At 67.3% G+C, this 55,346-nt stretch carries 55 protein-coding genes, 2 tRNA genes and 1 riboswitch (1 of these 58 only partly in view); of the genes, 20 read left to right on the plus strand and 37 right to left on the minus strand.

All coding sequences use genetic code 11. The features are described from left to right. From J2X52_RS03900 to J2X52_RS03910, 3 genes are all read right to left on the minus strand, one after another. On the minus strand, positions 1 to 48 hold the 5' end (the start) of the coding sequence (locus J2X52_RS03900; protein ID WP_310149016.1) for a DUF3526 domain-containing protein. Its footprint begins 1,380 nt before the window's first position; only the first 48 of its 1,428 coding nucleotides appear in the window; it begins with the start codon at positions 46 to 48; the stop codon falls past the left edge of the window. Further along, positions 48 to 2,243 (minus strand): TonB-dependent siderophore receptor, encoded by a 2,196-nt coding sequence (locus J2X52_RS03905; protein WP_310149019.1) that lies wholly within the window; start codon positions 2,241 to 2,243, stop codon positions 48 to 50. Before J2X52_RS03905 ends, J2X52_RS03900 begins: the two co-directional genes overlap by 1 nt. Positions 2,244 to 2,753: 510 nt before the next feature. Then, on the minus strand, positions 2,754 to 3,194 hold the full coding sequence (locus tag J2X52_RS03910) for an FKBP-type peptidyl-prolyl cis-trans isomerase (RefSeq protein WP_310149022.1): 441 nt from the start codon (positions 3,192 to 3,194) through the stop codon (positions 2,754 to 2,756). Between the two features lie 217 nt (positions 3,195 to 3,411). On the opposite strand from J2X52_RS03910, the gene J2X52_RS03915 reads away from it, so the two are divergent. The 5 genes from J2X52_RS03915 (at position 3,412) to J2X52_RS03935 (ending at position 11,958) form a co-directional block, all read left to right on the plus strand. Further along, entirely contained in the window at positions 3,412 to 4,542 is a 1,131-nt protein-coding gene (locus J2X52_RS03915) for a Gfo/Idh/MocA family oxidoreductase (RefSeq protein ID WP_310149024.1), read from the plus strand. Between the two features lie 780 nt (positions 4,543 to 5,322). After that, complete coding sequence (locus J2X52_RS03920; protein WP_310149028.1) at positions 5,323 to 8,469, plus strand: TonB-dependent receptor; 3,147 nt, start codon at positions 5,323 to 5,325, stop codon at positions 8,467 to 8,469. A 172-nt stretch (positions 8,470 to 8,641) separates the two neighbouring features. After that, a complete protein-coding gene (locus tag J2X52_RS03925) occupies positions 8,642 to 9,397 on the plus strand; it encodes a SapC family protein (RefSeq protein ID WP_310149031.1) in 756 nt (251 codons plus the stop codon). A 13-nt stretch (positions 9,398 to 9,410) separates the two neighbouring features. Next, complete coding sequence (locus J2X52_RS03930) at positions 9,411 to 10,412, plus strand: cupin-like domain-containing protein (protein ID WP_310149033.1); 1,002 nt, start codon at positions 9,411 to 9,413, stop codon at positions 10,410 to 10,412. Between the two features lie 16 nt (positions 10,413 to 10,428). Continuing rightward, positions 10,429 to 11,958: a tryptophan 7-halogenase gene (locus J2X52_RS03935; protein WP_310149038.1), complete on the plus strand. Its 1,530-nt coding sequence runs from the start codon at positions 10,429 to 10,431 to the stop codon at positions 11,956 to 11,958. Positions 11,959 to 12,405: 447 nt separating this feature from the next. Here the strand turns inward: J2X52_RS03935 and J2X52_RS03940 are convergent, their stop codons facing one another. Then, positions 12,406 to 12,720, minus strand: coding sequence for an HPF/RaiA family ribosome-associated protein (locus J2X52_RS03940; protein ID WP_310149041.1), 315 nt, complete (start codon positions 12,718 to 12,720; stop codon positions 12,406 to 12,408). A 393-nt stretch (positions 12,721 to 13,113) separates the two neighbouring features. On the opposite strand from J2X52_RS03940, the gene J2X52_RS03945 reads away from it, so the two are divergent. Beyond that, a complete protein-coding gene (locus tag J2X52_RS03945) occupies positions 13,114 to 13,722 on the plus strand; it encodes a LysE family translocator (protein ID WP_310149044.1) in 609 nt (202 codons plus the stop codon). A 255-nt stretch (positions 13,723 to 13,977) separates the two neighbouring features. After that, a complete protein-coding gene (locus tag J2X52_RS03950; protein WP_310149047.1) occupies positions 13,978 to 14,796 on the plus strand; it encodes a DUF5694 domain-containing protein in 819 nt (272 codons plus the stop codon). 33 nt (positions 14,797 to 14,829) lie between these two features. Here the strand turns inward: J2X52_RS03950 and J2X52_RS03955 are convergent, their stop codons facing one another. Continuing rightward, complete coding sequence (locus J2X52_RS03955; protein ID WP_310149049.1) at positions 14,830 to 15,693, minus strand: sensor domain-containing diguanylate cyclase; 864 nt, start codon at positions 15,691 to 15,693, stop codon at positions 14,830 to 14,832. Between the two features lie 365 nt (positions 15,694 to 16,058). Here J2X52_RS03955 and J2X52_RS03960 point away from each other — a divergent pair, with 365 nt between their 5' ends. Further along, positions 16,059 to 16,259, plus strand: coding sequence for a hypothetical protein (locus J2X52_RS03960; protein ID WP_310149051.1), 201 nt, complete (start codon positions 16,059 to 16,061; stop codon positions 16,257 to 16,259). Then, positions 16,259 to 17,566 carry a PQQ-dependent sugar dehydrogenase gene (locus tag J2X52_RS03965; protein WP_310149054.1) on the plus strand — a complete coding sequence of 436 codons (1,308 nt, stop codon included), beginning with the start codon at positions 16,259 to 16,261 and terminating at the stop codon, positions 17,564 to 17,566. The genes J2X52_RS03960 and J2X52_RS03965 overlap by 1 nt, the downstream gene beginning before the upstream one ends. 171 nt (positions 17,567 to 17,737) lie before the next feature. Here the strand turns inward: J2X52_RS03965 and J2X52_RS03970 are convergent, their stop codons facing one another. The 9 genes from J2X52_RS03970 to J2X52_RS04010 all read right to left on the minus strand — a co-directional run bounded on the left by J2X52_RS03970 (position 17,738) and on the right by J2X52_RS04010 (position 27,260). Beyond that, the gene (locus J2X52_RS03970; RefSeq protein WP_310149058.1) at positions 17,738 to 18,586 is read right to left on the minus strand and encodes an ion transporter; all 849 of its coding nucleotides are present in this window, start codon (positions 18,584 to 18,586) and stop codon (positions 17,738 to 17,740) included. Positions 18,587 to 18,830: 244 nt separating this feature from the next. After that, positions 18,831 to 19,721: a CHAD domain-containing protein gene (locus J2X52_RS03975; RefSeq protein ID WP_310149061.1), complete on the minus strand. Its 891-nt coding sequence runs from the start codon at positions 19,719 to 19,721 to the stop codon at positions 18,831 to 18,833. A gap of 81 nt (positions 19,722 to 19,802) precedes the next feature. Continuing rightward, complete coding sequence (locus J2X52_RS03980; RefSeq protein WP_310149063.1) at positions 19,803 to 20,087, minus strand: hypothetical protein; 285 nt, start codon at positions 20,085 to 20,087, stop codon at positions 19,803 to 19,805. Beyond that, entirely contained in the window at positions 20,084 to 21,400 is a 1,317-nt protein-coding gene (locus tag J2X52_RS03985) for a TFIIB-type zinc ribbon-containing protein (protein WP_310149066.1), read from the minus strand. The genes J2X52_RS03980 and J2X52_RS03985 overlap by 4 nt, the downstream gene beginning before the upstream one ends. Before the next feature lie 16 nt (positions 21,401 to 21,416). Further along, positions 21,417 to 22,568: an SPFH domain-containing protein gene (locus tag J2X52_RS03990; RefSeq protein WP_310149069.1), complete on the minus strand. Its 1,152-nt coding sequence runs from the start codon at positions 22,566 to 22,568 to the stop codon at positions 21,417 to 21,419. A 151-nt stretch (positions 22,569 to 22,719) separates the two neighbouring features. Next, entirely contained in the window at positions 22,720 to 23,067 is a 348-nt protein-coding gene (locus J2X52_RS03995; protein ID WP_310149072.1) for a DUF3325 domain-containing protein, read from the minus strand. Further along, a complete protein-coding gene (locus J2X52_RS04000) occupies positions 23,060 to 24,748 on the minus strand; it encodes a PepSY-associated TM helix domain-containing protein (protein WP_310149076.1) in 1,689 nt (562 codons plus the stop codon). Before J2X52_RS04000 ends, J2X52_RS03995 begins: the two co-directional genes overlap by 8 nt. Beyond that, positions 24,748 to 25,059 (minus strand): iron uptake protein, encoded by a 312-nt coding sequence (locus J2X52_RS04005; RefSeq protein ID WP_310149079.1) that lies wholly within the window; start codon positions 25,057 to 25,059, stop codon positions 24,748 to 24,750. Before J2X52_RS04005 ends, J2X52_RS04000 begins: the two co-directional genes overlap by 1 nt. A gap of 38 nt (positions 25,060 to 25,097) precedes the next feature. Then, positions 25,098 to 27,260 (minus strand): TonB-dependent siderophore receptor, encoded by a 2,163-nt coding sequence (locus tag J2X52_RS04010; protein ID WP_310149081.1) that lies wholly within the window; start codon positions 27,258 to 27,260, stop codon positions 25,098 to 25,100. Between the two features lie 540 nt (positions 27,261 to 27,800). On the opposite strand from J2X52_RS04010, the gene J2X52_RS04015 reads away from it, so the two are divergent. Beyond that, the gene (locus J2X52_RS04015) at positions 27,801 to 28,361 is read left to right on the plus strand and encodes a lipocalin family protein (protein ID WP_310149084.1); all 561 of its coding nucleotides are present in this window, start codon (positions 27,801 to 27,803) and stop codon (positions 28,359 to 28,361) included. Positions 28,362 to 28,528: 167 nt separating this feature from the next. On the opposite strand, the gene J2X52_RS04020 is transcribed toward J2X52_RS04015, so the two are convergent. Then, positions 28,529 to 28,870, minus strand: coding sequence for a nuclear transport factor 2 family protein (locus tag J2X52_RS04020; RefSeq protein WP_310149087.1), 342 nt, complete (start codon positions 28,868 to 28,870; stop codon positions 28,529 to 28,531). 187 nt (positions 28,871 to 29,057) lie between these two features. After that, entirely contained in the window at positions 29,058 to 29,780 is a 723-nt protein-coding gene (locus tag J2X52_RS04025) for an rRNA pseudouridine synthase (protein ID WP_310149090.1), read from the minus strand. A 197-nt stretch (positions 29,781 to 29,977) separates the two neighbouring features. Between J2X52_RS04025 and J2X52_RS04030 the strand changes: the two genes are divergently transcribed. Continuing rightward, positions 29,978 to 30,448 (plus strand): DUF1456 family protein, encoded by a 471-nt coding sequence (locus J2X52_RS04030; RefSeq protein WP_310149093.1) that lies wholly within the window; start codon positions 29,978 to 29,980, stop codon positions 30,446 to 30,448. A 308-nt stretch (positions 30,449 to 30,756) separates the two neighbouring features. On the opposite strand, the gene trmY is transcribed toward J2X52_RS04030, so the two are convergent. From trmY to J2X52_RS04065, 7 genes are all read right to left on the minus strand, one after another. Then, entirely contained in the window at positions 30,757 to 31,350 is a 594-nt protein-coding gene (trmY, locus tag J2X52_RS04035) for a tRNA (pseudouridine(54)-N(1))-methyltransferase TrmY (RefSeq protein WP_310149096.1), read from the minus strand. 191 nt (positions 31,351 to 31,541) lie between these two features. Further along, complete coding sequence (locus tag J2X52_RS04040) at positions 31,542 to 31,694, minus strand: hypothetical protein (protein WP_310149098.1); 153 nt, start codon at positions 31,692 to 31,694, stop codon at positions 31,542 to 31,544. A gap of 130 nt (positions 31,695 to 31,824) precedes the next feature. Then, positions 31,825 to 32,652, minus strand: coding sequence for a plasmid replication/partition related protein (locus J2X52_RS04045; protein ID WP_310149101.1), 828 nt, complete (start codon positions 32,650 to 32,652; stop codon positions 31,825 to 31,827). Positions 32,653 to 32,821: 169 nt separating this feature from the next. Beyond that, complete coding sequence (locus J2X52_RS04050) at positions 32,822 to 33,304, minus strand: DUF4126 family protein (protein WP_310149104.1); 483 nt, start codon at positions 33,302 to 33,304, stop codon at positions 32,822 to 32,824. 282 nt (positions 33,305 to 33,586) lie between these two features. Beyond that, a complete protein-coding gene (locus tag J2X52_RS04055) occupies positions 33,587 to 33,961 on the minus strand; it encodes a hypothetical protein (protein ID WP_310149107.1) in 375 nt (124 codons plus the stop codon). A 108-nt stretch (positions 33,962 to 34,069) separates the two neighbouring features. Further along, a complete protein-coding gene (gene rlmF / locus J2X52_RS04060; RefSeq protein WP_310149111.1) occupies positions 34,070 to 35,227 on the minus strand; it encodes a 23S rRNA (adenine(1618)-N(6))-methyltransferase RlmF in 1,158 nt (385 codons plus the stop codon). Continuing rightward, entirely contained in the window at positions 35,157 to 35,645 is a 489-nt protein-coding gene (locus tag J2X52_RS04065; protein ID WP_310149114.1) for a YaiI/YqxD family protein, read from the minus strand. Before J2X52_RS04065 ends, rlmF begins: the two co-directional genes overlap by 71 nt. A 214-nt stretch (positions 35,646 to 35,859) precedes the next feature. On the opposite strand from J2X52_RS04065, the gene J2X52_RS04070 reads away from it, so the two are divergent. Next, on the plus strand, positions 35,860 to 36,333 hold the full coding sequence (locus tag J2X52_RS04070; RefSeq protein WP_310149116.1) for a peptidylprolyl isomerase: 474 nt from the start codon (positions 35,860 to 35,862) through the stop codon (positions 36,331 to 36,333). A gap of 123 nt (positions 36,334 to 36,456) precedes the next feature. Here the strand turns inward: J2X52_RS04070 and J2X52_RS04075 are convergent, their stop codons facing one another. From J2X52_RS04075 to J2X52_RS04105, 7 genes are all read right to left on the minus strand, one after another. Beyond that, positions 36,457 to 37,125: a TenA family protein gene (locus tag J2X52_RS04075; protein WP_310149118.1), complete on the minus strand. Its 669-nt coding sequence runs from the start codon at positions 37,123 to 37,125 to the stop codon at positions 36,457 to 36,459. Next, the gene (locus J2X52_RS04080; RefSeq protein WP_310149121.1) at positions 37,125 to 37,775 is read right to left on the minus strand and encodes a TenA family protein; all 651 of its coding nucleotides are present in this window, start codon (positions 37,773 to 37,775) and stop codon (positions 37,125 to 37,127) included. Before J2X52_RS04080 ends, J2X52_RS04075 begins: the two co-directional genes overlap by 1 nt. Before the next feature lie 154 nt (positions 37,776 to 37,929). Continuing rightward, on the minus strand, positions 37,930 to 39,027 hold the full coding sequence (locus tag J2X52_RS04085) for a putative zinc-binding peptidase (RefSeq protein ID WP_310149124.1): 1,098 nt from the start codon (positions 39,025 to 39,027) through the stop codon (positions 37,930 to 37,932). 18 nt (positions 39,028 to 39,045) lie between these two features. After that, a complete protein-coding gene (locus J2X52_RS04090; RefSeq protein ID WP_310149127.1) occupies positions 39,046 to 39,876 on the minus strand; it encodes a transglutaminase domain-containing protein in 831 nt (276 codons plus the stop codon). A gap of 206 nt (positions 39,877 to 40,082) precedes the next feature. Then, a tRNA-Val gene (locus tag J2X52_RS04095) sits at positions 40,083 to 40,157 on the minus strand. Positions 40,158 to 40,336: 179 nt separating this feature from the next. Next, complete coding sequence (locus J2X52_RS04100) at positions 40,337 to 41,254, minus strand: restriction endonuclease (protein ID WP_310149130.1); 918 nt, start codon at positions 41,252 to 41,254, stop codon at positions 40,337 to 40,339. A gap of 202 nt (positions 41,255 to 41,456) precedes the next feature. Further along, positions 41,457 to 42,041: a phasin family protein gene (locus J2X52_RS04105; RefSeq protein WP_310149135.1), complete on the minus strand. Its 585-nt coding sequence runs from the start codon at positions 42,039 to 42,041 to the stop codon at positions 41,457 to 41,459. Positions 42,042 to 42,424: 383 nt separating this feature from the next. Here J2X52_RS04105 and J2X52_RS04110 point away from each other — a divergent pair, with 383 nt between their 5' ends. Beyond that, a complete protein-coding gene (locus J2X52_RS04110) occupies positions 42,425 to 43,144 on the plus strand; it encodes a hypothetical protein (protein ID WP_310149138.1) in 720 nt (239 codons plus the stop codon). Position 43,145: 1 nt separating this feature from the next. Here the strand turns inward: J2X52_RS04110 and J2X52_RS04115 are convergent, their stop codons facing one another. Next, the gene (locus tag J2X52_RS04115; RefSeq protein ID WP_310149140.1) at positions 43,146 to 43,418 is read right to left on the minus strand and encodes a polyhydroxyalkanoic acid system family protein; all 273 of its coding nucleotides are present in this window, start codon (positions 43,416 to 43,418) and stop codon (positions 43,146 to 43,148) included. 104 nt (positions 43,419 to 43,522) lie between these two features. Between J2X52_RS04115 and J2X52_RS04120 the strand changes: the two genes are divergently transcribed. Further along, the gene (locus J2X52_RS04120) at positions 43,523 to 44,326 is read left to right on the plus strand and encodes an FHA domain-containing protein (RefSeq protein WP_310149143.1); all 804 of its coding nucleotides are present in this window, start codon (positions 43,523 to 43,525) and stop codon (positions 44,324 to 44,326) included. Between the two features lie 101 nt (positions 44,327 to 44,427). On the opposite strand, the gene J2X52_RS04125 is transcribed toward J2X52_RS04120, so the two are convergent. Both J2X52_RS04125 and msrP read right to left on the minus strand, forming a co-directional pair. Continuing rightward, positions 44,428 to 45,042 (minus strand): protein-methionine-sulfoxide reductase heme-binding subunit MsrQ, encoded by a 615-nt coding sequence (locus tag J2X52_RS04125; protein WP_310150253.1) that lies wholly within the window; start codon positions 45,040 to 45,042, stop codon positions 44,428 to 44,430. A gap of 68 nt (positions 45,043 to 45,110) precedes the next feature. Continuing rightward, on the minus strand, positions 45,111 to 46,079 hold the full coding sequence (gene msrP, locus J2X52_RS04130) for a protein-methionine-sulfoxide reductase catalytic subunit MsrP (protein WP_310149147.1): 969 nt from the start codon (positions 46,077 to 46,079) through the stop codon (positions 45,111 to 45,113). Between the two features lie 132 nt (positions 46,080 to 46,211). Between msrP and serC the strand changes: the two genes are divergently transcribed. The 3 genes from serC to aroA are packed head-to-tail and all read left to right on the plus strand — an operon-like array spanning position 46,212 to position 49,793. Next, positions 46,212 to 47,312: a phosphoserine transaminase gene (serC, locus tag J2X52_RS04135; RefSeq protein WP_310149149.1), complete on the plus strand. Its 1,101-nt coding sequence runs from the start codon at positions 46,212 to 46,214 to the stop codon at positions 47,310 to 47,312. After that, the gene (gene pheA, locus J2X52_RS04140; RefSeq protein WP_310149153.1) at positions 47,305 to 48,483 is read left to right on the plus strand and encodes a prephenate dehydratase; all 1,179 of its coding nucleotides are present in this window, start codon (positions 47,305 to 47,307) and stop codon (positions 48,481 to 48,483) included. Before serC ends, pheA begins: the two co-directional genes overlap by 8 nt. Continuing rightward, on the plus strand, positions 48,480 to 49,793 hold the full coding sequence (gene aroA, locus J2X52_RS04145; RefSeq protein ID WP_310149155.1) for a 3-phosphoshikimate 1-carboxyvinyltransferase: 1,314 nt from the start codon (positions 48,480 to 48,482) through the stop codon (positions 49,791 to 49,793). Before pheA ends, aroA begins: the two co-directional genes overlap by 4 nt. 144 nt (positions 49,794 to 49,937) lie before the next feature. Here aroA and J2X52_RS04150 read toward each other — a convergent pair whose 3' ends face one another. Both J2X52_RS04150 and J2X52_RS04155 read right to left on the minus strand, forming a co-directional pair. Next, positions 49,938 to 50,405 (minus strand): TonB family protein, encoded by a 468-nt coding sequence (locus tag J2X52_RS04150; protein ID WP_310149158.1) that lies wholly within the window; start codon positions 50,403 to 50,405, stop codon positions 49,938 to 49,940. Between the two features lie 148 nt (positions 50,406 to 50,553). Beyond that, on the minus strand, positions 50,554 to 51,225 hold the full coding sequence (locus tag J2X52_RS04155) for an energy transducer TonB (RefSeq protein WP_310149162.1): 672 nt from the start codon (positions 51,223 to 51,225) through the stop codon (positions 50,554 to 50,556). Positions 51,226 to 51,346: 121 nt separating this feature from the next. On the opposite strand from J2X52_RS04155, the gene serS reads away from it, so the two are divergent. The 3 genes from serS (at position 51,347) to J2X52_RS04170 (ending at position 53,924) form a co-directional block, all read left to right on the plus strand. Next, positions 51,347 to 52,624 (plus strand): serine--tRNA ligase, encoded by a 1,278-nt coding sequence (serS, locus tag J2X52_RS04160; RefSeq protein ID WP_310149166.1) that lies wholly within the window; start codon positions 51,347 to 51,349, stop codon positions 52,622 to 52,624. Between the two features lie 118 nt (positions 52,625 to 52,742). Then, positions 52,743 to 53,744: a LysR family transcriptional regulator gene (locus J2X52_RS04165; RefSeq protein ID WP_310149169.1), complete on the plus strand. Its 1,002-nt coding sequence runs from the start codon at positions 52,743 to 52,745 to the stop codon at positions 53,742 to 53,744. Positions 53,745 to 53,834: 90 nt separating this feature from the next. After that, positions 53,835 to 53,924 (plus strand) — tRNA-Ser (locus tag J2X52_RS04170). Between the two features lie 38 nt (positions 53,925 to 53,962). Here J2X52_RS04170 and J2X52_RS04175 read toward each other — a convergent pair. Next, on the minus strand, positions 53,963 to 54,460 hold the full coding sequence (locus J2X52_RS04175; protein WP_310149172.1) for a hypothetical protein: 498 nt from the start codon (positions 54,458 to 54,460) through the stop codon (positions 53,963 to 53,965). Between the two features lie 75 nt (positions 54,461 to 54,535). Next, the gene (gene mntP / locus J2X52_RS04180; protein ID WP_310149175.1) at positions 54,536 to 55,129 is read right to left on the minus strand and encodes a manganese efflux pump MntP; all 594 of its coding nucleotides are present in this window, start codon (positions 55,127 to 55,129) and stop codon (positions 54,536 to 54,538) included. Positions 55,130 to 55,181: 52 nt separating this feature from the next. Further along, positions 55,182 to 55,309: riboswitch (yybP-ykoY riboswitch) on the minus strand. Positions 55,310 to 55,346 lie beyond the last annotated feature (37 nt).

A 55,346-nucleotide genomic window follows, 5' to 3' on the forward strand; every position in this document is an offset into this window, starting at 1 on the left:
CAGCCGGGTCTGGGTGCCGGCGATGGCCAGCAGGTGACGGGTCGACATCAGTAACGTGCCCGCAGGGTCAGCGTGACGTTCCGGGGATCACCGAAGGTGTTGTAGGTGTTGGGACCGCCGACGCGCGCGTAGTAGGTCTTGTCGAGCAGGTTGTTGACCGATGCGGAGAGCGCGAGTTTCGGCGTGAGCGCGTAGCCGCCATGCAGGCTGAGCAGCGCGTAGGACGGCTGCTCGCGCACGCCCGCGATGCCGCCACCCACGAACAGGCTCTGCGCCTGCAGGCCGGCCGCGATCCAGCCACGATCCCAGCCCACAGCGGCCGGCGTGTACTTGGCGAAGGCCTTGACGGTGTGCTCGGGTTCCCAGTTGTCGATCGGCTGGCCGATCAGGCTCGCATTCTGGTTCTGCACGTGCTCGGTCTCGAGGAACGTGTAGCCGAACGACAGATCGACGCCGCGCGTCGGGCTGCCATTGACCTCGAAGTCGACGCCGCGCACCTCCACCTCGCCCAGCGGGATGAAGAAGCCGGGGTGGGCGGGATCGGCGAAGGGGCGGTTGACGTCGCGCGTGCGGAACGTCGCCAGCGACGCGTTCAATCCGCCGTCGAAGAAAGCCCCCTTGACCCCCACCTCGAACTGCTTGCCCACACGCGGATGGAGCGGCGAACCCGCGCCACCGTCATATTGCAGCGAGGTCTGCGGGATGAAGATGTCGGAGTAACTGCCGTAGACGCTGATGCTCGGGCGCACGTAGTAGACCAGTCCGCCGTACGGCGTGACCACGCCGGTTTCGCGGCCGCGGTTGGCGAATGCGGTCGGGTTGGGATTGGGGGCAATGGTGCGGAATTCGGAATTGAAATCGCTGACGCGCGCGCCGAGCACGGCGGTGAGCCCGTCGACCAGCTCGAAGCGCCCCTGGCCGTAGACCCCGCGCTGGGTGGTGCGCGTGTGTCCGCCGTTGTTGTGCACGAAATCCGGGCGCGGGACCGAGGCGGCGTCCTCGATCGGGATGCCCGAACCCGCTGGTGTGCCGGTGTAGGGCACGTTGGAGATGCCGGTGTTGATGTTCTCGTACAGCTCGTAGCTGTGGCCGAAGGTCAGCGTGTGCTCGCGCCCGAACAGCTGCAGCGGGCCGGAGGCGTAGAGGTCGGTGCCGGTGCGCTCGGTGGTGCCGTCGTTGGTGCGCCGGTTGTAGCTGGCGAAGCGGCCGGTGACGGGATCGAGGCCAATACCAGGCGTGGGATAACCGTCGGTGAAGATCTTCTGCTGGTCGCGGTAGGTGGCCTTGGCGCGCACGACCCAGCGGTTGGCGAACTGGTGGCGCAGGTCGGCGGCGTATTCGATGGTCTCGTATACGTTGAGGTTCCAGTCGGGGTACTGGTTCGTCGAGCGCGGCACGTCGAGGAACTGGTTGTGCAGCGGGTGGCCGGGCAGGTTGTAATTCGCCAGGCCCATGCTCATCGCATCACCCTGGTCGTGCTGGTAGGTCACCATCGCCGAAGCCATGGTGCGGTCGGTGATGTCGAAATCCAGCACGCCGTAGGCGACCACTTTCTCCTGGTGCGAGCGGTCGACGAAGAAGTCGCGCGCCTGGTAGGAGCTGGCGAAGCGACCACGCAGGCGGCCATCGAAGCCCAGAGGCGCGCCCACATCGGCCTCGACGCGATAGTTGTTCCAGGAGCCCGCCGACACCGCGCCGGTCGCGCCGAAGACGCCTGGCGCGCGCTTGCGGATGAAGTTCGCCGTGCCGCTCGGCTGGCCCGAGCCCTTGAAAATGCCGGTCGGGCCGCGCAGGACTTCCACCTGCTCGTAGACGACGAGATCGAATTCCTGCGCCTGGCCGCTATTCCAGGCCGGGATGCCGTCGTAGGCGACATCGAGCAGGTAACCGCGCGACCGGATCTGGCCGATCAGGCCGTCCCAGGTCGTGACATACACACCGGGCACCTGGGCGAGGGCGTCGGTCATCGTCACCAGGTTCTGGTCGAGGATGCGCTGCTGGGTGATCACGCTCACCGTATTGGGTACATCCAGGATCGAGACCGGCTCCTTGCCGCCGATGCTCACCGTCTCGGCGGCGTAGCTCGTCCGCGCGCCTGTCACCCGGATGGTGTCGAGATCCTGCGCCGAGCGGGTCTGGGCCATCGCCGGCAGCGAGAGACCGGTGAGAAGGGCGGCGCCGATCGCGACGGCAAGGATGGTGCGGGGCGTCGCGTTCGAAACGGAGAGAGTGCAGGGCAGCATTGCAAGGCTCGAGAGTGTGAGTGATTCGTTAAGTTATAACATCTCTTTCGCCGTATTCAGAGGGGGCGTGTGGGTGTTGAGCCGGACGGGTGGCGCGCAGATGTGCGAAAGCCAGTGCCCTGGGGCGCGGCGACCGGGCCGCTTGGCCCGATCCCGTGTGGTTAGCCGGGTTCTGCGTTGCGTCATGCCCGGTGACGGATTGCCGCTGCCAGCGCGGGCCCGCGTCTCAGAACGCCTGCCATCGCGTCAGGACTCCGGGGGGATTTCGATACGCCCGCCCGCGGGACGGGCGCCGCGGAGGCCGTCGAACACATGGCGGCACGCCTGGATACGCACGCAGATCCGTACGCTGTCGCACCGCGGACCCGCTGTCTTCAAGCCGCCGTCGACGGCACAGCCGCGCGTGCCGGAACACAGCGCGTTCGAGGACGGGGGCTGCCGGTCATTCGGCAGGGTGCAAGCCGGCGCCTGTCTGCTCAGCCCGGCCGAGCGCAGATGGCTGCGCGCGACTTACCGCCGGATTTCGAGCAGTTCCACCTCGAACACCAGCGAGGCACCCGGCGGTATGGCGTTGCCGGCGCCATTGGCGCCATAGCCCAGCCATGCGGGAATGTGCAGCTCCCGCATGCCGCCCACGCGCATGTCGACCACGCCTTCGTCCCAGCCGCGGATGACGCGGCCCGCGCCCAGTTCGAACACGAAGGGCCGGCCCCGGTCGCGCGAACTGTCGAACTTGGTGCCCCGTGTGTCGGGCGCGTTCCGATCGTAGAGCCAGCCCGTGTAATGCACGGCGATCTCGTCGCCTGCGCGCGCCACTTCGCCGGCGCCCAGGCTCACGTCGATGCGTTCGAGCTCGGCGACATCACCGCCGGTATACGGCGGCGGACCACCGCAGGCGGCGAGCAGCACGAGCAACAGGACGGTGATCGGGCGGAGCGTGCTGCGGATCATGGAAGGTCACCATCGAGGGGGCGACAGGATAGCCGCGGAACCGGAGGCGCGAGCCGGTTCGCGCCTGCAGTGGGGCTGCGTGACCGGCGGCGCCGAGCGCGGGCGGTCAGGATGCTGCGCGCTTGTGCATCGAGGCCACGCCCGGTATTCCCGGCTTGTCCCGTCCTCGTCGATCACGCTGCTAGGATCGGGCGCTCCCCATTGCAACGGAGGCGACATGGACCCGAACCGCTGGTCGAACCGCATCTCCCGCCGCCGTGTGCTGCAGACCCTGGCGCTCGCCGGCGCCGCGGCGGCGCTGCCATTGAGTTTCGCAGCCACCACGCCGCCCGCGCGCCGCCTCGGCGTCGCGCTTGTCGGGCTGGGCGGTTACAGCCGGGATCTGCTCGCCCCCGCCCTGCAACTCACCCGACACTGCCGCCTCGCGGGTGTGGTCACCGGCTCGCCGGAGAAGGTGCCGGTGTGGCAGGAGACGTACGGCATTCCCGATGCCAACGTCTACAGCTATGACGATTTCCGCCGCATCGCCGATAACCCGGACATCGACGTCGTCTACATCGTCACGCCCAACCATCTGCACAAGCCATTGACCCTCGCCGCGGCCAACGCCGGCAAACACGTCTGGTGCGAAAAGCCGATGGCGATGGATGCGCGCGAAGCCGAGGCGATGGTCCAGGCCTGCCGCGACAACCGGGTGCAGCTTGCCATCGGCTACCGCATGCAGCACGAGCCGAACACGCAGCGCTTCATGGCGATGGCGCAGCAGCGTCCCTTCGGACGCATCGTGCAGCTGCGCGCCGATGCCGGCTGGTTCGGCTGGCGGCAGGGCGCGGACGATGCCTGGCGGCTCGATGCTGCACGCGGCGGCGGCGCGATGTACGACATGGGCGTGTATTGCGTGAACGCTGCGCGCTACGCAACCGGGCTCGAGCCCGTGGCCGTGCGCGCCTGGGACGAGACCGCGCGTGGCGAGATCTTCCGCGGCGTCGACGAGACCATGCGCTTCACTCTCGAATTTCCGGATGACATCGTCGCCCAGTGCGTCACCAGCTTCGGGCGCAACCTCAACACGCTGCATGTCGACTGCGAACGCGGCTGGTACGAGCTGTCGCCGTTCCAGGCCTACGACGGCAACGTGGGCCGTGCCAGTGACGGGACGCGGTTCACTGCGCAGCTTGGCGAAAAGCCGCGCATGCAGGCCGAACAGATGGACCAGGACGCACGCACCATCCTCGAAGGTCGAGCGCGGCGTGCGCCCGGCGAGGAAGGCCTGCGCGACATGCGCGTGCTCGATGCGGTCTTCGCATCGGTGCGCGACGGCAACGCGCGTGTACGTATCGCGGACTAGCACGTTGTCGACGCCGGGTTGAAGCAACCGGCGCCGCGGCGTGGCGCGGGCGGCGGATGTCTATGCATCGCCGAGCGATGAGAATTCTGTAGGCGGCGATCGAGGCGTCAGCAGGTGCGGCCATGCGAGCCGGTCGGCGCACTTGCATCGACCGATGCATCGCTGCAGACCAGAGCGTTCGCAGATGCCACCGCAGGGCGACGCGGTGTAGACGGACTGCGTGCAATGCGCATGCGGTCGTCCACTCGCGTGCCTGCGGTGCCAGCGTTCGCGCAGCGGGCCATTTGCAGGGCGCGTGGCCTGCAGGCGTCACGAAATCTCCAAAGAAAAGCTGAATTGGACGTTCGCGCGGGAAGCGCGCGAAGCCAGCGTCGCAGGCGATTTCCGGGTCCGGTGTGTTTGTTGCGCTGCACGGTGACAAGGGCATGACAGCGCTGTACATCTGCAGCCGTGGGGTGTTAGCGCTATCACGTTGTGGCAGCAGACAGGGGCGGTCAGCGGGTCCGAAAGTGCGGCATGGCCAGGCGCGTCCGGCCGTGGCGCCATGCACTACGGAACCGTTGCCGGTGCAGCCAGGGCGACAGGCGCGGGGATGGGACGAGGGCAGCACGCTTCGAACCCGTTGCGGACGACGATCCAGTGCGTCCGGGAAAACACTCTGAGGACATGTGCCTGCCGGCGCGCGCGTTTGCGCGATTGCATGCAGGCACTGGTGAGTGATGTGAGTGCCGTGGGCAGCCTGCCCGCGGTCGTTCGAATCCCGGTGCCGAGGACGTCCCGATGAACCAGAAGTTCAAGCGTTTGAAGTCGACCGCAATGTTCACTTTCGTGGGCGGCGTGCTGATCATCAACCCCGCCTTCGCGCAGCAGGCGCAACCCGCGCCGGTCGGCCAGAGCGCACCTGCCGAGCGGACCAGCGGACAGGCCGATGCGACGGAGCTCGATGCCGTCGTCGTTACCGCGCTGCGCAGCAGCCTCAACCAGTCGATGGAAACCAAGCGCGATTCCGCCGGCGTGGTGGATGCGATCAGCGCCGAGGACATCGGCAAGTTTCCCGATACCAATCTGGCCGAATCGCTGCAGCGCATCACCGGCATCTCGATCGAGCGCCGCGACGGCGAAGGTGCGCAGGTCACCGCACGCGGCTTCGGGCCGCAGTTCAACATGGTCACGCTCAACGGCCGCCAGGTGCCCGGCGCCGATGCCTTCGGCGCCTCGGGCCAAGTGGCGATCGGCGGTGTGGACGGCGGCACCCGCGCGTTCAACTTCGCGCAGCTGTCCGCCGAAGCGATCAGCGGGATCGAGGTCTACAAGACCAGCCAGGCCCACGTGCCCAGCGGCGGCATCGGCGCGACGATCAACATCCTCACCGACCGGCCGTTCAACCACTCGGGCGTCGTCGCCAGTGCAGGTGCCAAGGTCGTCTCCGATCGCAGCCAGCCGTTCGAGAACGATCTGACGCCCGAGCTGTCCGGCATTTTCAGCTACACCAATCCGGACAAGACCTTCGGCGTGGGCCTGAGCACCAGCTACCAGAAGCGCAAGGGCGGCTCGGTGCAGGCCACCAACAACTACTGGAACATCCAGCCCTGGACGGGCTCGATGCCGGGCAGTCCGGCAGTCATCAATGCGCCGGCCGTCGGCGAGCTCTACGCGCGCCCCAACGACCTGCGCTACGCGTTCTCCGAGTTCGAGCGCGAACGCGTCAACGGCCAGGCCGTCGTGCAGTTCGCGCCGACCGACAGCGTGACGCTGACGCTGGACTACACCTATTCGACGAACGAAATCACCGAGAACCGCGGCGAGCAGGGCATGTGGTTGCAGAACAGCGACTACACCAACATCGAGTTCGACACCTCCGGCGCGGTGGCCACGCCGACCTACATCCGCGAGATCGCCGGCACCAAGGACTTCGGACTCGAGCAGCAGCGCAGCATGCAGGAATACAAGCTCGGCTCGCTGGGCTTCAACGCGGTGTGGGATGTCAGCAACGATTTCCGCCTGAGCTTCGACGCTCACAACTCCAAGACCGAAAGCCGGCCCAATGACCCGCTGACCGGCGGCGGCTCGATCTTCATGAGCATCGCCGGCACCAACAACTGCACGAGCGGCCCGCATTGCGGCGGCTCGTGGGTGCAGGAACTGTTCTTCAACAACGGCATGCCGGTCGGCACGCAGACCTGGTATCCCTCGACCGCGGATGCGATCGCGCGCACCAATGGTGTCGTCAATCCGGGCTTCGTGGCCGGCGAGATCGGCAGCCAAGTGCTGCGGGTCAATGCGCAGACCCAGGTCAGCGAGATCAAGCAGGGCCGGGTCGACGGCGAATGGAGCTTCGACCAGGGGCGCTTCCAGTTCGGCGTGGACAGCAACAAGGTCACGACCCATCGCCTACAGGCGGCCGAAGCCTATTCGGCCCTCGGCGACTGGAGCGTGGCTAACGTCGATGCCGACGTGGCCGGCGGCCTGATGAACTTCCTGCAGCCGGTCAATATCGTCGGCCTGTTCGACGACTACTCGATCGGCAGCTGGCCGGCGTGGCGTGGCGATGCCGGGGCGCTCGCGCAGTGGGCGGCGGGCCAGTATGGCGTGGGCCTGGGCGTGAGCCCGCAGAACGCGGCCGACAATCGTGTCGAGGAGAAGACCAACGCGGCCTACATGCAGCTCTCGCTCGAGGGCGAACTCGGCGGCATGCGCACCAACACCCGCATCGGCGTGCGTTACGAGACCACCGACATCGTCTCGACCTCGGTCATCGCAATTCCCGAGGCGATCGAGTGGCAGTCCAACAATGACTTCCGCATCGTGTTGTCCGACGAGCTGCAGCCCTTCAGCGAAAGTTCGAGCTACAGCTACATCCTGCCGAATCTCGATTTCAGTCTCGATTTCACCGATCAGCTGAAGGGTCGTGCCTCGTTCGGCAAGAGCATCGCGCGCGCGCCCTACGGCAACCTCTATTCGGGCCCGGGTGCCCAGCAGCCGACGGGCTCGGTGCTGCTGGATCCTTCGGTCCGCGCGCAAGGCAACTCACAAAACCCGAGCCTCAAGCCCCTGGAATCGGATAATTTTGATCTGGCGCTGGAGTGGTACTTCGCCAATGCGAGCTACGTCTCGGCGACGTACTGGACGAAGTCGGTCAACAACTTCATCGGCAACACCATCAGCCAGGAGTCGCTGTACGGGCTGCGCGATCCGACCTCGGGCCCGGATGCCCAGGCCGCGCTGGCCTTCCTGCTGAGTCCGGCGTGCGCGGCGCAGGTGGGCGCGGCCAACGCGTCGGCGTGTTCCGGCAACGACACCTCGCTGTTCAGTGCGCTGGCCTTGCTGCGCAACGACCCGGCCGGCCTCGGCGCGTTCGACGGCACCGGCGCGCAGGCGCTCGCGCTGGAGGCGGCCTACGACCTCTACGGCAACGCCAGCGACCCGCTGTACCAGTTCAACGTCAGCCAGCCGATCAACCAGAGCGCGGCCACGCTGCGCGGCTGGGAGCTGGGCGGCCAGTACTTCTTCGGCGAAAGTGGCTTCGGCATCCTCGCCAACTACACGATCGTCAGCGGCGACGTGGGCTACAACAATGCGGGCGATCCGAACATCGACCAGTTCGCACTGACCGGCCTCAGCGACACCGCCAATGCGGTCTTCATGTACGAGAAGTTCGGCTGGACTGTGCGTCTGGCCTGGAACTGGCGCGACGAGTATCTGATTCTCGCCAATCAGGGCAACAGCAAGAATCCCTACTACGTGGAGGCCTACGACCAGTGGGATCTCAGCGTGAACTACGCGCTCAACCAGCATTGGTCGTTCGGATTCGAGGCGATCAACCTGACCGGCGAGGACGTGCGCTGGCATGCCCGGACCGACCAGCAGATCGTCAAGCTGTCCGACCAGAGTCCGCGCTACATGCTGGGCGTGCGTTACAAGTTCTGATCGCGACGACACCTCCCCCAAGGACGTTGCCCGACGGGGCCGCTGCAGGCGCAGCGGTCGCGTTCGATGTGGCGCGATAGGTACGATGAAACGATGAACCGGCCGGATGTGGCCGGTAGTATCTGGCCAGCGCTCGCCTGCATTTGCGGCGACGCTGCAGCCTGGAGAGGTGATGGCCCGCTACGAACTGCTCAACAATGTGGCGCACAAGGATCTGCGCGTCGCCACCGGTTTCGGCGCCCGCTTCGGCGACGACGTGGGCATGGTGCCGGCGTTTCCCAGCGAGTACGCCGAGCTGCAGCGCGAGTATCCGATCTTCTTCCGCAAGGACGCCGACGGGCAATGGATGTCGGTGGCGCTGCTGGGATTCGAGCAGCGCGAAAACCTGTACCTGCAGGATGGGCGCTGGAATGCCGCCTATCTGCCGGGTGCCGCGGCGAAAGGGCCGTTCCTGATCGGTTTCCAGGAACAGCGCATCGACGGTGAGCTGCGGCAGGAGCCGGTGATCCACGTCGATGTCGAGCATCCGCGCGTCAACACTGTCGAGGGTGAGAGGGTGTTCCTGCCGCAGGGCGGCAATAGTCCCTATCTCGATCACATTGCCGGCATCCTGCGCGGCATCCGCGACGGCACGACGTTCGGCGCGGAGATGTTCGCGGCCTTCGATGCGCTGGGCCTGATCCAGCCGGTGCAGCTGGCGGTGGAACTGGACGAGCGCCATCGCGTTGACGTCAGCGGTCTGCACAGCATCGACCGCGACACGTTGGCGGCGTTGGACGGTCCGGCGCTGGAACGCATGAACCGCGCCGGTTATCTGGAAGGCGCGTATCTGGTGCTGGCGTCGCTGCACAACGTGCGGCGGCTGATGGCCGAGAAGCAGCGCCGCCTGCGCGCGCACGACGCGACGTTGTCCGACGGTCGGGGCTGATCGCGTGGACGTGATGCGCAGCATCGATGTCCGCAATGCGGCCGACGTGCCGCTCGACGTATTGCTGGCCGACGGCGTGCCTGTACTGCTCAAGGGCGTGGCGTCCGACTGGGGACTGGTGCATGCGGGGCGCGCTTCGACCGCGGATGCGATGTCGTATCTGCGTGGGTTCGATGCGGGCCGTCCGGTGCCGTATTCGTACGGCGCGCCTTCGATCCGCGGCCGGCCTTTCTACAACGACGAGTTCACCGCGTTGAATGTCGAAGTCCGGCGCGGTGGGCTGGGGGACGTGCTCGACGCGATCGCGCAGCATCTCGACGACGCGTCGCCGCCGACCTATTACCTCGCCTCGTTGCCGGTGGCGGGCGCACTGCCGGGTTTCGTCGCCGACAACGATCTGGGGCTGGCCGCGCGCGGCATCGAGGTGCCACCGAGTATCTGGATCGGCAACCGTGTGGTGGCGTCCTGCCATTTCGATGCGCCCGAGAACCTGGCCGTCTGCGCGGTAGGCAAACGCGAGTTCACGCTGTTTCCGCCGGAGCAGATCGACAACCTCTATCCCGGTCCGCTGGATCCGACGCCGGGCGGGCAGGTCGTCAGCCTGGTCGATTTCGCCGCGCCGGATTTCGCGCGCTTTCCGCGCTTCCGCGACGCACTGGCGACGGCGCAGACCGCCACGCTCGAACCGGGCGATGCGATCTTCATTCCCGGCATGTGGTGGCACCACGTGCGCAGCGTCGAACCCTTCAACGTGCTGGTCAACTACTGGTGGCGCCGCTCGCCGGCATTCCTGTCCTCGCCATTGCCCGCGCTGCACCACGCGCTGTGGACAGTGCGGGACCTGCCCGAGCGCGAGAAGCAGGCGTGGGCGAAGGTCTTTGACTACTACGTCTTCGGCCCGAAGGCGCGTGCCGGCGAACATCTGCCGGAGCAGGCACGTGATGTCCTGGGGCCGATCGACGACACGCGGGCGCGGCGCATCCGCGCCATGCTGATCGGTTGGCTGAACCGCTGAGAGGAGCGCATACGACATGGACCACGCCGAGACACCGCCCGGCACGATCCGCAAGGTGATCATCGCCGGCGGCGGCACGGCCGGCTGGCTGGCAGCCTGCGCACTCGCGCACCAGTTCCGCGAGCGGCTGGACATCACCCTGGTGGAATCGGAGCAGATCGGCACGGTCGGCGTGGGCGAATCCACGGTGCCGCCGATCCGCACCTTCCACCGCTTCCTGCAGATCGACGAGCAGGAATTCCTGCGCGCCGTCGCCGGCACGTTCAAGCTGTCGATCTCGTTCGAGGACTGGTGCCGGCCGGGGGACCGCTACATCCACCCGTTCGGCGTCACCGGGCAAGGCACCTGGGCGGCGGCCTTTCATCACTTCTGGCTCGACAGCCGGCGCCGCGGCATGGCCTCGGACCTCGGCGACTTCTGCCTGGAGAGCGTCGCGTCACGCGGCGACCGGTTCGCGCTCGGCACCGATCCGCAGGTCAATTACGCCTACCACCTTGATGCTGGCCTGTACGCGAAGTTCCTGCGCCGGATCGCCGAGCGGCACGGGCTCAAGCGTGTCGAAGGCAAGATCCGCGAGGTCAGCCGGCATGCGCACAGCGGCGATGTCGAGGCACTGATGCTGGAAGACGGGCAGCGGCTCGAGGGCGACCTGTTCATCGACTGCACCGGCTTTCGCGGCCTGTTGATCGAGCAGACCCTGCAGACCGGCTACGAGGACTGGAGCCACTGGCTGCCGAGCGACCGCGCCGTCGCCGTGCAGACCGAATCGGACGGCGCGCCGGTGCCGTACACGCGCGCGATCGCACACGAGGCGGGTTGGCGCTGGCAGATCCCGCTGCAACACCGCGTGGGCAACGGACTGGTGTATTCCAGCCTCTACATGTCCGACGACGAGGCGCACGCGAAGCTGTTGCGTGACGTCGGCGCGCCACCGTTGAAGGCACCATTCCTCGTGCCGTTCCGCACCGGGCGCCGGCGCAAGGCCTGGCACCGCAATGTGGTGTCGCTGGGTCTGGCGAGCGGATTCATCGAGCCGCTGGAATCGACCAGCCTGCATCTGGCGATCAGCGCCGTGGTACGTCTGGTCCAGCTGTTTCCGTTCGACGGCATCGCGCCGGCGCTGGTGGAGCGCTTCAACGACGTCAGTCGCGAGGAAATGGAACACGTGCGGGATTTCATCGTCCTGCACTACCACGCGACGCAACGCGACGAACCGATGTGGGTAGCGTGCCGCGAGATGGCGTTGCCGGAATCGCTGGACATCCGCCTGCGCGCCTGGCGCGAGCGCGCGCATGCCTGGCAACACGCAGACGAACTGTTCCGGGTCGATTCCTGGACCCACGTGCTGTTGGGGCAGGGCATCGCGCCCGGCCCGCCGCATCCGCTGGCACGGGCGCTGGCCGACGATGATCTGCGCCGCCTGCTACACGGTATCCAGACGCCCATCACGCGCGCGGTCGAACGGATGCCATCGCAGCAGGCCTTCATCGAGCGCTATTGCAAGGCCGGGCCCGAGGTCTGGGGCACGCGCGCCGCACTGCCGTAACCGACAACGCCGCAGGCACGCGCATGCTGCACGACCTGTTCGGCGGTGACTGGGGCGGCACGGTGTTCCAAGGACGGTCTGAATAACTGCCGTCATCCCCGCCTGCCCGGACATGCGGCCATTGAAAGCCGCGGAAATGACGGCCAAAAGCGGACGTGTTCAGACCTTCCCTGACGGCATCGCTGCGCCGGTTTCGAAACCATCGACGCAAGCCGCATGCGACCTATTTCACCTGTCTTGCAGAGGCGCGGCGGCGCGAGCTTGCAGGCAGGGTTCTCTCGCATGGTCCCGTACGCCCCATCGAACGGGTCTCCGGTCGCCCGGCGTCTGTCCAATGGATACGCAAAGGCCCCGCATGCGCGGGGCCTTCGATTGCGTGCCATGACGGCGCTGTGCCGATCCCGCCTGATTCCGCACCAAAGCGACGATCAGGCGCGCGGATGCAGGTCAGTATCCGCGCTGCTTCTCGATCCGCGAATCCAGCATGACCTTGAGCTTGTCGCAGGCGCCGCGGATTGCTTTCTCCGTGTCCTCGGCATCGTGGCTCGCACCCACCGGATCATCGTTTTGCATACGCGCTTCCAGTGCGCAACGCCGATCGTTCGGGCCACCTTTGACGGAATTGTGATCGGAGAGGAACACCTCGATCCGGCTCAGTCGCGGAAAGAAGCGGCCCAGATGTTGCTCGATCATCGCGTTCACCCGCGACTCCAGCGCTTCATTGCCATCGACGTGGTTGTCGGTATTCAACTGGATCTTCAAAGCGGAACTCCTGCATTGCGGAACATAAGTCTGGCATTAGCCTAACTGCTCGCACCCCGGTGGCTGCGTGAAGCGGCCGGCTGTCCGCGCGACCCAGGCTGTGTTGCGAACGCACGCTGGGGGATTGATGCGCGCAGTGCTTGCGGGTACGGGCGGCAGGGCTTCCCTCCGAGGATCGAACGCTCCGCGCTCAGTCATGTGCGGTATCGAGGTCACGCTGGAACCCGTGCCCGGCACGCGCCGGGGACGTGCTGCCAGGCGGGCCGCATCGACCTCCGCATTCGTTGAACTGCCGGGCCCGCACCGAGCCGGACGTGGTACACGGCGAAGGACAGCCATGCGGACGGGGTACTCTGTTGCCGCCGTCGCGACGCGGCACTTGGGAGGCGCACCGTGGACTGGCTCGGCTTTGCGCTTGCCGTGTTGCTGGTGGAAATCACCCCCGGACCCAACATGGCCTGGCTGATCTCGCTGACGCTGGCCGACGGACGGCGCGCGGGGCTGCTGGCGACGGCCGGCGTGGCCATCGGCCTGGCGCTCAACGCTGCGTTGTCCAGCCTGGGGCTCAGCGCACTGCTGGTGAATGTCCCCGCGATCACCACCTGGGTCGGCGTCGGCGCAGGCCTGATGATGCTCTGGCTGGCCTGGCGCGGTTGGCAGGCGACGACCGATTCGTCCTCGGCCGTCGTGGCGGGACGCGCAACGCATCGTGTCCTGTGGGCGGGTGTGGCGATCAATCTGCTCAACGCCAAGGCTGCGTTGTTCTTTCTCACCGTGGTGCCGAGGTTCCTGTCCGGGCCGGACGCGCCGTTGCGCGAGATTCTGTTGCTTGGCCTGATCAGCGTGGGCGTGGCGACGCTGGTGCATCTGGGACTGGTACTCTGCGCCGGACGCCTGCGGGACGTGCTCACCCGTCCGGATCGAGTGGGCCCGGTGAGGCGCGTGCTGGCGCTGGGCATGGTCGGCGTTGCCTGCTGGTTCTTCTATTCGGCGCTCGGATGATCCGGCGCCGATCAAAGGACTCGATTCGCGGGTGGGCGCGCCGTGGTCATTGAGTTGGTACCCAGTTCGGCTGCGACGCGACAGGCAGTCAGGCCCTCCACGCAGCACGCCTGCAGGCCGCGAGCACTGCTTTCAGCGGAGCTCCGGAGTGCGCCACATCGTCCGGTGCCGCCGCAAGTCCCTGCGACTTCCGGCATGTGCGTTCGGGGTTATGCCATCAGTAGTTTGAAAGCTGGTCCTTCGAAGGGAGATCCCATGTTCCGCAAGCCGTTCTACGCTGCGCTCCTGTGCTGCACCGCCGCTTTCGTCGGCAATGCCGATGCCGTCGAACCTGCGTCCGAGCGGGCCAAGGTGATGTTGATCGGCGTCTTCCACTTCGCGAACCCCGGGCTGGACGTTGTGAAGTCGGATGTCATCGACGTCACGACCGAAGAGAACCAGGCCTATCTGTCGGGTCTGGCAACGCGCCTGGCGGCGTTTTCGCCGACCGATGTGCTGGTGGAATGCCTGCCACGGGAACAGGCCGAACATGACGCCGCGTATGCCGCCTGGCGCGATGGGACCGGAGCGCTGGAGGCCGACGAGACGCAACAGATCGGATTCCGCGTGGCGAAGGCGGCGGGTCTCGATGGCGTGACGTGCTTCGACGAAGGCGACGTGCACTGGAACGGTGGACCTTTGTTCGAGTACGTCGCTGCGCACGACCCCGAGCGCAAGGCCACGATGGATGCGGTCTTCGCTTCGCTGTCGGCGCGCACGACCCGAGAGCAGACCACGCTGCCCCTGCCGGAACTGTTGCGTCTGACCAACGACCCGGCGCGCGATCGCGAGAACAAGGATCTCTACATCGTCACGAATGCCGTCGATGCCGGCGGCAGCTTCGTCGGCGCCGACGCATCGGCGAGCTGGTGGCATCGCAACTTCCGCATGTACGCCAATGTGCAGAAGGCCGCGGCGCCTGGCCGTCGCGTGCTGGTGATCGCCGGCGCCGGACACACGGCGATCCTTCGCGATCTGCTCGAGATCGATGGGCAGCGCGATGCGGAAGACGTCAACGCGTACCTGTTGCCCTGATGCCTGCGGCGCAGACGCCTGGGCGCGCCTCGATCAGGCCGCGTTGCCGCGCGTCACACGGCGCTTGACGGCATACATCTCGCGGTCGGCATGGGCGAGCAGGGTCGCCGCGTCGCTGCCATCGACGGGGAAACACGCAATGCCGATGCTCGCGTCGAGCTGGAAGGGCCGGTCCGACAGCCGGTAGACCAGGCGCAGCTGGCCGCGCAGGGTGTCGGCCACCTGTCGGGCGGCGGCCGCGTCGCGGCAGGCAGGCAGCAGGATCACGAATTCGTCGCCGCCGACCCGCGCGGCCACGTCGCCGTGCCGCAGCGACTGGGTCAGACGTGTCGCGACGTCCTGCAGGAGGCGGTCGCCCGCGTCGTGCCCGCCCAGGTCGTTGGCGGTCTTGAAGCCATCCAGATCGACGTAGAGCAGGGCGAGGCCGTCACCGGACGCGCGGGCCTGCGCGAGTGCCTGTTCCAGCGTCTGCTGCAGGCGGTAACGGTTGGGCAGTCCGGTCAGCACATCGTGGGCGGCGAGGTGTTCCAACTCGCGCTCGACCCGGCGCAACTCGGTCACCTCGCGTCCCACGCCGATACGCACGCCATGCGCCGGATGCCAGTTGGCCGACCATTGCATGTCCACCGCATGGCCCTCGCGGTGCAGGTAGCGGTTGCGGAAATGCCGCTGGGCCATGCCCTCCATCACTTGCGCGGCCTGCTGCCTGGTGTCGCTGCGATCGTCGGGATGGATGAAGTCGAAGGCCTGTCGGCCCAGCACGTCCGCAGGCCGATAGCCGAGGATCCGCTCGAAGCCGGCGCTCACGAACAGATAGCGACCCTCCTGGTCGACCACGCAGACGGCATCGGGCAACAGGTCGAGGATGTCGGCGGGAATCGGCAGGTTCGGAGTCATCGCGGGTGGGCAGCGAGGCGGGTGAGCCACGGTTGTCAGAGTGCCAGAGTACGCGCGGCAATGGGACGCATCGCACATGTCTCGACTGCTGTCGCTCAGTCCGACGCGAGCGTTCGAAGTGTTGAGGATGCGTCTGGACAGCCGTAGCGGTGGTCCAGCGCGCCGCGCGTTCGGGATCGCTCCGCCAGGTGGCGAAGGCGCTTCGGCACTGTGACTGGCGTCGCAGGGTGTCGCAGATCGCCTGGCGTGGATCCGCACTTTTCGGGTTCGTGCGTTGCGTTCCGGCACCGGTCGATCGCGGGCCGCGTATCCTGTGCGCCGCGCGCGCTGCAGGCGTGCGCGGATCAGAACCGAGGATGCGGAAGATGGCCCGAATGAAGCGCGACCCGACCCGGGAGCGGAACCTGACACACGATTACGCCAAGTGGCTGCTGACCGAGAAGCGCGAGCGGAACGATGCCAACGGCAAGCTGTTCGCGCGCACGCACACCACACGCGGGCGCCGCTTCCACGGCTACAACGAGGAAGAGGTCTGCAAGATCATCGGCGTGGATTACTACGGCTGATGACCATACGTCTGCGTGTCGGCCTGCTGGCCTGCCTGATGCTGCTGCCCGTCGCGCTCAGCGCGGCGCGCGAGCGCCACGCCGTGGCGGGTGCGTCGTGCGGCGGCTATCCGCGCCTTTCCATCGACACGATGCGTGGCATGTGTGCGGGGCTGGTGGTCGGGCCGACGACGGCCGATCCGGCGCGCGCGCTCCGGCTGCCGCGCTCGCTGTTGCAGCTCGACGCCGACACCTGGTTGGTCACCGATCTGGGCGCCTGGGACGGTACCCGCGGCGCGGTCTGGCGGTTGCGCACCGACGAAGACGGCGCGGTCGACGTGCAGCGTGTGCTCGACGGCCTGCATCTGCCGCACGCGATCGCGCGTGGTCCGGATGGGCATGTGTATGTCGGCGAGATGAGCCGCATCTTCCGCTTCGACCCCGACGCGCAGACGCCGGCTGACACGGTGGAGGCGGTGGTCGACACCCTGCCTGACAACCGCCTGCACGCGCATCGCCATCCGCTGTCGAAGTTCGTGTTTCTGCCGAACGGCGACCTGCTGGTCAACGTCGGCGCGCCGAGCGACCAGTGCACGGGTGCAGATGCGCGCACCGAATCCGGCCAGTGCGCAGAGAGCGAAGGCGCCGAGGATGCCGCAAGCCTGCGCCGATACCGCTACGACGGCGAGGGCCGCTGGTCGGCAGACCACGACGTCTTCGCCCGCGGACTGCGCAATTCACTGGCACTGGCGGTGCATCCATCGGGCACCGTGCTGCAGGGCGAGAACAGCTACGACTTCGACAGCCGCTGGTCGCCGTTCGAGGAACTCAACATCATTGAGGCGGGCGGCCATTACGGCTGGCCCTACTGCGCCGACGCCGCGCAGGCCACGCCCGGCTGGCGCGACAAGGCCGACTGGTGCCGCAGCGATGCACACGCCGCGCCCGCGCTGTTGCTGCCGCCGCATGCCGCGCCGCTGGACATGCTGTGGTACGACGGCGCGATGTTTCCTGCATTGCAGGGGCGCCTGCTGATGACGTGGCATGGACACCGCTCGGTCGGCGGCCGCATCGCGAGCTTCGCGGTCGACGCGCGCGGCGTGCCGCTGGCGGATCCGAATCCGCGGTTCCCGGTCTACGGCCAAGGCATGCGTGCCTATGGCGCCGGTCCCGCGGCGACGCCGGTGATGCTGACGCCTGGCTGGGGCCTCGAGCGCGGTGTGCGACCGCAGGGCTCGCCGGTCGGTCTGGCGGTCGCGGACGATGGCGCCATCTGGGCCACGGACGATCGCGCAGGGCTGGTGATCCGGTTCGCCAAGGACGAGTGAGCGAGGCGGGCGCGCGACGGATGCCCGATCCGGTTCCGCGACGTCACGGGCCGGCACGCCTCCGATGCCGGCCTCGCGCTGACCTGACTGCCGGGGTTTGTCGGAACCGGTCGCTCTGCACCGGGCGCAGCGCACGGCGCGCGTCGTCGGGCCGATGACAGCGACGCGAGGCTATACGCCGGCGCGCGATTCCAGCAGGCTGCGCAGGCTCCGGATCTCGTCGCGCAGGGCGCGCACTTCGGCGTGCACATCGGCCTCGATGTGGACCTGGGTGCGGTCCAGCGCATCCAGCGTGTCGGCATGCTCCGCTTGAGACACCGTCTGCATCGCATCCACGATCACGCCGATGAAGAGATTGAGCATGGTGAACGTGGCAAGCAGAATGAACGGAATGAAGAACGCCCAGGCATAGGGGAACTCTTCCATGACCGGTCGCGAGATGCCCATCGACCAGCTTTCCAGCGTCATGATCTGGAACAGCGAGTAGAACGAACGCCCGAGATTGCCAAACCAGTCGGGGAACGCAGCGCCGAACAGATTGGTCGCGATCACCGCGCAGACGTAGTAGATCAGCACCAGCACCATGCCGATCGACAGCAGGCCAGGCACCGCACCGAGCAGCGCGCCCACCACCCGGCGCATCGACGGCACGATGGTCAGCACGCGCAGGACACGCAACACCCGCAGCGCACGCAGCACCGAGAACGGCCCGGACGCCGGCACCAGCGCAATCGTGACCACCGCGAAGTCGAACAGGCTCCAGGGGTCGCGAAAGAAGCGCGCACGGTGCACGAAGAGTCGGACCAGGATTTCCGCGACGAAGATCGACAGGATCGCGCGGTCGGCCAGGCGGATCAGATCGCCGTATGCGGCCACGATCCGGGGCGATGTTTCCATACCGAGCAGGACGGCATTGATGACGATCAGCGTCAGGATGACAGTCTGCACCCGGGGGTGCGCAATGAAGGCGTGCAGATGAGCGCGCAGGCCTCGGTGTTCGGAAACAGGGGTGTCGCGCATGGAAACTCCGGGGAGGGGGCGTCACGCGACCCGGCGCAGCCGGTCGAGCTTGGCTGCGCAAAAGGGACGCGAAACCCGGAATGCTATCTGCCGGCAGCTGTCCGCGCAGCAACTGGATGCGCCGCCTCCGCTCGCGCCACCGGTCGCTAGACTGGTGGGGACACGCCGCAGCCTGGAAGGTCGAGATCCCGTCATCTGCAGACGCGCGGCGGCGGATGGATTCGCCTGTGACGCCAAGGGCGTCTCAGTCGGCGCTTTGCCACGCGATGTAACGCCGTCGCCAGCTCTTTGCCAGCGCACGGGGCGGATCCGCGTAGAGCGGCGCGCCCAGCGCACCTGCGCGTGTCGCCAGTGTGCGCTGCCGTGCTCCGATGGCGGTCTCCAGCGCGGCGGCCGCGTCGGACGGGACATCGGCCATCGCGCGCACGTGCGCGGCCAGGACGGCGAGGTCGTGATGCTGGCCGAGCACCTCGCCCAGTGCCGCGGCGCAGGCCTGCGTCGCGCGCATCGGACCGGGCCAGATCGGCTGCAGCAGGCGCAGATGGAAGGCGTGGTCCTTGGTGCGTTTGCGCCAGTCGTGAAAGGCGTCGTCGTCGGCCTTGTCGCAGGCCGCGCGCATCGCCTTGCGGGCGCGTCGGTAACTCGACTTCAGCCCGGTCCCGAACGCGTCGAAGCCGTCTTCGGCAAGTCGCCATGTGTCGATCCGCACCAAGGCGTCGCGCAGCGTACCGCGCGTCTCGTTCAGCAGATCTTCGGGATCGTGGGCCGTGGCGATTGCCTGTCGCTGCCGCGCGAGTTCCTGCCGCACGGGCGCCCAGTCGTTGGATCGGGTGGTGGACGTTGCAACGACATCGTCGAAGGTTTCAAGGCGCACGCCGGCATCGCGCTGCGGCCCGAGCGGCGCCGCGATTCCGCGGAATGCGGCGTTCTCCGTGCGGTAATCCTCAAAGCCGGGACGCACCAGGCGCAGCAGGCCGCGGATCTTCTTGATGCGCTTGCGGACATCGTGGATGGCCTCCGCGCGATCGACAGCAGCCGCGTCGATACTGCGAATCGCAGCCTGCACCTGGTCGCGCGCGATGCGACGCAATGAAGCCTGCGCTTTGGAATCCTTGCGTCTGATGCGATACGCCATGCTGTCCTCCCGCCGAGTAGGACGGAGGTCTAACACCTTCCGCGTGAGCGCACTGGAACGCGGCGATGCGCATGACCTCCGCTACGACGCACCGCCGTCCGCGTCGTCGGGTGTCGGGCTCGCCACCCGCTGCACGCGCGCACGGTAGGCGCGGACGTTGTCGCCCTGGATGCGCGTCGCCTGCGTTCCGGTGATCTTGCGGATCTTGACGTCGCTGCCGGTCACCGGCTTGGCGTCGATATCCGTCTCGCGCTCGAACGCGTGCGACTTGTCGGTGTTGCGATAGAAACGGTACAGCGCCCAGTACAGCGCAGTCGCGCCGGACGGGCCGACGAGCAGCAGCCAGAGTCCACTTTCGTCGCTCATGACATGCCCACCAGAATCATGATTGCAATGCCCTCGAGAACGGTGCCCACGGTCAGCGCGGCCAGCAGCAGTTTCCACTGCTGCACCGGCACGCTGCCCATGGTTTCGCCGGTCCGGCCGTTGACCGCGATGTAATGCAGCAGGCCGCCGTTCTTGCCTGGCTGGTGATACGAATACAGCCACACCGGCAGATACATCGAGACCCAGCGCGTGCCATGGACGTCGAGTCGTTCCTGTTCCCAGCGCACGCCGCGGTCGTAGCGGCGCGTCGAGGCTTCGACCTGCGCACGGGCGATCGACAGCAGCTGGTCTTCCAGGCGCGGCCGAAGGTGCTCCACGTTGCTGTTGCGCTTTTCGGACGTGAAACCGTGGAGATACGACGCGTTCCACTTCACCGCGTTCTTGGTGTCGAACGGCAGGATCGTGTTGATGATGTTGTTGGTGTTGACGTTGACGTCCAGGTTGCCGCGCGCGTTGGACGACTCCAGCGGCAGATCGTCGACGGTGAACTCGACATGGCGTTCGACCTGGTACACATCGGCGTCGTAATAGGTCTTCCTGTTGTTCTTGGTGCCGCGCGTGTACTGGCGCGTCTTGATCTCGCCCTTGCCGGTCACCGACGCGCTCGCGCTGCCGTCGACGATCATGTAGGGCAGGTACACGCCGACCACGTTCTCGGGCGTGAACTCGTCCTTGAACGCCTTGAGCGCGAATAGCCGTCGCTTGTCGACGAACTGGCGGATGCGCGCAACCGCGTCGTCCTTGCGGATGTGGAACGGCAGCACCGCATCGGGCACTGCGCCGTTGGCGATCTGCTCGTTGACGCCGAACACGTGGCGGCACCAGTGGCAGCGCGCCGTCATCGTACTTTCGGTGTTGACCGTGACGTCCGCGCCGCAGCCGGCGCAATGGAAGGTCATCAGGTTGGCGGCATCGGCCTCGATGTCACGCGCGCCGGACGCGATGACGGTGCCGCGCAGATCGGTAATGCCGTCGCCGAAGCCGAACGCTTCCTCGACGCGTTCGCCGTGCCATTCGTTGCGGCAGTACAGGCAGACCAGGATGTCGGTGCCGGCGCGCTGGCGGATATCGGTCGCGCCGCATTTCGGACAGCGGTTGAGGCCGTCCTCCAGTGCCTCGGCAGTGGTGTCGATGGCCAGCGGGTCGGGCGCTTCGAGCTCGTCGCGGATCGGGTCGGGCAACGTGGCCGGATCGACCGGCACGGTGCCCGGCAGCGGCGGCACATCACGCGGCGAACCCGGGCCGTCGACGGGGCGAACCGGCAACGGCGGCGGCAACTTGGTGTCGGACATGGTCGTGCCGTGCGGCTTAGAGGCCGAGTGCCTTGGCCTTGGCGGCGTCGTAGTCGTCCTGGGTGATCAGGCCGAGATCAAGCATTTCCTTGGCTTTCTTGAGCTTGGCCACCGCGTCCTCCGCCGCGGGTGCGGCCGGCGTCGCCGGCTGCTGCAGGCTGCCGATGCCACCGGCCATGCCTGATGCCATGCCCAGCCCCACGAGACCCGCAGCGCCGCTGTGTTCGCCGGCCGACTGCATACCCTGGGCGACGCTCGCCTGCAGGTTTGAATTGCCGCGCGAGCCGGCGAGGGCATCGGCGCGCTGCACGGTCTTGAGCAGTTCGCGCGTGTTGGCGTCGTACTCGATCGAAACGATGGCGGTCTTGACGATGGCCAGGCCACGGTCGGACTTCCACTGGTAACCCTGTTCGACAGCCGCCGACAGGCTCTGCGCGAAGCCCAGCGAATCCTGCTGCAGCTTGGTGATGCGATTGCCCTTGCTGGGGTCGTTCGTGTACAGGCTGAAGGCCGGCGCGAGCGAACCCACGACTTCGTTGAACAACTGGCTGGCCGCCGCGTTGTCGATGTCGGTGAAGTCGAACACCTGGCCCGGCGCGAGATAGCGCGCCGGTACGAAGTTCTTCACGAACAGGATCGGGTCGACGATCTTCAGCGTGTAGGAACCCCGCGTCAGCGCGCCGACCTGGGTGCCGAGGAAGCCGTCGTCCCAGTAGATTTCCGACTGCGTGCCGAAGCGGTTGTCCGGCAATTCCTTGAGCGAGACGAAGAACGCCGCCTGCTGGCCGCCCGGCTGGCCGCCGAACTTGAAACGTTCCCAGCTCTGCCTGATCAACGGGCTGACGATACCGTCGCCGGCAAAGATCGACTGCGAATTGAGGTCGTCCGAGCGCCACTCGTAACCGCCGGGCTCGGCGACGAAGCCGGTGATCGCGCCGTCCTGGAACAGCAGCAGGCCGTAACCTTCAGGCACGACGATCTTCGAGCCGTTGCTGATGATGTTGGACGAGCCGCGCGTGTTCGAACCACGGCCGGCGTTCGTGCCCTGCGGCACGGCCGCGAACAGCGCCGCCGTCGACGGCAGCCCGGTCGGCACCGTCAGGAAGTCCTTCCACTGGTCGGCCAGCACGCCACCGACTGCACCCTTCACCGCCTGTACCAGGCCCATGACAATTCCTTTCAGTTCGTTATCGGGCGCGGCGCCCGCAGGAGGGCCGGACTATACCGTCGCGCCCGTAAACGACCGCCAGTGCAGGTCGTCATGCGGCGCAGCCTGGAGGGTGTAGCCACGTGCCCTTGAACCAGCGTTCTAGGCGCGCTCAGCGGGTCGCGCGCGTGTCTGCGCGGCCGGCCCAAGGTGCCAATCGCGCCAGCCAGCGTGGGTGCCAGGCCAGCGTCATCGCGACCAGGAATGCGGCAGCGGCCAGCGACATGATCCAGACCAGCGCCGCCATCGAGGCATGATCGCTGGCGAGGCACAGCGCCAGCGACACGGCGAGTGCGACGCTGCCCAGTCCCCGCAGCACGCGTGCGCGTTCCGGCGACACTGGCGCGCCCCAGACCTGCTGGCCGTGCGCTGGCATGGCCAGCGCCAGCCAGGCCATGCCGAGCACGCTGGCGAGCAGGGCCGCTGTCAGCAGCCAGGCGGCGTGGGACGCGTCATGCATGGGCGTGCTCACGGCGGGGGTGTTCTGCGGCTGCCGTTGCTACCGCGCGACGGCGTAGATGCAGACCGGTCGCGCCGGCGACGGTAGCGGTCACCAGCAGGACGAGATCGACGCCCGCCACCGGCCAGTAGCCGGCACTGATCGTGCGCAGCAGATGGTCGCCCGTGGTGATCCAGTTGAGTACGACGGCCGCGAGTGCCAGCACAGCGATCGCGCCGCACTGTTCGCGCCAGGCCGGGTTCGCCAGGCCGCGTGCGACCGGTGCGCTGCGCAGGCCCGCATGCAGCAGCGCGAGCGCCCAGGTGCCCCAGAACGCGTAGCGTTCCCAGTCGCCACGCGCGGGGAGATCGTCCGGCAGCAGGCGGTTGGCGACGAGGATGCCGAGCGTTGCCGCAACCATGCCGGTGATCATCGTCACCGCGAGTGCGTCGACGATGCGTGCGCCCTGGCTGACCTGTTTCGCATGCTGGCGCTTGCGCTTCTCGACGAAGAACACGAAGCCGGTGGCGATGCACACCGCACCGAGCAGACCGCCCAGCACATACAGCCAGCGCAGCAGCCAGTGGCGGAAATGCTGCAGGTGCAGGCCGGTCAGGAACTCGGCGACTTTGCCAACCGGCGTGGCGACGGGATCCTCGCGGATCAGCGCGCCGGTCGAGGCCTTGAAGTGGATGCCCTGGCCGACCAGCGCGATGCGATCGGTGCCGGCGCGGTACACGCTGACGTAGCCGTTGGCATCGCCGACGTGCTGCAGGACGAGGAAACCGACATCGCCGGCCATGTCGCGCGCCTCCCAGCGGCGCTGCGCCTCGGCGACCATCGCGTCCACATTCGCCAGTCCGCCGGGCACGCCGGCGCGCCGATGCGGCAAGCCGAGTTCACTCGCTTCGGTCGCGGCATGCAGATCGTGCAGGTCATGCAGTTGCGTGTGGCCGACCGGAAAGAAATACGTCGCCGAAAAAATCACCAAGCCGGTGAACGCGAAGAAAAAGTGGAACGGCAGCGCGACCACGCCGGTGAGGTTGTGCAGGTCCAGCACGCTGCGCAGGCCGCCCTTGCCGGGGCGGAAGGTGAAGAGTTCGCGGAAGAACTTGCGGTGCATCACCACGCCGCTGACCAGCGCCGCCAGCATCACCAGCGCCGAGAAGCCGACGATCCAGAAGCCGAGGTTCTTCCAGTCCAGCGTCAGGCTGTAGTGCATCGGATAGAAGAAGCCGCTGCCGATCTTGAGCCGGTCGTCGGGCAGGGCGGCGCCGTCGCGCGGATCGATGGTGCCGAGCGCAAAGATCGCCTCGTCGGGATCTTTCGCGCCCGGCACCTGGAAGCCGGCGAACACGGCGACGACCGGATCGCGGTGGGTGGTGTAGGCACTCCAGTTGGCCACGGTGTCGAAGTGCGCGGGCATCGGGCCATCGACGCGCGAGCGCATCGCATCGACCGCCTGCGGCGTGGGCTGCATGCGTTCGAACGCCGGCCGCAGGATCTGCTCGAAGGACGGCATCGGCTGTGGCTCGAAGCGCGTGGACGGAATCGCCCAGCGGTCGATCTCGCGGTCGAACACCGACAGCGCGCCGAAGAAGAACGCCGCCATCAGCACGAAGCCGAGCACCAACCCGAACCACGTGTGCAGCCACGCCATCGCCTGGCGGAAACTCTGTGCCGCCATACCCTGGGCGGCCATCAGACGATGCTCGCCTGGAGCAGCGACGCCATGCCCGTCAGCAGCGCGCCGCCGCCCGCCAGCAGCACCCAGGCCAGCAGCAGCCGGCGCGTGGCGAAGGTCCACAGGAACACCGTCAGAAACACCAGCAGGCCGACGGCGCTCGCCAGGAACTCGGCATCGTGGAAATCCATGCCCGCCTTGAACAGCAGCGCGGCGCCGGCGGCGATGACGCCCCAGGTAAAGGCATAGCCGCCGAACACGGCGGCGCCGATGCGCGCGGCGAGCCGCAGGCGTGGGGTGGGGGAAGGCAAGTTGGCGGCGTAGGACATGGCGGCGGCGGTGTCGGTATCAGTCGAAGAAAAACGGATCAGAAGCGGTAGTTCAGGCTCAGCGTGTAGTGGCGCGGCGCGCCGTAGTAGCCGCTGTAGCGCAGGGTGTTGATGTAGGTCTCGTCGCCGACGTTGTTGACGTTGAGGCGCAGCGTGGCGTTGGGCTGAAAGTCCCAGCCGACGAAGCCGTTGAACACCGCATAGCTGTCCTGGCGCACGGTGAAACCGCTGGTCTCGACATTGGAGATGTCGCTCTGCCAATGACCGCCAACGCCGAACGACAACGCTTCGTAGCTGGGCAGCCGCGCGCTGAGCACGAGATTGGCGGTGCGGCGCGGCACCCAGCGATAGGTGTCGTCGCCGTCCTGGCCGGTGAGCTTGAGCGCGGTGTAGCCGACGACGAGATCCACGTGCTCGCTCAACCGGCCGGTCGCTTCGAGTTCGAAGCCCTTGGATTCGACGTCCACGCCCTCGTAGTAGAACTGGCCGTTGTCGTTGTAGCCGGCGCCGGTCGCCAGCCCGTTCTGCTCGGCGCGGAAGACCGCGAGCGTGGTCAGCAGGCGCTGGTCGAGCCAGTCGGCCTTGACGCCCACCTCAAAGTTCGCGCCCTTGGTCGGGTCGAGATAGCGGCCATCGGCATCCGACTGGCTTTGCGGCTGGTAAATGTCGGAGTAGCTGACGTAGCCCAGCACGTTCGGGCTGAAGTCGTAGGTCAGGCCGGCGTACGGACTGGTCTCGCTTTCGGTCTGGTCGAAGGTCACGCCGTAGTTGATGCCGTCGCGCTGGTACTCAGCGTAGTTGAAGCCGACGACGGCCTTGAGGCGATCGGTGAACGACAGGCGGGTGGCGCCGTAGACGCGCTTGAGGCGCTCGTCGAGGGTGCTGTAGACCGAGCTTGCGCCCCAGACCGGCTCCGGCACCACGTCGCCGCCCCAGGGGAAGCCCGGCATCGGGATGTAGCCGCAGGGCGCGCCACTGCACAGCGCACCCGCGTATTCGGAGTTGATGTTTTCGCTGCGCGACCAGCCGACGCCGAACATCAGTTCCTGGTCGCGTCCGAACATCTGGAAATGACCGTTGACCGTTGCCGAGACCAGATCGGCAGTCAGCTCGTCCTCGCCGCCCCAGGGATAGCCGTACAGGCCCAGATTGGTGCCGGGCTCAAGACCTGTGCCGTTGAAGTCGGTCGCGTAGAACAGGCGGTCGTCATTGCGGATATCGCGGCGGTTGTAGGCCAGCTTCAGCTGCCAGTCCGCGCCCAGCTGGTGCACGTATTCGGCGAACGCGGTCTGGCTGGTGGTGTCCCAGAAGGTCCAGTCCTGCGTGGTGGACGCGCCGCGGTCCCAGCGCGCCTGGGTGCCGTCGCTGTACATGAAACCGAGCGCGCCCCACATGTTGCCGTTGGTGCGCACGTCCTGCCACGAGTAGCCGAGCGTCAGCGTGCCGTTGTCGCCGATCTGGCCGTCGACGACGCCGTAGACGAAGTCGCGGCGGTCGTCCTTGCCACGCAGCCAGGAATCGCCTTCCTCGTGCGCGGCGACGATGCGACCGGCCCAGCGGCCGTCGTCGGTGAACGGCGTCGAGTAGTCCACTTCGGCGCGCGTCGTGCCCCAGGAGCCGACACTGATACCGGCGCTGCCTTCGGCATGGTTGGTCGGACGCTTGCGCACGTAGTTGATCGTGCCGGCGGCGTTGCCGACGCCGGTCAGCAGACCGTTGGCGCCGCGGATCACTTCGAGCTTCTCGTAGCCGAAGGTGTCCATCGCGCCGGTGACGATGCCCCAGCCGTTGGGCAGGCCGACGCCGTCGATCTGGGTGTTGGCGATGTCGAAGCCGCGCGCGGTGAAGTTGGTGCGGTTGGTTTCCCATTCCTCGACCTGGATGCCGGTGGCCAGCCGTAGCGCCTCGTTGAGGCTGTCGGCGCCGAACTGCTGCATCTGCTCGCTGCTGACGACGCTGATCGACTGCGGGGTGTCCTTGATGTCGAGATCGAGGTTGGTCGCGCCGTTGCTGACGCGGCCTGCGCGCTGGGAGACGACGAGGATCGTGTCCAGTTCGGTGGCGTCGGTCCCGCTGCCAGCGGCGTCCTGCGGCGCGGCGAAGGCGGGCAGCGCGCCGGTCGACAGGGCGAGGCCGATGGCCAGGGAAAGAACGGCGTTGGCGGGCGTGCGGAACGGAGCGACGGACTGCGGACGAAGCATGGACGTGGGAACCTTGCGGGACGCGGGCGGGGAGGGAAACGATCGGGTTCGGCGGGGCGCGCAATTCCGGCGCGGTGCCCGCACGTGCAGTCCCGCTGCCGAAGGCAGCATTGGGTGATCGGTTCGCGTGTCCTCGAAAAGCCGCGTTGGGCCCGCGATGGCGGCGTCGGTTGCCTGCCCGCTCCGCGGGCGTATGAAACTGCCCGCGCATTAAATGCGAATGGATGTCATTACGCAAGGTGTTTGTTGCGTCACCGCGTGTGTCGGAGGTGTTGGATGAGGCGGAGCCTGCAAGGCGATCTCGCGTCCCATCGGAACAGGGCGGCGCTTGACGTGTTAGGGCCGCGTCTGGCCGCCCATGCCTGATTGCGGGACATGCAGCGTGATCGTTCTTCGGTGTCCCGTCAGTGTCCAGCGCGTGCGCTGCGCACACGCAATCCGGAGACGCGTCCTGACACGCGTTCGGCCGCGAGGCGCCCTGTCTCACATCGCCAGAACGCGGTACGGCGGGAGAATCGTGTTTTCAATCTGGAGTGGCTGATGCGCCTTGCCCCCTTGTTGCTCGTCGCCGGCCTGTCCGTGCCCGCGGTGGGCGCGACTGCGCTGCCGAACGAGCCGGTTGCCGCCGTGGATCTCGCGCGCTACGCCGGCACCTGGTACGAGCAGGCGCACCTGCCGATGTTCTTCCAGCGCAAGTGCCTTGCCGACACCACAGCGCATTACAGCCCCAACGCCGACGGCACGCTCGAGGTGGTGAACCGTTGTCGGACCCGGGACGGCAGCTTCAGTGAGGCGCGCGGTGTCGCCCGTATGGTCGATGGCCGCAGCTCGACGCTGGAAGTGCGGTTCGCGCCGCAATGGCTGTCCTGGCTGCCGATGGTGTGGGGCGATTACTGGGTAATCGCGCTCGACGAAGCCGAATATCGCTGGGCGATGGTGGGCGCGCCGGGTCGGGACTATCTGTGGATCCTCTCGCGTGACCCGCAGCTCGATCCCGAGGTCCGTGCCCGCCTGATCGAGCAGGCGCGGGCCATGGGCTATCCGGTCGAGAAGCTGATCGACACGCCGCAGGTTTCACAGGAGGCGGCGGAGGCGCGGTGAGCGGGGCCGTACGCTGGGCGCATTCCGTCCCACGGACAACGGCGTCTGCGACGCGCTGCATCCGCAGGCCACGGAGGCCGGCCCGGTTTTCGCGTGGGCCGGGCCTATCGAAGCGAGGGCGACTGCGTGTCACAGGGTTACGCGCACGCGCTCCGGCAGAGACAGGCTCAGATCACGAAGGCGCGCAGCTCCGCCATCTTGCCATCGTGGAAGCGCCAGACATCGGAGTACGCATGGCGCGTCTGGCTGCCATCGGCCGCGGTGGCGGTGATGCCGCCCAGCGCGATCACGAAGTCCTCTTCGGCAATGAGATGGTCAACCGTGAACACCGGCGGCTGGGCATAGGCATCGGCCATCCACGCGCGCACGGCGTCCTTGCCGTCCAGTGTCGACACGCCCACCGTGGTCCACTGGATATCGTCGGTGCAATACGCCAGAAACCCTTCAATGTCCCCCCGGCTGATCGCCGCGTTGGCCTGCCGAAGGGCGCTTTTATGCTGGTTGGACATGGCGGCGCTTCGTCGACGTGGAGCGCAGACGATACCGGCACCAGGCCGCCCGTGGTTGAAGCGCGGCAGATCGCATGGTCCGTGCATTCAGGCGAGCGCCGCGACAAGGCGCACGGCCGTGGTGCAGCGCGTCCGGCGTCTCGGCCAAAGCAAGGGTGACGCGGGATCGCGCGGCGCCACCTTGCGATCAGAACCGGTCTTCGACCGGCAGATAGCGCCACGCGCCAACCGGCATCTTCGCCAGCGACACGCGCCCGATGCGCAGGCGCCGGATCCACACGACGCCGAGCCCGACCTGCGCGCACATGTCGCGCAGCTGGCCGGGCCGCACGCCCTTGATCGCGAAGCGCAGGCGCACTTCGTTCTGCCAGCTGACCTTGCACGGCGGGAGCGTATGGCCGTCGTACTGCAGGCCGTGCTTGAGGCGCTGCATGCCGTAGAACGGCATCTCACCGCTGACCTCGACGACGAACTCCTGCTCGATCCCGTCGAGATCTTCAGTCAGGCGCCGCCACACGCGACCGTCCTGGCTCAGCACCATCAGTCCGCTGGCCTCGGGCTCCAGCGGCGCGAGTGGCGTCAAGCGGTGGAAATGCCGTTGCAGCAGGCGCACCTCGGTCGGGTCCTCGCTCCAGCGCGTGCCCGCATCGACGTAGGGCAGGGCGGCGTCGGATGTGGAGAACGCATCGAGACCGGCAGGCTTGTGGAACAGGATCGTCGCCGGTTCGGCCACTGCGAGCCGCGCGGCTGCGTCGAGTTCGACCGCTTCGGTGGTCACCATATGCTGCGGCATGTCCACGACGCGACCGTCGACCGACACCCAGCCGCCTTCGATGTACTGCTCGGCTTCGCTGCGCGAGCAGCGGGCGAGTTCGGAGACGCGTTTGGCCAGTCGGACGGGGGCGGACATCGGGCACAGCCGGCAATCGGGGCGGGCAGTGTAGCGAGCGGGGCTGGTCCACGCGTTCGTCGCGCGTCGCTGATGCGCGCACTGGTGCTGGAACAGGCGTTTTCGGCCTGGATGTACCGGCCCGTTGCACACCGGTGGGGGGAGTGCGTTTCAGCAACGGTAGAATTGCGCCTCTTCCGAACCGCCCTGTTGGATCGATGATCACCAACGACGTCCTGCGCAGCATCCGTTACATGCTCGACCTGAGCGACCAGAAGGTCGTCGATCTCGCCAAGCTGGTGGATCCCGACTTCGCCCTCGACAAGGACGACGTGCGTCCGCTTCTGTTGAAGGAAGACGAACCCGGCCATGTGGCCTGCAGCGACAGCGTGCTCGCGCACGTGCTCGACGGGCTGATCGTGCACCGCCGTGGCCGCGACGAACGCCAGGCAGTGCGCCCGGTCGAATCGCGCATCAGCAACAACGTGGTGCTGAAAAAACTGCGCGTCGCATTCGAACTGACCGATGTCGACATGCACCAGATCTTCGCCGACGCGGGCTTTCCGATCTCCAAGCCCGAAATGTCGGCGCTGTTCCGCCAGGCGGGGCATCGCAACTTCCGCCCCTGCGGCGACCAGCTGCTGCGCAACTTCCTCAAGGGGCTGACGCTGCGCGTGCGCGGCGGCTAGAGGCGCGCGTGGAGGCGGGCCGCTTCTGGCGGGCGCCTTCCAGACACGCGCTCGCGGATGCCGCTGGCCTCAGCTGGCGCCGAAGTTGAGCGCACGTGCCCCCCCCGTTGATCCTTCTCCCTCTGGGAGAAGGTGCCTGAAAGGCGGATGAGGGTGCTTTTGAACGCCTTCGGTCGCAGCGCCAAGCCTCACCCGACACGCGCTGTGCGTCGACCTCTGCGACAAGTCCGGGCAGGCGCTCTTTCGGGAATCGAGGCGCGAGACGCTTCGACGCAGCGCGTGCGCACCTGCACGGCAGGAGACGCGCCTCAGCCCTGATCCAGCTCGTAGTGGATCAACACCACGCACTGCGAGGCGAACAGCATCTTCGGACCGAGTGCGATCTTCTTCGCGCCCATGCGCTCGAGGCCGGGAATCGTCTTCTTCGGCATCGGAATGTGGTCGGTCAGCAGGAAGCAGGGATTGTCCGCGAACGCCTGCTCGCGGATCGGCGTGCCCTTGCGGTCCATCAGAAACAGCTGATGGTCTTCGGCCAGCGTCTGCACCAGACGCTCGAAACTCGTGGTGCGGACCTCGACGCCCGATTCCACCGGTCGCGTCTCGTCCTTGCCCATGCCGCGCGAGACGTCCAGCGCCTTGGCGATCTTGCCCAGCAATGCGCGCTCGTCGAAGCCACCGATGTCGTGCATGGCGTTGACCTCGAAGCGGATCGTGCGCGAGAAATCCCGCGTGCTTTCCAGCACCAGGTAGACGGTGACATCGGGGCGGTGCGACTGCGCGACGAACATCGCGTTCATCAGCGTGTGCGCGAGAATTTCGGTATGCGCGTCCTGACCGACGGATGCCAGCAGGGCGTGGCTGTCGGTGGGCGCGGCGCGAGCGCGGAGTACGAAAGTTCGCATGCGTGTCGAAGATGTCCGTCGTCGAATCCGATGCCGGCGATTCACCGCGCATCGCCGATGCAAGCGTGGCTCAGGCGAAGCCGGGGGCGTACGGACGCAAACGGATCGTCAGGTCAGCGACCGGATGCCGTCGCGCGGAGCGACATGGCCGGAACGCCATGCCGGGCGGCACGTGCCGCCCGGCGCTGCGATCAGGCCGACTCGGAACCGGAATTCTGTTCCGGGTCTGCGGTGCCCTTGGCAGCGTCGCGTTCGGCGCGCTTCTTCGCGTCCTTCTCGTCCTGCTTCTTCTTCTTGGCGAGTTCGCGCTGACGCTTTTCGAACGAATAGTTGGGCTTGGCCACGGAAACTCCCTTGGATTGAGCGGGCTAGTGTCTCATCTGGGAGGTGTTCGCATCCAGTTTCGCCATTCAGGCTTGAAAACCGGTCCGCGGCGCGACGCGCCACAGGCCGGAATCGGAAGCTGGACGATACTCAGCCGCGCAGCCGCACGATCTGGTTCTGCAGCGTTTCGATCTGGCCGCGAAGATCCGCGTTCTCGCGCTCCAGTTCGGTGACGCGGCGCTGCAGCGCCTTTGCGTCGGGCGCCGGCGCCGCGCCCTCGGGAGTCGTCCCGTCCTCGCTGCCGGGCTTCGGACGCTTCTTGGCATCGCGTGCGCGCTTGGCGGCCTGCTTGAGTTCGTCCTTGCCGGCCTGGGCGGCGCTGCGCTGCTCGTCTTCGGGCAGGCTGGCGACCGCGGCGGCCGCGCTCATCGAGATCGCACCTGACTTCAGGGCTTCGACGAGTTCGGGCGTGGCCTGGGCGTGGATGCGCTCGATCATCGCCACCTGGTTGCTGCTGAGTTTGGCTTCGCGCGCGAGCTCGGCGCGGCTGCCCTGCGACGGCGCGTCGTCCCACGGCGGGCGGTCCTCGGTGTCCTCGACCGGCGCGTCCTTGGCGGGCGCAGTCTCCAGTGCGGCAATGCGCTGTGCCTGCTGTCGCGCGGCGACGATGTCGCGCTTGCGCAACGCGAGCACGCCGCGCTGGTAATCCGACAGGCTGCGACGGCCGAGATGCTGCTCGATCATCCACAGATGCACGTCCTCCATCGACTGGAAGCGCGTGTTCTGGACGGTGTTGAACGGAATGTCGTGCTTCTGGCAGATGCCGTAGCGGTTGTGGCCATCGACGAGCACATCGCCCCAGAGCACCAGCGCGTCGCGACAACCTTCGGCGAGCAGGCTGCGCTCGAGCGCCTCGTACTCGTCCGGAGTCAGCGGATCGATGTAGGCCTTGAGTTCTTCGAGAACGACGATGTGCATGCAGGGCGACCGCGACGAGGGGCGCGCATTGTAGGGGCGTCCGTTCGCGGATGTTGAGACTTGCGTGGGGTCGCCTTACGTGCGCACGCCGTCGCTTGGACGCGGCATCCGGAGACGCCGCGCCGCCACGCGCACGGCGTTCGAAGCGCGTGGTGGCGCGCTGTGTGGTTCAGCGGCGCAGCAGGCGCCGGCGACTGGGCGCTGCGCTGCGCGCGATGAGCGTGGCGCTGCCAACGGTGATCGCATCCTCGACCGCGCCGGTGGTCTTCTGCCCGAAGCGGCGGATCGCGCGGACGCGCAGATTGAAGCTCACATAGGCCATGCCAACCGCCGCGCCAGCGCCGAGCACGGCAGCCAGCGGACGCTGTTCGCGCGGCGCCAGGGCCATGCCCGCGACTGCGCCGGTCACGATGCGCGCCAGCATCCCGGCGGGCACGATGCGATCGGGGGCGTCTTCCATCTTGTCGCCCGCCAGTTCGCCGGCGGCGAGCAGCTTGGCGCCGGTCGAGGCCAGACGGTTCGACAGAAGCCGCGGTGCGCCGTTGCCGCGGGGCAGCGTGCCGTTGCAGGCGGCATTGGCCACGGTGGCGAGCGGCGTCATCGCACGCATGCCCGCAACGGCGCCCATGAGAATCGAGTGGATCAGTGCCATCGTGAGTGTCCGTTCTGTGCCCGCGGATGCAGGCCGAAACGGATCATCGCCGGGGCGGTCGTGAATCCAGTGTCGTGAGGCACGCGCGCTCGACCGAACCCCGGACGTTCACCGCATGCGCGCGCCACGACGCAGCGCCTGTCTGACTCGCATGCGGAGAGGCGGCACGAATAGCCGGCGCGCTGAAGACGCACGCGCTACAGGGTGGAAACGTCCCTGACGGAAGAGACGATGATCAGGGGGCTCTGCGAATGCGCGGCGCGCCGCTGCGGGCCCGGCATGTCAATGCGAAAACGGTGCCTGCGTGCCATCGCCAACGTCTTCCCAGCGCCCCGAGCGTTCGGCTTGCGGGCAGATGCGAAGGTAGGTCCACCAGGCCCCCATTTCATCGAGGCTCCATCCGGTCAGCTGTCCGCCGCAGTAGGGCGTGGGCCCCGGGCAATAGCCGGGGGTGATGGCCGGCGTGGATGTCGCGTAGTCAGGGATCGGAAACCACGCGCGCGGGCTGTGCCGCATGCCGTGGCGGCAGAACACGAACGGATCGCCCGCACGCCACCGCAGGTTCTGTTCACCAGTCTGATCCTGGGCACGCCCGTGACCGGGCATCAGCACGGCGGCCGCCAGCACCAGTGCGCATGCACGTAGGCGAAAGGCCATCGATCCGGTCCTCTTGAAGCGGGAGCACCAGCGTATGTGCGATCTCCGCTGCGCAAGGCCGGGCGGTGCCCGGCGCGCGAGTCAGGAGTTGCCGTGCTTCGCCGTCGGTCAGCTCTTCCGGTCTGGGGCTTGCAGCCACCAGTCACGGCGGGCGTCGGTCCCCTGGAAGCTCCAGGCCAGGAACCGGCTTTGCTTGTTGCCCTGCGCCATTGCGACCTCGCGCACGTCCAACGCACCGGCCTTGCGCAGTTCGGCACGCAGCCCCGGCAGATGCGCCGACTTCGAGATCAGACTGCTGAACCACAGCACCTGTGATCCGAAATCCACGCTTTCGCGGATCATCTTGCGCACGAACCGCGCTTCACCGCCCTGGCACCAAAGCTCGCCGTCGCGGCCACTGAAGTTCAGCGGCAGCTTGCGCGAGGCACGCGGCGGACCGTCCGAACGTGCTGCCAGATTGCGGCGTTTGTCGCGGCCGCTGCGGTTGGCTTCGGCCGCCGACGCATGGAACGGCGGGTTGCACAGCGTGGCGGCGTATCGATCCCCCGGGCGCAGAACACCGTGGAGCAGATGGCCGCGCAGCGTCTGAGTGCGCAGTTCGATCGCGCTGCCGAGCTGGTTGCCGCGCACGATCGAATCCGCAATGCGCAGCGCCGTCTCGTCGATGTCCGAGCCAACAAAGTGCCAGCCGTACTCGGTGTGTCCGAGCAGCGGGTAGATGACGTTCGCACCGGTGCCGAGATCGAACAGTCGCACGTCATCGCCACGCGGGATGTCGCCGTCCCGGTCACCTGCGAGCAGGTCGGCAAGCCCGTGGACATAGTCTGCGCGGCCCGGCACCGGTGGGCACAGGTACGACTCTGGAATTTCCCAGTGTTGAATGCCGTAATCGGCTTTCAGCAGCGCCTGGTTGAGAAAGCGCACCGCGCGCGGATTGGAGAAATCCACGCTGGTGTCGCCAGCAGGCGTGCGCACGAGAAAAGGCTGCAGTGCAGGCGTGACCCGGGAGAGCCGCTTGAGGTCATACCGACCCTGGTGGCGGTTGCGCGGATGCATCAGCTGCGGTTCTGTGGGGGACTGGGAACGTGACATGCCGCTATTGTGGACCGCATGGGCACTATGCAGTGAAGAGGCGCGTGCCGCGAAGTGTGGTGCCTCGTGATCTCCTGATGCGCCACGACGACAATGCGTCGCGTCATCTCCCGCCTTTGCGCGCGGCGATCCACTGGTCCAGCCGGCTGGCGAACGCCTGCCGGTCACGCGCATGCAGGGCAGCGGGTCCGCCGGTCTGCACGCCGGCGCCGCGCAGTTCGTCCATGAAATTCCGCATCGACAGGCGCTCGGCGATGTTGTCGGGGGTGAAGCGTTGCCCACGCGGATCGATCGCATCGGCGCCGCGTTCGACCACGCGCGCGGCCAGCGGAATGTCCTGGGTGACGACGAGATCGCCTGGACGCGCACGCTCGGCGATCGCGTCGTCGGCCACGTCATAGCCACCGGAGACCTGCAACGCGCGGAGATAGCGCGAACCCGGCGTGCGCAGCCACTGGTTGGCGACAAAGGTCACGTGGACCTGCGCGCGTTCGGCGGCGCGGAACAGGATGTCGCGGATCACGACGGGGCAGGCGTCGGCATCGACCCAGATCTGCGGCGGTGTGTCGGTATCGGCGTCGTCTGCGTGCATCGTCATCCAGCGGGTCGAGGCGGATGCGCGGGAATTCCAGCCATTTCCGCGCGCTTTCGAAGTGTACGGGCGTCGAACGCGCAAGGCCGCCGGTTTGCACCGATCGGTCGCCACCGGTATCGTGAGTCGCGTGACATCGCTGCTGCACCGTGTGTTCTACCGGTGCCTTCTGCAGCATTTCCCCTTCGTTTCACTGCATCCAAGGAGTTCGTCCATGGAGATCGCCGTTGCGCGCGTCGCCACGTTCCACTACACCCTCACCGACGACGACGGTAACGTCATCGACAAGTCGGCCGAAGGCAATCCGCTGCCGTATTTCCACGGTGGCGGCAATATCGTCCCGGGCCTGGAGCAGGCGTTGGAAGGCCACAAGGCCGGCGATGCGCTCAAGGTCGACGTGAAGCCCGAAGAAGGCTACGGCCTGCGCAACGACAGCCTGGTCCAGGCGGTGCCGCGCCAGGCGTTCCAGGGCATCGAGACGATCGAGCCCGGCATGCAGTTCCAGGCCCAGGGCGGCGCCGGGCCGATGCTGGTGACTGTGGTGGAGGTGGGCGACACCGAGGTCAAGATCGACGGCAACCATCCGCTCGCAGGCAAGACCCTGCATTTCGCGATCGAGATCGTCGCCGTACGCGACGCAACCGACGAAGAGAAGGAAGTCGGTCAGGTCGTCCAGCAGGCCGCCTGACCGCGTGCGCCGCCCCGGCGCGTCGCGACGGGGCGACGCGTCTGGGCACTGCGCGAGGAGGCCATCTCCCGGATTGCACGGGTTACGAAGCGCTGGCGCAGCAGCCCCGAACTGGCGGCGCGATCATCGTTTGGCGACGTCGAGGCCCATCTGCCAGAAATCGGCTTCCAGCCGCGAGGCCTTGCCGAACAGCGCGGCGAGTTCGTCGAAGCGTCCCGGGCCGAGATACCGCGCGCCGAGATCGTCGAGATGGCGCGAGGCATTGGCGGCGACCGCCTGGTAGGCATCGCCGGCGTATTCGGCGATCCAGTCGCGATACGGGTGCCCGTCGAGCGCATTGACACCGTCCGGCGCCAGTGCACGGCCGATCTCCGCGTAGCCGAGCACGCATGGCGCCAGTGCGACATGCAGGTCGAGCAGATCGCCGGACATGCCGCAATCGAGGACGAATCGCGTGTAGGCGACGGTGGCCTGATGCTCGGGCGCGGCCTCGATGTCGGCCGGCGACAGACTCCAGCGCTTGCACAGGCGCACGTGCAGATCGAGTTCGACATCGACGATCGCCGACAGCCCGTCCTTGGCGGCGCGCAGGTCGGCGAGCGTGCGGCTCTTGTAGGCGGCCAGCGCATTGGCGCGCGCGAACTGGATCAGGAACAGGTAGTCCTGCACCAGATACATGCGGAATGCGGCCTCGGGCAGCGTGCCGTCGCCCATGCCGCGCACGAACGCGTGATCGACGTAACTGCGCCACTCGGCAGGCGCGGCAGCCTTGAGACGTTCGAACAGCGACATCAGGCGTCGCCGTCCGCGTAGGCCGCGTCGAAGAACGCGAGTTCGAGCTCCACGGCGCGCCGGAAGAAATCCTGCGCAAGCGCCGCGTCGCCCGGACCCACGCGGTCGAGCTCGGCCTGCAGGAACGCGACGAAGTCCACGAACACCGGGTTGTCGTGCAGCGTGACCCATTCGGCGTGGACGAAATTCGTCGGCAGCGGACGTGGTACACGCTGCGCCCAGTCGAGATACAGGCCCTCGGCGACGTTGAGCACGGCGAGCGCCGCGGCATAAGACCGCGTTTCCGCGGCCTCGCGCATGATTGCCTTGAACCCTGCGGTGGGCGCGGTGTCGGGCGTGCGCGAGCGCGTGTCGGTGTCCACGCCCAGCGCATCGAACGCGCGCAGGAAGTAGGTGTTCTCCTCGCCGCAGACCATGCCGACGAAACGGCCCAGCACCAACCGCGATTCGAAGCGGTCGCTGCTGGCGATCGCCGCGCCCAGCAGCACCAGGAAGCTGTCGAGGAAGCGATGGTCCTGGATCAGATAGGCGGCCATCACATCGTCGGCGATGCGGCCTTCGCCAAGCTCCTGTACGAAGCGATGTTCGACGGCGCGGGTCCACGTGGTCTCGCAGGACTGGCGCAGGGATTCGCTGAAACGCAGGGTCATGACACCTCCAGTGCTGGGTGCGACAGGCGCGCGCAGGGCAGCGGACGCTGCGGCATACCGTGTGTCGCTGGCGAGGCGTGATTGTGGTACAGCGTGGCGACCGCGTCCAAGGCGTGGCGCGCGATGGCGGCGTCACGTTTTGGAGGATGCGCGCTCAGGAGGCGACAGGCGGTGCCGGTCGACCGGCAGCCGAGCGCCGCGCGCGCCTGATCAGGCCATGGATATACGCCATTTTCTCGACCACGGGCGGCGCGATCACGAACGGATAGATATCCGGATGACCCATCGTGCGGTTGAGGCTGTTGATGGCCCAGGTCAGCGGCAACCAGGCCTCGACCAGACGCTGAATGTCGGCGACGCGGTGCGGATCGAACGACAGGTCGGTTTCCATCAAGGGATCGTCGGCCACATCCGGTGCGATGCGGATACCGAAAGCCGACGCCATCTCCAGCGTGTCGATGATGTGCAGGTAATGCGCCCAGGTTTCGGCCCAGTCTTCCCACGGATGCATCGTCGCGTAGGGGCTGACGTGCGCGGCCTGCCAGTCGTTGGGCGCACCGTGGTCGTAGTAGAGCTGCAGCGCATCGCTGTAGCTGCGGCGGTCATCGCCGAACAACGCACGGCAGCGCGCGAGTTCGTCTTCGCCCGCGTCACGCACCAGCCGGTCCCAGTAATAGTGGCCGATCTCGTGGCGGAAATGCCCGAGCAGCGTGCGATACAGCTCGCCCATCGCGATGCGCGTGGCTTCGCGCGCGGCGTCGTCAGCCTCGGCGAGTGCGATCGTGATGTGGCCGTTGTCATGGCCGGTCATGACCTTGGGGCCGGTTTTCGGGTCGGCCAGGAAATCGAATGACAGTGGCCGCGGATCGCCGCTGCCGGGTGCAGGCGTCGGCAGCTGCAGGCGCAGCAGCGTGTAGAACAGGCGGCGCTTGGCGACCTCGATCTTCTGCCAGTCGGCCAGCCGCTCCGCATCGGCGAGATTGGGGATCGTGCGGTTGTGCCGGCAGGCGAGGCAATACCCGCTCGGATCGCTGGTGGGCAGCAGCCAGTTGCAGGCCGAATGCGTGGCGTTGCGGCAGAACTTGAAGCGTGCGCCGGGCCGCGCGGGTGTGATCCATTCGCCGGCATCGAGATCGAGTGCTTCGAGCGTCAGCGTCTGCGGCAGGAAGCCCAGCGTCTTGCCGCAACGCAGGCACGCGGTGTTCTCGAAGTACAGCACCTGCTCGCAATGCGAGCATTTGAACAGTTGCATTGCAGGATCGCTCCGGGATCAGGCCGCGTGGCCGAGATCATCGTCGAACGTGAGAGCGGCGGAAGATTCGAGATCAGCCCAGACGCGCAGCGACAGTGTACGCAGCGGCCTGTAGCTGGTCAGAAACGCCACGTCGGCGGCGTCGCGGCCATGCGCGATCACCACGCGTCCCCCGCGCGGGGCGGACTGGGTGGCGTCGAAGGTGTACCAGGCGCCGCCGAGATAGGCTTCGAACCAGGCATGCATGTCCATCGGCTTGAGGTCATGCAGCCAGCCCACAACCATGCGCGCGGGAATATCGAGCGCGCGGCACAAGGTGATGCCGACATGCGCGAAATCGCGGCAGACGCCGGCGCCGTGCGCCAGGGTGTCCTGCGCGTCGGTGCTCGCGTTGCTCACGCCGTAGCGGTATTCGAGATGCGTGGCGATCCAGCGGCGGATCGTCTCGGCCTGGGCGTAGCCCGCCGCAGCGTCGCCGACCACCTTGCGGGCCTGTTCCCACATCGCGCCACGATCCGAAGGGCAGTAGCGGCTGGGCAGGAGGAACTGCAGGGTCTCGGCCGGCAGTGCGCCGGGATCGATCGCAGGTGCGTCGGGCGTCACCCGGATATCGGGCGTCGTGTCGACAGTGGTATCGATCCGCACCCGGGTCAGACCCTTCGGCACCACGAAACGCTGGCAGCGGTTGCCGAAGCTGTCGACGTGCTCATCGAACCCATGACTGCGGGCGAAGCCCGAGCGGTCGTTGATGCGCCACGTCGCAACGCCGTCGCGCGGGCGCAGCATGGCGATGACCGGGCTGATCGTATCGGTTTCGATCGAGAGTTCGCAGCCGGCCTGGACACGCATTGCGGGGGAGCTTCCTTGAAGGTGCGCCACGGTAGGCGCGAGTTCGTGCAGCGGACGTGGAGAACGCCGGTTCAAGCGGCGCGCTCATGAAGCGGAGCACAAGGGATGACCGTCGATGAGGCACGGCACGGGGGCGCGGGATGCTGGAACACGCGCGTACGAAAAAGCCGGCTCTCAGGCCGGCTTTCGCGTACACGCGCGGTGTCTGGTGGGCGGTACAGGGATTGAACCTGTGACCCTTGCCGTGTGAAGGCAATGCTCTACCGCTGAGCTAACCGCCCGGATCATTCGGAGAGGCGGGCAAACTGCCTGGACCGTCTCCGCAGCGCTGGACCCGTGAGGGGCGGCGCGATCGGGACGCGAATTCTACGGGTGATTCCGGTTGGCGACAAGCGGGTGTTGCGGATCGGTTCGGAGCGTGCGGAATGCACTCCGGGCTCGGCCTGCCGGGCGCCGGTCGTCAGAAGCTCCGGCACTGCAGGAAACGGGTCTGCTGATCGCTGCCCGGCGGCGGCGTGAGCTGTAGGCGCGACGAGGTCAGATCCGGATGGCGCAGCACGAGGGCGCAGATCGCGTCCACGCTGGCCTGATCGTCGACCCGGGCAACGAAGACCTGCAGCGTCGAACCCGTTGCCCAGATCGCACGGTCCACGGCGGGCAGGGTGGCCAGTGCGCGTGACAGATCGCTGCGCTGGGTCTCGATCGGCGCGTGCGGCGGCGCTTCGATGCGGACCGGCGCGGCTGGCGCAGCGACCGCGGCAGGTGCCGGGACAGCCGGCGCGGTCGCGCGCGGGGTGTCGGGCAGTGCGAGAAATGTCGCCACGCCGGCCAGCAAGGCGAACAGCCAGGCGAGCAGGGCACGCTGTCGCGCCGCGGCGCCGGTCCTGGCGCGGATCGCCTCGAGCTCGCCAGGTGGCATCAGGTCGCGCAACTCCGGCCACAGGGTCGCCCCGTCGAGCAGCTCGATGCGCTGTTTGCCCGCGGCGCCGCGCGCTTCGGTGTCGATCCTGCCCTGGGTGACCAGCAGGCCGCCGGCGGCGCTCTTGAGCAGCACCTCACTCGACAGTGCCTGCACCGCGTTGCGCCCCAGCACATAGGTCGAGCCGTGCTTGCAGGAAAGCAGCCAGCGGGCACCTTCGCGTTCGAGCATGTAGTCGCGGTCGCCCGACACATCCTCCAGATCCACCACCTGCACGTAGCCGCGGCGGCGGAGGGCCTGCAGCACCATGCCGATGAAGCCGCGCCACGAGATCGCCGACAACGCGACGATGCCGGCCGCCGCTTCATCCCGGCGGCGCTGGAACGTGAAGAAATAGAACGAGGCCGCACATCCGATGGCGATCGCCACTCCGATTGCGGCGATCCACTGCGTGGTCATGCCGATGTCCGTGTCCGCTTGCAGGGCGGCAGGATACCCGAGGGGGAGCGCCGGCCAGCGTCGGATCGGCGCGGTGGCAGACACCAAGACCCTCTTCCGCAGGCGGAGGAGGGCAGGGCGGCGCAATCCGACGGAGGGGGTGGCAGGAATTGCGCGGGATGCGCCAGAGCTCACCACGCCGAACCGCCGGACGACCCTACGATCAGCGGGCGTTCGCAGACTTCTTCGTTGCACGCTTCGCCGGCGCCTTCGACGTCTTCGCCGTCTTGCGCGGCGCCGCCTTCTTTGCTGCGGCCTTCTTCGCCGGCGCTTTCGCCGCCTTGCGCGCCGGCGCAGATTGTTTCGCCTGCAAGGCCGCGGTCAATGCATCGACGCGCCGGCTGAGCGACTGCACGTCGTGACGGCCCGGCACACCCAGCTTGACCAGCGCGCGCTGCACGCGGTCCTCGAACACCTTTTCCAGCCGGTCCCAGGTCTCGATGGCGCGCTCGCGGGTCTGGTCGGCGCCGGTTTCCACCGCAGTGCGGACCGCGCTCGCACGTGTGCTTGCGTAGGTGCGGGCACTCTTCTCGATGCCGGCCCCCTCCTTCATCAAGCCTTCGAACAGGCGCGTGCCCTCGGCCTGCGCACGGCCGAACGCGCCGACGCCCGCCAGCCAGATCTGCTGCGCGGACTCGCTGATCGACTGCGGCGGTGCGTCGCCGACGGCGGCATCGGCATGGGCGGGCTTGCGACGCGGTGCGGATGTCTTCGTGGCTTTTTTCGCGGTCTTCTTGGACGTGGCCATCGGTGTCTCCGGTCTGGGTGGATGCAGCGATCTGGAGGTGTGCGCCGCGCGGGACGCAGGCGTGTCGATAATGCACACCATATCCCTCGAGCGCGCGCAACGGGCGTGCAGCGATCCCGGGCCGACCCAGGTGCCGAGGGCGCGGACCCCACGGAGGCGGGGCGGTCGAGGTTGGCCGGATCTCCAGACGCCGCTTGATCCGATCCGCAGCAAGGACGCGTGTGCCCGACGTGCGCGGTCGCGTCGAGTCGCTGCAGCCGTCGAGGAGCCACCCTCGCGAGGACGCATCGTCCCGGTTCGAACACCCGGGGTGGTCAGGCGGTGCGGTGCGAACCCCCTGCGACAGGATTGCTCCGCACGCCGGCAGCGACGAAGATGCGCCGATGACGGCATCCGATATTTCCGCCCGCCTCACGCGACGGCTGGCCTGGCATCAGGCCCTGCACGACCCGGATTACGACGCGCGTGCGCGCTCGCACTGGCTGGCCGAATTGCGGCGCTGGCAGGCCGCGCGACTGCGCACGAGCTTTGCGCACTTTCTCGAGGACCCGACGCGCGCGCCGGCGGCCAACTTCTTTCTCGGTGATGTGTACGGCGATCACGACTTCACCCGCCGCGACGCCGACATCGCGCGCATCCTGCCGACGATGCGACGGCTGCTGCCCGCGCGTTTGCTGGAGACGGTCGCGGATGCCCTCGAGCTCGGGGCCCTGAGCCAGGTCCTGGATCTGCACATGGTCGCGGCGTTGCACGATCTGGCGCCGCGGCGACGCAGGCTCGACGACGCGCTGTATGCGAAGGCCTATCGCCAGGTCGGTCGTGCAGGCCTGCGCCGGCGTCAGGTGCGGTTGATCGCAGGCGTGGGCCGCGGCTTCGGCAACGCGCTGCACGTGCGCGGCGTGTCTGCGTTGCTGGCTTTCTCGCGAGGCCCGGCCCGCCTTGCAGGTCTGACCGAACTGCAGGGCTTCCTGGAGCGCGGGTATGGCGCGTTCGAGGCGCTGGGCGATCCGGAGGCTTTCGTTGCCGAGATCGAGCGCGACGAGCGCGAGGTGTCACGAAGGCTGTTCGCCGGGCACCCCGCGCCTTACGCGCTGGACACCTAGTTCAGAACTTCTCCGCCAGCACCCGACGGATTTCGGCCTCGATCGGGCCCTGCATCGCCGACAGCAGGAAGCCCAGCTTGGCGGTGACATGCAGGCTCTCCGGCAGCAATGCGATCGCGCCGTTGACGCCCGAGCGACTGAAGTTCAGCGTGTCACCGTCCCAGCCGTACTTCATGTCGAATCGCTCGGAGAGCTTCTGCGCGGCGGCTTCGACCGCGGTGCGGGCCTCGGCCGGCGGCAGCGAATGGGGATGCGTGATGTCGATACCAGCCATGCGAGGCTCCGCGGGTTGTCGTTGGACGCGCATTGTGCGTCGACGGGGCGCAGTGACCAAGTGACGGCGTGCAGCTGCGCGGCCTCGTGCTAGATTGCCGCCGCATGACTGCGCTCAAGCTGCGATTCCCCACGCCCGAGGCCCCCGAACTGCCGCTCGACATCGGCGTGCACGGCATCGGTCGTGGGCGCACAGGCGTATTGGCACCTGTCACCGACGGCGACGAACCCAGCGTGCGCTTCTGCGTCGATCGACGCGGCGTCTGGCTGACGGTCACCGAAGGCGTCCAGGGCGTGCACGTCAACGGTCGTCAGGTGCGGCGCATGGCGATGCTGCGCACGGGAGATGCGATTTTCGTCGATGGACACGAGTTGCGCCTGGTGTCGACGACACCGGTTTCGGCGGTCGCGCCGGCAGCCGGGCTCGACGACGTCGACGGCAGCGAGCCCGACCCGCGCATCGTGCTGCGCGGTGTCGGCGGTCGGTATCACGGCCGCAGTTTCACCCTGGATGGGCCGCGTCTGGTCGGCCGGCATGCAGAAGCCGACATCCGCATCGACGAGCCGGGTTTCGCCGACCGCCATGCGCGCCTGGAACGCATGGGTGGCGTGGTGCGTCTGACCGATCTCGGTTCAGCGGAAGGCAGCGTAGTCAATGGCGAGGCCATGCGCGACGCGGTCCTCCAGGCCGGCGACCAGATCGTGTTCGACGCCCACCATCGCTTCGTCATCGAAGCACCTGCACGCCCGGGGCTCAGCGCCGGCTACGACCGTGCACCGGAGCCGCAGGCGCTGGTCGATGAATCCACGGCGCCACGCGGAGGCGGACTGCCGCTGCCGTGGTTGTTGCTGGCGGCGGTGGTGATCGCAGGCTTGCTGAGCGCGTTGCTGCTGTTCGGGACGGCTTGATCCACCACACACTGTTGGAGATATCGCGATGGGCAGTTTCAGCATTTGGCATTGGGTCATCGTGCTCGGCGTCATCGCAATCCCCGTAGCCGTGGTCTGCCTCATCGTCTGGGCGTTGCGGCGCGGCCGGACGCGTTGACCGCACGCCTGCGCTGCACCGCCTTCCACACCCGCCAGCCCAGCAGCACCGCGAGAATCCCCGCGTACAGCGCAGGCTCGCGCCAGTCGGACTTCACGATCCACCAGAAATGCAGCACCGCGAGCGCCGCGATCGGATAGATCGCCTTGTGCAGCTGTCCCCACTTGCGGCCCAGCCGCCGCATCCATCCCTTGGTCGATGTGACCGCGAGCGGCACCAGCAGTAGCCACGCGAGAAAGCCCACGGTGATGAACGGGCGGCGCGCGATCTCGGTCGCGACCTGCGACAGATCGCCGACCAGATCCAGCGCCAGCCAGACCCCGAAATGCAGGCTGGCATAGACGAATGCGTACAACCCGAGCATGCGCCGGAACCGCAGCGTCGCGGTCCAACCGGTGATCTGGCGCAGCGGGGTGATGGCCAGCGTGATCAGCAGCAGCCGCAGCGCGCCGATGCCGAGCTCGTGTTCAATCGCCACCACCGGTTCAGCGCCGAGCACGTCGACATTCGCGCCGCCCAGCACCTGCCAGACGCGCCAGCCCAGCCAGGCCAGCGGCGCCAGACACAGCAGATGCATCAGCGTCTTGGCGGCAATGATCGCGGGCGGGGTCGCCGGCCGGGCCGGGCGTGCCGCGGGTGCGGCCTTCAGTACCACTTGCGCAGATCCATGCCCGAGTAGAGCGAGGCCACCTGGTCCGCGTAGCCGTTGAATGGCTGCGTGTCGATGCGGTTGGCGCGGAGACGGTTGACGGTGCCTGCGATGCGCCGCTCGGTCTTCTGGCTCCAGCGCGGGTGGTCGACCGCCGGATTGACGTTGCTGAAGAATCCGTACTCCGATGGCTGCAGATCGTTCCACGCGGTGCTGGGCATGCGTTCGACGAAGCGGATCGCGACGATCGACTTGATGCTCTTGAAGCCGTACTTCCACGGCACGACCAGTCGCAGCGGCGCGCCGTTCTGCTGCGGCAACGCCTTGCCGTACAGGCCGGTGGCGAGGAAGGCGAGCGGATTCATGGCCTCGTCGATACGCAGACCCTCGCGGTAGGGCCAGTTGATCGAACGGAAGCGCAGGCCGGGCATCTGCTCGCGATCGGCGAGGGTGGTGAACGCGACGTACTTCGCCTTGGCGTTCGGTTCGAACTTGCGCAGCACCGAAGCCAGAGGCACGCCGCTCCACGGAATCACCATCGACCAGCCTTCGACGCAGCGCAGGCGGTAGATGCGCTCCTCGTTCGCGACGCCGCGCAGCAGGTCCTCGAACGACACGCGACCCGGTTTGGCACATTCGCCGCCAACTTCGACCGTCCACGGCGAGGTGCGCAGCGTTTTCGCGGCGCTCGACGGATCGCCCTTGCCCGTGCCGAATTCGTAGAAGTTGTTGTAGCTGGTGATGTCCTCGAAACGGGTCAGGGGCTCGTCGGTGCGGAAGCCGCTGCGCGCCTGCGCGGGCGTGACCGGCGTGGTCGATGCCGGCGGCGGCTCGGCTTCGGCGCATCCCGCCAGCGACAGCGCGGGCGCGGCGGCCATCAACGCAAGCAGACGCCGCCGGTCTCGGTAGACGCTTTCGTCGGTGACTTCGGACTCCCTGATCCGCAACGCATCGCGCAATGACATGTGGAGCTCCTCGGCGCGACGCGCCTGTTGTGGACCAGTGACATACGTTGCCAGCGCAACCATCGGATGCGCGTCAGACTGTTGCGCTGCGGCATACTTGCCGGCCCCGAAATCCGTTCCGTGGAGTGTTCAATGGCGCGTGCGTACAACTTTGCCCCGGGACCGGCGGCCTTGCCTGAAAGCGTGCTGAAACAGGCGCAGGCGGACATGCTGGAGTGGGGAAGTGCCGGCGCGTCGATCGTCGAGATGAGCCACCGCGGACCGGAGTTCATGGAGGTCGCCACGCGCGCCGAAGCCGATCTTCGCACGCTGCTCGGCGTCCCCGATGACTACGCCGTGCTGTTCCTCCCGGGCGGCGCGACGACGGCGCAGGCGCTGCTGCCGTTGAACTTCGCGAGCCAGGGCGACACCGTCGATTACGTCGTCACCGGCCACTGGGGCAAGACCGCACTCAAGCAGCTTACGCCGGCGGTCTCGGTGAACATCGCCGCCACCGGCGAAGCCGACGGCTACCGCACGATTCCCGCACGCGAATCCTGGCGGCTGACGCCCGGCGCCGCCTATGTGCACATCACCGCCAACGAAACCATCCACGGCGTTGAATACCGGCCGGCCTGGGGCGAGCCCGCGCCCGATACCGGCAACGTGCCGCTGTTCGCCGACTTCAGCTCCAGCATCGCGTCCGAGCCGATCGACATCTCGCGCTACGGCGTGATCTATGCCGGTGCGCAGAAGAATCTCGGGCCGGTCGGCATCTCGGTCGTCATCGTGCGCCGCGACCTGCTTGAGCGCGCCGGCCAGCCGCGCGCCGACATCTTCAATTACAGCTCGCAGCTCGCCAACGACTCGATGCTCAACACGCCGCCGACCTGGAACTGGTATGTGGCCGGCCTGGTGTTCCGCTGGATGCTCGACGAAGGCGGCACGCCGGAATTCAACCGCCGCAGCGACGAGAAGTCGGCACTGCTCTACGGCGCGATCGACGGCTCGGGCGGCTTCTACCGCAACGACATCGATGCTGCCGTGCGCTCGCGCATGAACGTGCCGTTCTTCCTCGCCGACGAGGCGCGCAATGCCGCGTTCCTCGACGGCGCGCGCGAAGCGGGACTGATCGGCCTCAAGGGCCACCGCGTGCTCGGCGGCATGCGCGCGTCCATCTACAACGCGATGCCGGTAGACGGTGTGCGCAGCCTCGTTGCCTACATGCAGGATTTCCAGAAGACCCATGGTTGATTCGAAGAAGAAGACCCCGGTAGTCGCACGGGCGAAGAAGCCGGCGGCTGCGAAGGCCAACGCGGTGAAAGCCGCGGCCACCGCAGGTGTCGCCAAGCCGGATCTCGACGCGGTGCGCGCGCAGATCGACGGCATCGACCATCAGATCCAGACCCTGATCGCCGAGCGCGCGCAGTTCGCGCGCCAGGTCGGCAAGGCCAAGGGCAAGCTCGCTGCAGCGGTCGACTATTACCGGCCCGAACGCGAGGCGCAGGTGCTGCGCCGTGTGGTCGACCGCAACGACGGCCCGCTGTCGGATACCGAACTCGTGCGCCTGTTCCGCGAGATCATGTCCGCGTGCCTGGCCCAGCAGGAGCCGCTGAAGATCGGCTACCTCGGCCCGGAGGGTACGTTCTCGCAGCAGGCCGTGCACAAGCAGTTCGGCCACTCGGCCAAGGGCCTGCCGCTGGCGAGTATCGAGGAAGTGTTCGACGAGGTCGCTGCCGGCAATGCCGATTTCGGCGTCGTGCCGGTGGAGAACTCGGGGCAAGGCACGATCCAGTCGACGCTCGACATGTTCCTGACCTCGCCGCTGAAGATCTGCGGCGAAGTGGAACTGCGCGTGCACCAGTACTTGCTGTCGCGCACCGGTCGTATTGAGGACATCGAGCGCGTTTATTCGCACGGCCTGTCGCTGGCGCAGTGCAAGCAGTGGCTGCGCGAGAACCTGCCGGGCGTCGAAAAGCATGCCGTGGTCAGCAATGCCGAAGCCGTGCGCCGTGCGAAGAAGTCTGACGACGCCGCGGCGATCGCGGGCGAGAACGCCGCGCACGTCTATGGCATGCAAGTGCTGGCCGGCCCGATCGAGGACCGCAGCGACAACACCACGCGCTTCCTGGTGATCGGCCGCGGCGCGTTCCCGACATCGGGCAACGATCGCACTTCGCTGATGGTCTTCATCCGCGACCAGCCGGGCGCGCTTTACCGCATCCTCGAGCCGTTGGCGCGACGCGACATCAGCATGAACCGCATCGAGTCGCGGCCCGCACATGGTGCGCTGTGGCAGTACGCGTTCTTCATCGAGGTCAACGGCCACGTCGACGAATCGCCGCTGAAGGACGCGCTCGGCGAGATCGACGCGTTCGCGGGCGAGGTGCGCGTGCTTGGCTCCTATCCGGTCGCAGTGCCGTGAGCGAGGTATCGTGGATCGCGGCGCCGGGTGCGCCGCTGCGGGGCGAAGTGCGGGTGCCAGGCGACAAGTCGGTTTCGCACCGCGCGATCATGCTGGCCGCGCTCGCCGATGGCACCTCGCGCATCGAAGGCTTTCTCGAAGGCGAGGACGCGCGCGCGACCGAGGCGATCTTCCGTCGCCTCGGTGTGGCGATCGAAACGCCGGCGCCCGGCGTGCGCATCGTGCACGGCGTCGGCATCGATGGCCTGCGCCCGGCCGACGGTCCGCTCGACTGCGGCAATGCCGGCACCGGTATGCGGTTGATTGCGGGCCTGCTCGCGGGGCAGGCCTTCGACAGCACGCTGGTCGGTGATGCGTCGCTGTCGAAGCGGCCGATGCGCCGTGTCACCGAGCCGCTTGCGCGGATGGGCGCGCGCATCGACACCGGCGAAGGTGGTGTCCCGCCGCTGCAGGTGCACGGAGGCACCCCGCTGACCGGCATCGAGTTCGACAACGCGCTCGCCAGCGCGCAGGTCAAATCCTGCCTGCTGCTCGCGGGTCTGTACGCCGATGGCGCGACCGTCATCCACGAGACGCGCCCGACGCGCGACTACACCGAGCGCATGCTCGCCGCGTTCGGCTGGCCGATTGAATTCGCGCCGGGCATCGCCCGCCTGACCGGCGGACACCGTCTGCGTGCGACCGACGTGCGCGTGCCGGCGGATTTCTCGTCGGCCGCGTTCTTCCTGGTCGCGGCGAGCCTCGTGCCGGGTTCCGATCTGCTGTTGCGCCGCGTTGGTATGAATCCGCGGCGCACCGGTCTGCTGCACGTGCTGCGCCTGATGGGCGCCGACATCGTCGAATCCGATGCGGGCGAGGAGGGCGGTGAGCCCGTGGCCGACCTGCGCGTGCGCTACGCACCGCTGCGCGGTATCGACGTGCCCGAGCAGCATGTGCCGGACATGATCGACGAGTTTCCGGCGCTGTTCGTCGCCGCGGCCTGCGCGTCGGGCGTGACGCGTGTGACCGGCGCGCACGAACTGCGGGTCAAAGAATCGGATCGCATCGCGACGATGGCGGCGGGCCTGCGCGCACTCGATGTCGACATCGAAGAAGCGCCGGATGGCGCGACGATCACCGGACGTGCGGATGGCGTCGGCAGCGGTCGCGTCGACAGTCATGGCGACCACCGCATCGCGATGTCGTTCGCGATCGCCGGTCAGCGGGCACGCGGCGATGTCGTCATCGGCGACACCGCGAATGTTGCGACCTCATTCCCGGGGTTCCTCGAACTGGCGGAGACGGCCGGCTTCTCGTTGCGCACCGGCTGACCCGTAGGAGTGCGCTCACGCGCGAAGGGCTTTGGTGTGAGTCCCTATCTCGCGCGCGCTTCCACAGAAGCGCAGATCCAAACAGAAACGCCCGCATCCGGAAATGCGGGCGTTCTGCGTGCAGCGCGCTTCAAGATGGATGGATCAGCCCGCATCCTGCAGCGTGAAGTCGATCGGCACGCGCACCGTGCTCGCGGTCGGTTTGCCACCCTGGATCGCCGGTTCGAACTTCCAGTCACGCACGGCCTGCTGCGCGGCGCGATCGAGATCACGCGAGCCACTGCGCTTCTCGACCGTCACATCGGTGGCATTGCCATTCGCATCCACCTGCACCAGCAGGATCAGCGATCCTTCCTCGCGGCTGCGCGCGGCAGCAGGCGGATACGGGATTTCCGGCTGTTCGAGCGGACGTGCTTCGCGATCCGCCGGGCGGGCAGGTGCCGTATCGGCACGCGGCGTGGCGCGGGTCGCTGGCTCGCGTTCTGCGGGTGGCGCGGCCGGATCGTCGATGACCGGTGTCGGCGGCAGTTCGGCTGTGTCGGTCGTCCCGCGCTGGGTCAGCGCATACCAGCCGAGCGCGACGAGTATTACGAGCAGCAGAATCCACAGCAACGGGCTGGACCCTTTACGTGGCGGGTCCTGCTGCGGGGGATCGATGGGACGCTGTACCGGGTCGTTCATGCCGCACCTCGTCAGCTGAATGGGTGCGGCGAGCGTCCCATGCGGAATGTAAATGCAATGTGCACCGCAATGCATGCCATCAGCCGCCCTCGGGCGCGAACGAGAACGGAATCCGCAGCTCGCCCGCGACCGGGCGTCCGTCACGCAGCGCCGGCTCGAACCGCCAGCGACGCACTGCGGCAACGGCCGCGCGATCGAGACGACGATGCTGGCTGCTGCTGACGACATCCACGCCGTCGACGCGACCGTCGGCGCCGACCTTGACCAGCAGCAGCACCTCGCCACGTTCGCCACGCCGCATCGACGCACGCGGGTACTCGGGTTGCTGGGTGGAGACCGGTCGCGGCACGCTGGTCGGCAGGTCGGTGGCCGCGGTCGTGGCCTGCGGCGCCGGCATTTGATCGTTCGGCGCGGCGACGGGCGCAGGCGACGCGGTCTGCGGCACGTGCGCATCGATCCGCACCGGCGTGCGCGTGTCCTGCGGGCTGGCGTAATCGAAGCCGCGGTCGGTGCTGCCAGCCGCGGGCAGGGGCGCGGGTAGCGGCGCCATCGCCTGATCGTCGGGCATGGTCGGCATATTTTCACCGTCCCGCGAGGTGCCGGTCGAGGAACGCGCCAGCCACAGCAGGGCGAACAGCAGCACACCTGCCGCGCAACCGCCGATCACGAACCACCATGCGCGGCCACTCGGCAACGCTTCGCGCAGGGTGCGGCGCAATCGGACGGACAATGGCGGGGGCGAAGCGGGCATCGCGGGCTCCTCGACGTGGCGCCGCATTCTTGCATACGGCCCAGCGCGTGCTGCGCGGGCGCGTCGCGTATGGATCCGGGCGATAATGCGGCTTCCGTACTCGACAAGCCGAAGCCCCGCCATGCTCGATCCCAGCCTCCTGCGCCAGCACGTCACCGATACCGCCGCGCGCCTGCGCGAAAGCCGCGGGTTCGAACTGCCGGTGTCGCGGATCGAATCGCTGGAGGCCGAGCGCAAGCAGATCCAGATGCGTACGCAGGAACTGCAGAACCTGCGCAATACGCGCAGCAAGGCGATCGGTCAGGCCAAGGCCAAGGGCGAGGACGTCGCGCCGCTGCTGGCCGAAGTCGCCGGTTTCGGCGACGAACTCAAGGCCAGCGAAGCGCGTCTGGTCCAGATCCAGGCCGACATCGAGGCGATCGTGCTCAGTGTGCCGAACCTGCCGGATGCCGGCGTGCCGGTGGGGCGCGACGAGTCCGACAACGTCGAGCAGTCGCGCTGGGGCACGCCGCGCGCATTCGACTTCGAGGTCCGCGACCACGTCGCGCTCGGCGAGCGGCACGGCTGGCTCGATGCCGAGACCGCGGCCAAGCTCAGCGGCGCGCGTTTCACCGTATTGCGCGGCAAGCTCGCACGCCTGCATCGCGCGCTCGCGCAGTTCATGCTCGATCTGCATACCGATGAGCACGGCTATGAGGAAACCAGCGTGCCGCTGATCGTGAATCCCGAGAGCATGCTCGGTACCGGTCAGTTGCCGAAGTTCGAAGAAGATCTGTTCGCGCTGGAGGTCAATGAGGCGAAGCGCTACCTCATTCCGACGTCCGAGGTCTCGCTGACCAACATCGTGCGCGATTCGATCATCGACGCAGAGCGCCTGCCGCTGCGCATGGCTGCACATTCGCTGTGCTTCCGCGCGGAAGCCGGCAGCCACGGTCGCGACACGCGCGGCATGATCCGGCAGCATCAGTTCGAGAAGGTCGAGATGGTGTCGGTCACGACGCCCGACGACAGTGAAGCCGAGCACCAGCGCATGACGCGATGCGCGGAGGTCGTGCTGGAGAAACTGGGCCTGCCGTACCGCCGGATGCTGTTGTGTGCCGGCGACATGGGATTCACAGCGCAGCGGACCTACGACCTGGAGGTCTGGCTGCCGTCGCAGGGCACTTACCGCGAGATTTCCTCCTGCTCGAACTGCGGTGACTTCCAGGCGCGACGCATGCAGGCCCGCTGGCGCGTCGCCGACGGCAAGCCGGCACTGCTGCATACCCTCAACGGCTCGGGCGTCGCGGTCGGTCGGGCGCTGGTCGCGGTGATGGAGAACTACCAGCAGGCCGATGGTTCGATCGAGGTGCCTGAAGTGCTTCGACCCTATATGGGCGGGCTGTCTCACATCGATTGATCGCGGTACGTCGAATCGTCCTGTTTGGAACGAATGGCAGCGATAGGTGTCGTCTGTTGCAAAATTAGGATAAAGGTGCTGATATACCGCGCATTGTTCCGATAGCGAGGGCGGCTCCATGCAGGATCTCAATGATCTCTATTACTTCGCGATGGTGGTCGAGCACGGCGGTTTCGCCGCTGCCGAGCGCGCCTTGGGCATCCCGAAGTCGCGCCTGAGCCGCCGTATCAGCCAGCTGGAAACCGAACTGGGCGTGCGTTTGCTGCAGCGTTCTACGCGTCGTTTCGCAGTGACCGATGTCGGCCAGAGCGTCTTCCGCCACGCGCAGTCGATGCTCGCCGAAGCCACCGCCGCGCGCGAGGTGGTCGACCGTCTCAGCGCGGAACCGCGCGGACTGGTCCGGGTCAGCGTGCCGGTGAGCATCGCCCAGCAGTCGATTCCGCAGATGCTGCCCGAGTTCCTCGCCCGTTATCCGCAGGTCCGCGTGCAGTTGCATGTCAGCAATCGCCGCGTCGACGTGATCAATGAAGGCTTCGACGTCGCGGTGCGCGTGCGCTCCAAGCTCGACGACGACGGCAGTCTGGTGATGCGCAGCTTCGGCCAGATCCAGGAACTGCTGGTCGCAAGCCCGGGTTATCTCGATCGTATGGGCCGTCCCAAGGATCCTGACGAGCTCGACCAGCACACCACGATGAGCATGGGCGAGGACGAGGTGAAGCAGCGTTGGGACTTGCAGGCGAATGACGGCACCACGCGCCGCGTCGAACTCAAGCCACGCGTCGCCGGCTTTGATTTTCCGATGCTGATGGCGCTGGCCAAGCAGGGCCTGGGCATCACGATGCTGCCCGAAACCCTGTGCGCCGAAGCGGTGCGCAACGGCGAACTCGAAGTCGTACTGCCGGACTGGCATCTGCCGCAGGGCATCGCCCATGCCGTGTTTGCGTCGCGTCGCGGTCTGCTGCCGGCAGTGCGCGTCTTCATCGACTTTCTCGCCGAAAAGCTGCCGCCGCTGATCGAAGCGTCCAGCCTCGACTGCCGCAACTGCGAAAAGAAGCCGGTCCCCGGCGCCGTCCCGCCGCCGCGTATCTCATCCGCCACGGTGCGTGCGACAATGGCGTGAGCGGCGACGACGCCCGCGCATGCGGCTTCGATCGCTGATCGTTGGAATCTCCGGCTTTCCCGCGTAACGGGCCCGGCGAGCGGACACATCGGAGAGATGGCCGAGTGGTTTAAGGCAGCGGTCTTGAAAACCGCCGAAGGGTCAAACCTTCCGTGGGTTCGAATCCCACTCTCTCCGCCACATCCCGTTCTCGCTCGATCCGGGACATCAGCCGGGCCTCAGCTCAATGCAGCGGGATCCTCATACGGCAGATAGGTCGCGCCCGCTTCGCGCAGGGCGGTTTCTGCACGCGTCAGCGTGTCGCCTTCGCCATCGATGACCACCAGCACACGTCCCGCTTCAATCTCGCTTTCGAATTTCTGGCGGATCGGGTCGGGCAGGGATGCGCCGACCAAGGACGAAGCCCAGGTGCCGACCGCAGCGCCGCCCAGCGTCGTCAGGGCGACGCCGGCCAGCGTCAGACCCAGGGGTGGCACCGCGACAGCGACCAGGCCGGCCAGCAGGCCGGTCGCACCCCCGATTCCTGCGCCTCGTACCGCGGCGTGTTTGAAGTCGGTGGGCGCCTCTTTCTGATGCTCGGGCACGGTGTCGAGCTCGATATCGCCACGGGCGACCAGCGAGATGTCCGCGTCGGCGATTCCAGCCTCGCGAACGCCCCGGACCGCGGTCTCGGCAACGGAAAGGGATGGCGTGCTGTAGACGCGACGAACTTTCATGGGCTGCTCCATGCCGGACTGGCGTGATGCAGCTTCCATCGCGGTCCGTCAGACGGCTGTGAACCCTGCGTGCCTTTATCCGATGCCGCCGGCTTTGCCCGACAGGTGTTCGTAGAGGATCACGCTACCGATCAGGATGAGGATCAGGCCCCCGATGATCTCCGCGCGCTTCCCGACGATCGCGCCCAACACGCGTCCCAGCATGATGCCGCTGGTCACCATCACGAAGGTGCACAGGCCAATGACGGCGGCCACCAGCACGATATTCACGTCAAGGAACGCCAGGCCCACGCCGACCGCCATTGCATCGACGCTCGTCGCGAATCCGGTGGCCGCGAGGTTCCAGAATCCGTGCGGGCGCTGCCGGGGATCGTCGTCCGCGTCGGCAGTCGCGTCCTGCCGGAAGCCCGCAATCACCATGCGCGTGCCAAGCAGGCCCAGCAGATAGAACGCGATCCAGTGATCCCAGGCGGTGACATAGGCTGCCGCAGCCAGGCCCAGTGCCCAGCCGATCACCGGGGTCACACCTTCGATGACGCCGAAGATCGCACCGGCGCGAAGGGCCTCGGGCAAGCGCGGACGCTGCATTGCTGCCCCTTTCCCGATGGCGGCTGCGAAGGCGTCGGTTGACATGGCAAAACCGATCAGAACGATCGAGAAAAGAGACATTCGGGAGTGCTTCGGGTCGGGCTGGGACCATGCACGGCAGAGCGGCGCGCCCAACCACTGTTGCGCCGATATGCCGCTGGTCTCGCCAACCTGGACTGGTTGCCTGCACCACGATCGAGAGGGATCGAGTGTGTTGATGCAGGCGCTTCCGAATACGGAAGCCGGCTACTCCCCAAGGGGACGCGCATGCTATCAGCGCATTCACGCCAACGCACAC

It is taken from the genome of Luteimonas sp. 3794, assembly GCF_031456825.1.
In the GTDB taxonomy this organism is placed as follows: domain Bacteria; phylum Pseudomonadota; class Gammaproteobacteria; order Xanthomonadales; family Xanthomonadaceae; genus Luteimonas.

Coding starts and splice junctions, on each gene's coding strand:
- J2X52_RS03905 (WP_310149019.1), bottom strand. CDS start 2,243: ATGCTGCCCTGCACTCTCTCCGTTTCGAACGCGACGCCCCGCACCATC.
- J2X52_RS03910 (WP_310149022.1), bottom strand. CDS start 3,194: ATGATCCGCAGCACGCTCCGCCCGATCACCGTCCTGTTGCTCGTGCTG.
- J2X52_RS03915 (WP_310149024.1), top strand. CDS start 3,412: ATGGACCCGAACCGCTGGTCGAACCGCATCTCCCGCCGCCGTGTGCTG.
- J2X52_RS03920 (WP_310149028.1), top strand. CDS start 5,323: ATGAACCAGAAGTTCAAGCGTTTGAAGTCGACCGCAATGTTCACTTTC.
- J2X52_RS03925 (WP_310149031.1), top strand. CDS start 8,642: ATGGCCCGCTACGAACTGCTCAACAATGTGGCGCACAAGGATCTGCGC.
- J2X52_RS03930 (WP_310149033.1), top strand. CDS start 9,411: ATGCGCAGCATCGATGTCCGCAATGCGGCCGACGTGCCGCTCGACGTA.
- J2X52_RS03935 (WP_310149038.1), top strand. CDS start 10,429: ATGGACCACGCCGAGACACCGCCCGGCACGATCCGCAAGGTGATCATC.
- J2X52_RS03950 (WP_310149047.1), top strand. CDS start 13,978: ATGTTCCGCAAGCCGTTCTACGCTGCGCTCCTGTGCTGCACCGCCGCT.
- J2X52_RS03955 (WP_310149049.1), bottom strand. CDS start 15,693: ATGACTCCGAACCTGCCGATTCCCGCCGACATCCTCGACCTGTTGCCC.
- J2X52_RS03960 (WP_310149051.1), top strand. CDS start 16,059: ATGGCCCGAATGAAGCGCGACCCGACCCGGGAGCGGAACCTGACACAC.
- J2X52_RS03965 (WP_310149054.1), top strand. CDS start 16,259: ATGACCATACGTCTGCGTGTCGGCCTGCTGGCCTGCCTGATGCTGCTG.
- J2X52_RS03970 (WP_310149058.1), bottom strand. CDS start 18,586: ATGCGCGACACCCCTGTTTCCGAACACCGAGGCCTGCGCGCTCATCTG.
- J2X52_RS03975 (WP_310149061.1), bottom strand. CDS start 19,721: ATGGCGTATCGCATCAGACGCAAGGATTCCAAAGCGCAGGCTTCATTG.
- J2X52_RS03980 (WP_310149063.1), bottom strand. CDS start 20,087: ATGAGCGACGAAAGTGGACTCTGGCTGCTGCTCGTCGGCCCGTCCGGC.
- J2X52_RS03985 (WP_310149066.1), bottom strand. CDS start 21,400: ATGTCCGACACCAAGTTGCCGCCGCCGTTGCCGGTTCGCCCCGTCGAC.
- J2X52_RS03990 (WP_310149069.1), bottom strand. CDS start 22,568: ATGGGCCTGGTACAGGCGGTGAAGGGTGCAGTCGGTGGCGTGCTGGCC.
- J2X52_RS03995 (WP_310149072.1), bottom strand. CDS start 23,067: ATGCATGACGCGTCCCACGCCGCCTGGCTGCTGACAGCGGCCCTGCTC.
- J2X52_RS04000 (WP_310149076.1), bottom strand. CDS start 24,748: ATGGCCGCCCAGGGTATGGCGGCACAGAGTTTCCGCCAGGCGATGGCG.
- J2X52_RS04005 (WP_310149079.1), bottom strand. CDS start 25,059: ATGTCCTACGCCGCCAACTTGCCTTCCCCCACCCCACGCCTGCGGCTC.
- J2X52_RS04010 (WP_310149081.1), bottom strand. CDS start 27,260: ATGCTTCGTCCGCAGTCCGTCGCTCCGTTCCGCACGCCCGCCAACGCC.
- J2X52_RS04015 (WP_310149084.1), top strand. CDS start 27,801: ATGCGCCTTGCCCCCTTGTTGCTCGTCGCCGGCCTGTCCGTGCCCGCG.
- J2X52_RS04020 (WP_310149087.1), bottom strand. CDS start 28,870: ATGTCCAACCAGCATAAAAGCGCCCTTCGGCAGGCCAACGCGGCGATC.
- J2X52_RS04025 (WP_310149090.1), bottom strand. CDS start 29,780: ATGTCCGCCCCCGTCCGACTGGCCAAACGCGTCTCCGAACTCGCCCGC.
- J2X52_RS04030 (WP_310149093.1), top strand. CDS start 29,978: ATGATCACCAACGACGTCCTGCGCAGCATCCGTTACATGCTCGACCTG.
- trmY (WP_310149096.1), bottom strand. CDS start 31,350: ATGCGAACTTTCGTACTCCGCGCTCGCGCCGCGCCCACCGACAGCCAC.
- J2X52_RS04045 (WP_310149101.1), bottom strand. CDS start 32,652: ATGCACATCGTCGTTCTCGAAGAACTCAAGGCCTACATCGATCCGCTG.
- J2X52_RS04050 (WP_310149104.1), bottom strand. CDS start 33,304: ATGGCACTGATCCACTCGATTCTCATGGGCGCCGTTGCGGGCATGCGT.
- J2X52_RS04055 (WP_310149107.1), bottom strand. CDS start 33,961: ATGGCCTTTCGCCTACGTGCATGCGCACTGGTGCTGGCGGCCGCCGTG.
- rlmF (WP_310149111.1), bottom strand. CDS start 35,227: ATGCGCGTGACCGGCAGGCGTTCGCCAGCCGGCTGGACCAGTGGATCG.
- J2X52_RS04065 (WP_310149114.1), bottom strand. CDS start 35,645: ATGCACGCAGACGACGCCGATACCGACACACCGCCGCAGATCTGGGTC.
- J2X52_RS04070 (WP_310149116.1), top strand. CDS start 35,860: ATGGAGATCGCCGTTGCGCGCGTCGCCACGTTCCACTACACCCTCACC.
- J2X52_RS04075 (WP_310149118.1), bottom strand. CDS start 37,125: ATGTCGCTGTTCGAACGTCTCAAGGCTGCCGCGCCTGCCGAGTGGCGC.
- J2X52_RS04080 (WP_310149121.1), bottom strand. CDS start 37,775: ATGACCCTGCGTTTCAGCGAATCCCTGCGCCAGTCCTGCGAGACCACG.
- J2X52_RS04085 (WP_310149124.1), bottom strand. CDS start 39,027: ATGCAACTGTTCAAATGCTCGCATTGCGAGCAGGTGCTGTACTTCGAG.
- J2X52_RS04090 (WP_310149127.1), bottom strand. CDS start 39,876: ATGCGTGTCCAGGCCGGCTGCGAACTCTCGATCGAAACCGATACGATC.
- J2X52_RS04100 (WP_310149130.1), bottom strand. CDS start 41,254: ATGACCACGCAGTGGATCGCCGCAATCGGAGTGGCGATCGCCATCGGA.
- J2X52_RS04105 (WP_310149135.1), bottom strand. CDS start 42,041: ATGGCCACGTCCAAGAAGACCGCGAAAAAAGCCACGAAGACATCCGCA.
- J2X52_RS04110 (WP_310149138.1), top strand. CDS start 42,425: ATGACGGCATCCGATATTTCCGCCCGCCTCACGCGACGGCTGGCCTGG.
- J2X52_RS04115 (WP_310149140.1), bottom strand. CDS start 43,418: ATGGCTGGTATCGACATCACGCATCCCCATTCGCTGCCGCCGGCCGAG.
- J2X52_RS04120 (WP_310149143.1), top strand. CDS start 43,523: ATGACTGCGCTCAAGCTGCGATTCCCCACGCCCGAGGCCCCCGAACTG.
- J2X52_RS04125 (WP_310150253.1), bottom strand. CDS start 45,042: ATGCATCTGCTGTGTCTGGCGCCGCTGGCCTGGCTGGGCTGGCGCGTC.
- msrP (WP_310149147.1), bottom strand. CDS start 46,079: ATGTCATTGCGCGATGCGTTGCGGATCAGGGAGTCCGAAGTCACCGAC.
- serC (WP_310149149.1), top strand. CDS start 46,212: ATGGCGCGTGCGTACAACTTTGCCCCGGGACCGGCGGCCTTGCCTGAA.
- pheA (WP_310149153.1), top strand. CDS start 47,305: ATGGTTGATTCGAAGAAGAAGACCCCGGTAGTCGCACGGGCGAAGAAG.
- J2X52_RS04155 (WP_310149162.1), bottom strand. CDS start 51,225: ATGCCCGCTTCGCCCCCGCCATTGTCCGTCCGATTGCGCCGCACCCTG.
- serS (WP_310149166.1), top strand. CDS start 51,347: ATGCTCGATCCCAGCCTCCTGCGCCAGCACGTCACCGATACCGCCGCG.
- J2X52_RS04165 (WP_310149169.1), top strand. CDS start 52,743: ATGCAGGATCTCAATGATCTCTATTACTTCGCGATGGTGGTCGAGCAC.
- J2X52_RS04175 (WP_310149172.1), bottom strand. CDS start 54,460: ATGAAAGTTCGTCGCGTCTACAGCACGCCATCCCTTTCCGTTGCCGAG.
- mntP (WP_310149175.1), bottom strand. CDS start 55,129: ATGTCTCTTTTCTCGATCGTTCTGATCGGTTTTGCCATGTCAACCGAC.